Annotated in this window: 51 protein-coding genes; 32 read left to right on the top strand and 19 right to left on the bottom strand. The window is 43.4% G+C overall.

What is annotated here, in order from left to right:
- The first annotated feature begins 79 nt into the window (after nt 1-79).
- Nucleotides 80-916 (top strand): HDOD domain-containing protein, encoded by an 837-nt coding sequence (locus tag ACHUFN_RS16510; protein ID WP_394223612.1) that lies wholly within the window; start codon nt 80-82, stop codon nt 914-916.
- Between the two features lie 138 nt (nt 917-1054).
- Here ACHUFN_RS16510 and rdgC read toward each other — a convergent pair whose 3' ends face one another.
- Nucleotides 1055-1966, bottom strand: coding sequence for a recombination-associated protein RdgC (gene rdgC, locus ACHUFN_RS16505; RefSeq protein WP_394223610.1), 912 nt, complete (start codon nt 1964-1966; stop codon nt 1055-1057).
- Nucleotides 1967-2104: 138 nt separating this feature from the next.
- Nucleotides 2105-3835, bottom strand: a complete 1731-nt coding sequence (locus ACHUFN_RS16500) for an ATP-binding protein (RefSeq protein ID WP_394223608.1) — start codon at nt 3833-3835, stop codon at nt 2105-2107.
- Nucleotides 3836-4090: 255 nt separating this feature from the next.
- On the opposite strand from ACHUFN_RS16500, the gene phoB reads away from it, so the two are divergent.
- The 12 genes from phoB (at nt 4091) to ACHUFN_RS16440 (ending at nt 20393) form a co-directional block, all read left to right on the top strand.
- Nucleotides 4091-4780, top strand: coding sequence for a phosphate regulon transcriptional regulator PhoB (gene phoB / locus ACHUFN_RS16495; protein WP_394223606.1), 690 nt, complete (start codon nt 4091-4093; stop codon nt 4778-4780).
- A 93-nt stretch (nt 4781-4873) separates the two neighbouring features.
- Nucleotides 4874-6175 carry a phosphate regulon sensor histidine kinase PhoR gene (gene phoR, locus ACHUFN_RS16490; protein WP_394223604.1) on the top strand — a complete coding sequence of 434 codons (1302 nt, stop codon included), beginning with the start codon at nt 4874-4876 and terminating at the stop codon, nt 6173-6175.
- Between the two features lie 96 nt (nt 6176-6271).
- Nucleotides 6272-7219 carry a PstS family phosphate ABC transporter substrate-binding protein gene (locus ACHUFN_RS16485; protein WP_394223740.1) on the top strand — a complete coding sequence of 316 codons (948 nt, stop codon included), beginning with the start codon at nt 6272-6274 and terminating at the stop codon, nt 7217-7219.
- Between the two features lie 48 nt (nt 7220-7267).
- Nucleotides 7268-8059: a prolyl hydroxylase family protein gene (locus tag ACHUFN_RS16480; protein WP_394223602.1), complete on the top strand. Its 792-nt coding sequence runs from the start codon at nt 7268-7270 to the stop codon at nt 8057-8059.
- 206 nt (nt 8060-8265) lie between these two features.
- Nucleotides 8266-12327 (top strand): hypothetical protein, encoded by a 4062-nt coding sequence (locus tag ACHUFN_RS16475; RefSeq protein WP_394223600.1) that lies wholly within the window; start codon nt 8266-8268, stop codon nt 12325-12327.
- A 99-nt stretch (nt 12328-12426) separates the two neighbouring features.
- Nucleotides 12427-15123 carry a TonB-dependent receptor domain-containing protein gene (locus ACHUFN_RS16470; RefSeq protein WP_394223598.1) on the top strand — a complete coding sequence of 899 codons (2697 nt, stop codon included), beginning with the start codon at nt 12427-12429 and terminating at the stop codon, nt 15121-15123.
- 204 nt (nt 15124-15327) lie between these two features.
- On the top strand, nt 15328-16086 hold the full coding sequence (locus ACHUFN_RS16465) for a DUF3450 domain-containing protein (protein ID WP_394223596.1): 759 nt from the start codon (nt 15328-15330) through the stop codon (nt 16084-16086).
- A gap of 13 nt (nt 16087-16099) precedes the next feature.
- On the top strand, nt 16100-17464 hold the full coding sequence (locus ACHUFN_RS16460) for a MotA/TolQ/ExbB proton channel family protein (RefSeq protein ID WP_394223594.1): 1365 nt from the start codon (nt 16100-16102) through the stop codon (nt 17462-17464).
- Nucleotides 17465-17466: 2 nt separating this feature from the next.
- A complete protein-coding gene (locus ACHUFN_RS16455) occupies nt 17467-17985 on the top strand; it encodes a MotA/TolQ/ExbB proton channel family protein (protein ID WP_338853020.1) in 519 nt (172 codons plus the stop codon).
- A gap of 32 nt (nt 17986-18017) precedes the next feature.
- On the top strand, nt 18018-18425 hold the full coding sequence (locus tag ACHUFN_RS16450; RefSeq protein ID WP_015066235.1) for an ExbD/TolR family protein: 408 nt from the start codon (nt 18018-18020) through the stop codon (nt 18423-18425).
- Between the two features lie 3 nt (nt 18426-18428).
- Nucleotides 18429-19037: an energy transducer TonB gene (locus ACHUFN_RS16445; protein WP_394223591.1), complete on the top strand. Its 609-nt coding sequence runs from the start codon at nt 18429-18431 to the stop codon at nt 19035-19037.
- 6 nt (nt 19038-19043) lie between these two features.
- Entirely contained in the window at nt 19044-20393 is a 1350-nt protein-coding gene (locus ACHUFN_RS16440) for a tetratricopeptide repeat protein (protein WP_394223589.1), read from the top strand.
- A gap of 200 nt (nt 20394-20593) precedes the next feature.
- Here the strand turns inward: ACHUFN_RS16440 and msrA are convergent, their stop codons facing one another.
- Complete coding sequence (msrA, locus tag ACHUFN_RS16435) at nt 20594-21139, bottom strand: peptide-methionine (S)-S-oxide reductase MsrA (RefSeq protein WP_394223587.1); 546 nt, start codon at nt 21137-21139, stop codon at nt 20594-20596.
- Between the two features lie 248 nt (nt 21140-21387).
- Here msrA and ACHUFN_RS16430 point away from each other — a divergent pair, with 248 nt between their 5' ends.
- Nucleotides 21388-21783, top strand: coding sequence for a thiol-disulfide oxidoreductase DCC family protein (locus ACHUFN_RS16430; RefSeq protein ID WP_394223585.1), 396 nt, complete (start codon nt 21388-21390; stop codon nt 21781-21783).
- On the top strand, nt 21773-22498 hold the full coding sequence (locus tag ACHUFN_RS16425) for an SDR family NAD(P)-dependent oxidoreductase (protein ID WP_394223583.1): 726 nt from the start codon (nt 21773-21775) through the stop codon (nt 22496-22498). Before ACHUFN_RS16430 ends, ACHUFN_RS16425 begins: the two co-directional genes overlap by 11 nt.
- Here the strand turns inward: ACHUFN_RS16425 and ACHUFN_RS16420 are convergent.
- Complete coding sequence (locus ACHUFN_RS16420; protein WP_394223581.1) at nt 22464-22640, bottom strand: hypothetical protein; 177 nt, start codon at nt 22638-22640, stop codon at nt 22464-22466. The genes ACHUFN_RS16425 and ACHUFN_RS16420 overlap by 35 nt on opposite strands.
- A gap of 140 nt (nt 22641-22780) precedes the next feature.
- Between ACHUFN_RS16420 and ACHUFN_RS16415 the strand changes: the two genes are divergently transcribed.
- Nucleotides 22781-24202: a sodium-dependent transporter gene (locus ACHUFN_RS16415; RefSeq protein WP_394223579.1), complete on the top strand. Its 1422-nt coding sequence runs from the start codon at nt 22781-22783 to the stop codon at nt 24200-24202.
- Between the two features lie 166 nt (nt 24203-24368).
- Here ACHUFN_RS16415 and ACHUFN_RS16410 read toward each other — a convergent pair whose 3' ends face one another.
- Together ACHUFN_RS16410 and ACHUFN_RS16405 are read right to left on the bottom strand one after the other, a co-directional pair.
- The gene (locus ACHUFN_RS16410) at nt 24369-25181 is read right to left on the bottom strand and encodes an NAD-dependent epimerase/dehydratase family protein (RefSeq protein WP_394223577.1); all 813 of its coding nucleotides are present in this window, start codon (nt 25179-25181) and stop codon (nt 24369-24371) included.
- 224 nt (nt 25182-25405) lie between these two features.
- Nucleotides 25406-26218, bottom strand: coding sequence for a DUF2884 family protein (locus ACHUFN_RS16405; RefSeq protein WP_394223575.1), 813 nt, complete (start codon nt 26216-26218; stop codon nt 25406-25408).
- Between the two features lie 338 nt (nt 26219-26556).
- Here ACHUFN_RS16405 and ACHUFN_RS16400 point away from each other — a divergent pair, with 338 nt between their 5' ends.
- Nucleotides 26557-26748 (top strand): hypothetical protein, encoded by a 192-nt coding sequence (locus ACHUFN_RS16400; RefSeq protein WP_014950735.1) that lies wholly within the window; start codon nt 26557-26559, stop codon nt 26746-26748.
- Nucleotides 26749-26829: 81 nt separating this feature from the next.
- Here the strand turns inward: ACHUFN_RS16400 and ACHUFN_RS16395 are convergent, their stop codons facing one another.
- Genes ACHUFN_RS16395 through ACHUFN_RS16385 form a run of 3 tightly spaced genes read right to left on the bottom strand, consistent with a single transcriptional unit; the run spans nt 26830 to nt 30002 of the window.
- The gene (locus tag ACHUFN_RS16395) at nt 26830-28194 is read right to left on the bottom strand and encodes a mechanosensitive ion channel family protein (RefSeq protein WP_394223573.1); all 1365 of its coding nucleotides are present in this window, start codon (nt 28192-28194) and stop codon (nt 26830-26832) included.
- 3 nt (nt 28195-28197) lie between these two features.
- Nucleotides 28198-29091 carry an acyltransferase gene (locus tag ACHUFN_RS16390; RefSeq protein WP_394223571.1) on the bottom strand — a complete coding sequence of 298 codons (894 nt, stop codon included), beginning with the start codon at nt 29089-29091 and terminating at the stop codon, nt 28198-28200.
- Nucleotides 29088-30002: an acyltransferase gene (locus ACHUFN_RS16385; protein ID WP_394223569.1), complete on the bottom strand. Its 915-nt coding sequence runs from the start codon at nt 30000-30002 to the stop codon at nt 29088-29090. Before ACHUFN_RS16385 ends, ACHUFN_RS16390 begins: the two co-directional genes overlap by 4 nt.
- Nucleotides 30003-30115: 113 nt before the next feature.
- Here ACHUFN_RS16385 and fghA point away from each other — a divergent pair, with 113 nt between their 5' ends.
- Nucleotides 30116-30958, top strand: coding sequence for an S-formylglutathione hydrolase (gene fghA / locus ACHUFN_RS16380; RefSeq protein WP_394223567.1), 843 nt, complete (start codon nt 30116-30118; stop codon nt 30956-30958).
- A 94-nt stretch (nt 30959-31052) separates the two neighbouring features.
- On the opposite strand, the gene ACHUFN_RS16375 is transcribed toward fghA, so the two are convergent.
- The 4 genes from ACHUFN_RS16375 to ACHUFN_RS16360 are packed head-to-tail and all read right to left on the bottom strand — an operon-like array spanning nt 31053 to nt 36002.
- A complete protein-coding gene (locus ACHUFN_RS16375) occupies nt 31053-33173 on the bottom strand; it encodes a putative bifunctional diguanylate cyclase/phosphodiesterase (protein WP_394223565.1) in 2121 nt (706 codons plus the stop codon).
- 9 nt (nt 33174-33182) lie between these two features.
- On the bottom strand, nt 33183-33668 hold the full coding sequence (locus ACHUFN_RS16370; protein ID WP_394223563.1) for a Rab family GTPase: 486 nt from the start codon (nt 33666-33668) through the stop codon (nt 33183-33185).
- 15 nt (nt 33669-33683) lie between these two features.
- Nucleotides 33684-35447 (bottom strand): OmpA family protein, encoded by a 1764-nt coding sequence (locus ACHUFN_RS16365; protein ID WP_394223562.1) that lies wholly within the window; start codon nt 35445-35447, stop codon nt 33684-33686.
- Nucleotides 35448-35450: 3 nt separating this feature from the next.
- Nucleotides 35451-36002, bottom strand: coding sequence for a hypothetical protein (locus ACHUFN_RS16360; RefSeq protein WP_394223560.1), 552 nt, complete (start codon nt 36000-36002; stop codon nt 35451-35453).
- A 351-nt stretch (nt 36003-36353) separates the two neighbouring features.
- Here ACHUFN_RS16360 and dusA point away from each other — a divergent pair, with 351 nt between their 5' ends.
- From dusA to ACHUFN_RS16310, 10 genes are all read left to right on the top strand, one after another.
- Nucleotides 36354-37370 carry a tRNA dihydrouridine(20/20a) synthase DusA gene (gene dusA, locus ACHUFN_RS16355; protein ID WP_394223558.1) on the top strand — a complete coding sequence of 339 codons (1017 nt, stop codon included), beginning with the start codon at nt 36354-36356 and terminating at the stop codon, nt 37368-37370.
- A gap of 192 nt (nt 37371-37562) precedes the next feature.
- Nucleotides 37563-37850, top strand: a complete 288-nt coding sequence (locus ACHUFN_RS16350; RefSeq protein ID WP_394223556.1) for a hypothetical protein — start codon at nt 37563-37565, stop codon at nt 37848-37850.
- A 334-nt stretch (nt 37851-38184) separates the two neighbouring features.
- Nucleotides 38185-38853, top strand: a complete 669-nt coding sequence (gene pspA / locus ACHUFN_RS16345) for a phage shock protein PspA (RefSeq protein ID WP_394223554.1) — start codon at nt 38185-38187, stop codon at nt 38851-38853.
- Nucleotides 38854-38916: 63 nt separating this feature from the next.
- The gene (locus ACHUFN_RS16340; RefSeq protein ID WP_394223553.1) at nt 38917-39117 is read left to right on the top strand and encodes a PspC domain-containing protein; all 201 of its coding nucleotides are present in this window, start codon (nt 38917-38919) and stop codon (nt 39115-39117) included.
- Entirely contained in the window at nt 39117-39479 is a 363-nt protein-coding gene (locus tag ACHUFN_RS16335; protein WP_394223552.1) for a hypothetical protein, read from the top strand. Before ACHUFN_RS16340 ends, ACHUFN_RS16335 begins: the two co-directional genes overlap by 1 nt.
- A gap of 154 nt (nt 39480-39633) precedes the next feature.
- Nucleotides 39634-40626, top strand: coding sequence for a DUF2333 family protein (locus ACHUFN_RS16330; protein ID WP_394223551.1), 993 nt, complete (start codon nt 39634-39636; stop codon nt 40624-40626).
- Between the two features lie 3 nt (nt 40627-40629).
- Nucleotides 40630-41385: a TIGR04219 family outer membrane beta-barrel protein gene (locus ACHUFN_RS16325; protein ID WP_394223550.1), complete on the top strand. Its 756-nt coding sequence runs from the start codon at nt 40630-40632 to the stop codon at nt 41383-41385.
- Between the two features lie 211 nt (nt 41386-41596).
- Entirely contained in the window at nt 41597-43420 is a 1824-nt protein-coding gene (locus tag ACHUFN_RS16320; RefSeq protein WP_394223548.1) for an assimilatory sulfite reductase (NADPH) flavoprotein subunit, read from the top strand.
- The gene (gene cysI / locus ACHUFN_RS16315; RefSeq protein ID WP_394223546.1) at nt 43420-45141 is read left to right on the top strand and encodes an assimilatory sulfite reductase (NADPH) hemoprotein subunit; all 1722 of its coding nucleotides are present in this window, start codon (nt 43420-43422) and stop codon (nt 45139-45141) included. The genes ACHUFN_RS16320 and cysI overlap by 1 nt, the downstream gene beginning before the upstream one ends.
- The gene (locus ACHUFN_RS16310) at nt 45131-45877 is read left to right on the top strand and encodes a phosphoadenylyl-sulfate reductase (protein ID WP_394223544.1); all 747 of its coding nucleotides are present in this window, start codon (nt 45131-45133) and stop codon (nt 45875-45877) included. Before cysI ends, ACHUFN_RS16310 begins: the two co-directional genes overlap by 11 nt.
- Here the strand turns inward: ACHUFN_RS16310 and ACHUFN_RS16305 are convergent.
- Nucleotides 45874-46779, bottom strand: a complete 906-nt coding sequence (locus ACHUFN_RS16305; RefSeq protein WP_394223543.1) for a TIGR03899 family protein — start codon at nt 46777-46779, stop codon at nt 45874-45876. The genes ACHUFN_RS16310 and ACHUFN_RS16305 overlap by 4 nt on opposite strands.
- A gap of 142 nt (nt 46780-46921) precedes the next feature.
- Here ACHUFN_RS16305 and ACHUFN_RS16300 point away from each other — a divergent pair, with 142 nt between their 5' ends.
- A complete protein-coding gene (locus ACHUFN_RS16300) occupies nt 46922-49147 on the top strand; it encodes a bifunctional diguanylate cyclase/phosphodiesterase (RefSeq protein ID WP_394223541.1) in 2226 nt (741 codons plus the stop codon).
- On the opposite strand, the gene ACHUFN_RS16295 is transcribed toward ACHUFN_RS16300, so the two are convergent.
- Nucleotides 49144-49710 (bottom strand): uracil-DNA glycosylase family protein, encoded by a 567-nt coding sequence (locus ACHUFN_RS16295; protein ID WP_394223539.1) that lies wholly within the window; start codon nt 49708-49710, stop codon nt 49144-49146. The genes ACHUFN_RS16300 and ACHUFN_RS16295 overlap by 4 nt on opposite strands.
- A gap of 127 nt (nt 49711-49837) precedes the next feature.
- Here ACHUFN_RS16295 and ACHUFN_RS16290 point away from each other — a divergent pair, with 127 nt between their 5' ends.
- A complete protein-coding gene (locus ACHUFN_RS16290; protein WP_394223537.1) occupies nt 49838-50143 on the top strand; it encodes a pyridine nucleotide transhydrogenase in 306 nt (101 codons plus the stop codon).
- 54 nt (nt 50144-50197) lie between these two features.
- Here ACHUFN_RS16290 and sthA read toward each other — a convergent pair whose 3' ends face one another.
- Both sthA and ACHUFN_RS16280 read right to left on the bottom strand, forming a co-directional pair.
- On the bottom strand, nt 50198-51619 hold the full coding sequence (gene sthA, locus ACHUFN_RS16285) for a Si-specific NAD(P)(+) transhydrogenase (RefSeq protein WP_394223535.1): 1422 nt from the start codon (nt 51617-51619) through the stop codon (nt 50198-50200).
- Nucleotides 51620-51887: 268 nt separating this feature from the next.
- Nucleotides 51888-53015 (bottom strand): acyl-CoA desaturase, encoded by a 1128-nt coding sequence (locus tag ACHUFN_RS16280; RefSeq protein ID WP_394223533.1) that lies wholly within the window; start codon nt 53013-53015, stop codon nt 51888-51890.
- 340 nt (nt 53016-53355) lie between these two features.
- On the opposite strand from ACHUFN_RS16280, the gene fabR reads away from it, so the two are divergent.
- Complete coding sequence (gene fabR / locus ACHUFN_RS16275; RefSeq protein WP_394223531.1) at nt 53356-53955, top strand: HTH-type transcriptional repressor FabR; 600 nt, start codon at nt 53356-53358, stop codon at nt 53953-53955.
- A gap of 122 nt (nt 53956-54077) precedes the next feature.
- Here the strand turns inward: fabR and trmA are convergent, their stop codons facing one another.
- Nucleotides 54078-55175: a tRNA (uridine(54)-C5)-methyltransferase TrmA gene (gene trmA / locus ACHUFN_RS16270; protein WP_394223529.1), complete on the bottom strand. Its 1098-nt coding sequence runs from the start codon at nt 55173-55175 to the stop codon at nt 54078-54080.
- A 180-nt stretch (nt 55176-55355) separates the two neighbouring features.
- Between trmA and ACHUFN_RS16265 the strand changes: the two genes are divergently transcribed.
- On the top strand, nt 55356-56669 hold the full coding sequence (locus ACHUFN_RS16265; RefSeq protein ID WP_394223527.1) for a DUF5610 domain-containing protein: 1314 nt from the start codon (nt 55356-55358) through the stop codon (nt 56667-56669).
- A gap of 76 nt (nt 56670-56745) precedes the next feature.
- Here the strand turns inward: ACHUFN_RS16265 and ACHUFN_RS16260 are convergent, their stop codons facing one another.
- Nucleotides 56746-57210 (bottom strand): RNA recognition motif domain-containing protein, encoded by a 465-nt coding sequence (locus tag ACHUFN_RS16260; RefSeq protein ID WP_394223525.1) that lies wholly within the window; start codon nt 57208-57210, stop codon nt 56746-56748.
- Nucleotides 57211-57671 lie beyond the last annotated feature (461 nt).

Genomic DNA, 57671 nt, shown 5'->3' with positions numbered 1-57671 from the left:
GTGGTGGCTAGACACGATTAATTGGTAAAGCAACCTATTGCCTTTACTAGGCTATTTGGAACTTTCTAAGGGTAGAAAAATGTCAACACAGAACGCGCTTTCAACCATTTTGGTTGAAAAAATAAATAATGACACACTGGTCCTTCCTACGCTTCCAGCTATTGCATTGAAAGTCCGCAAAGCGGCAGATGATCCTGACATCAATCTAAGCGATATGGGAGATGTAGTAGGCCAAGATCCTTCGCTTAGCGCAAGAATGATTAAAATTGCCAACAGCGCTTACATGGGGCGTAGCGTAAAGGTTACATCTATCAGCCAAGCGGTAACTCGAATTGGTTTGCGTCAAATAAAAAATATTTCAACCGCACTAGCCATGGAACAATTATTTGTTTCGAAAAACGACGTGGTCGCACGCTACCTACAGCAAGAATGGGCAAAAACCGTGAACATCGTTGCGAGCTCTATGGCGGTACTTCAGCTTTATATCACACGTACAAAAAAACGTGAGTTGAGCATGGACACCATGACGCTAGCCGCACTAGTGCACAATATTGGTGTACTGCCTATTTTGACAGAGGCAGAGCGCCATCCAGAAGTCTTTGCAAACCCCTCTTTTTTAGATGTTGCCACAGACAAATTAGCAGGCCAAATTGGCGCGAGCATCATGACCCAGTGGAGTTTTGGTGACACCTTTGTGGATGTTGCAAAGCACTGGAAAGACCTTAGCTACATGCCTGAAGAGCTGCACTATATCGACTTTGTACGTGTGGGTGCCGCGGTTTCAGGGGCTGTCGATAACCAAAAAGATGCCATTTTAAACTTAGCGTTTCAGCGTGGTGTGGTAGAAGACATGGGCGAGCTTCACTCTGATGAATTTGAAGAGTTGGCAGGTGCCGCGAAACAAATCTTCTTGTAATTGACCCACTTTGAAAAAAGCAAAAACTTTTAAAAAGGCCGATAATACTATTATCGGCCTTTTTATTGGGTGAACTGAGCTTTAATTAAAGTAACGGCAATAAAATTTTAAAATTGTATTCCCGCAACATCCACGGTTTTACAAGCTATTGTCGTTAAGGTTTAGTGCGCCACGAAGGAAGTTAAGCAGCGTGCAAATCTCGGCTGACATTAGCGCAAACTCTGCATCAAGGCGTGCTTCTACCTGATCTTTTGGCACGTCGTCAGTTTCTTCTTTAATGCGGTCGGTGAACTTAATACGCTTAATGGCACCGTCTTCACAGATAATAGCGGTTAGCGTTTCTGCGTATTCGAATGCAACTTTTTGAACCAGTTTACCTGCATCTAGGTGAATACTAATTTCTTCGCTGTCTAGCGGCTGGTTTTTACAGCGGATTACGCTGCCTGTGTCATCGGTTGATTTAAGTTCGGCTTCTTCAAGTAAACCTATGCTTTCTGGTGTTGATTCTGTCACCCAGTGCGTAAGTTCGCTTTGAAGGCTTCTGCGTGTAAATGGTACAACGGGCAACAGGCCAATGGCTTTTCTTACCATTGCTAAAAAGGCTTCTGCTTTTCCATCAGATGACGCATCAACCACAACTAAATTATCAGCAAGCGAAATGAAACCATGAGTGTAGGTGTTTTTCGTAAATGCCTGGGGCAGCAAGCGGGTTTGAATTTCTTGCTTTAGGTCGGCTTTAGCTTTTTTACCAACAGGAGAGCCTGTCTCCATTTCAATCTTAGCCACCATTTCATCAAGCTCGGCATTTACCACTGCACCGGGTAAGATCTTTTCTTGTTTTTTTAGCGTTATCCAAAAACGCTGTTGAACAACATGAAACATGGTGCCTTGCTTACCAGCCTGTGAAAACGGGGATGCAAACCCCATGGTTGCCAAATCTTGACTACCGCACGGGCGGAAAGCATGCTCGTTTAGGGCGCGCTCTAAATCACCTTCGTCAAGCGATAGCGGCTGAGTAATTTGATAGGCTTTTACGTTTTTAAACCACATAGTGTAAGCATTCTCTTGATAAAATTGGGGGCGCAAGCGTACCAATCTAAAACTTGCTGCGCAATTGAATAAAACGTTGTTAAATATTGAATGCGTGCTGAACGCACGCATCGATGTAAGAGTAAAAAAAAAGGTGTTCTACGAGGCCTTTTTAGGGAAGCGAATAGTGTATCGTAAACCGTTACCTACTGAACTGTCCGCTTCAATATGGCCTTGAAGTGATTGAGTGACTAGGTTGTACATAATGTGTGTACCTAACCCGCTACCACCTTCGCCGCGCTTTGTGGTAAAGAATGCATCAAACAATTTGCTCAACTCTTCTTCACAAAGACCTCGTCCATTGTCTTTATAGTGAATAATGACATTGTTTACATCTTCTTCAACATCTAGGTTAATTGTGCCTGCCGTTTGACCTTCGAAACCATGAGTTATGGAGTTCACAACCATGTTGGTGACGATTTGAGCGATAGCGCCGGGTGCACAATAAACCACTAAATTATCGGGGCAAGATACATTAATTTCGTGTTCAGCATGTTTGAAGCTAGGCTTTAAAGACTGAATAATTTCATTGATATAGTCGCCCAAGACAAATTCGCGTTCGGTTTCACTGGTTTGATCAACTGCCACTTGTTTAAAGCTGGCGATGAGATCAGAAGCGCGTTCTAAGTTATTTAATAACAACAACGCAGTTTGTTCGGCCTCATCAATGAAACTGGCCATATTTTTACTGGTTAGGCTTTTATCTTCAAAATCTGTTTTTAAGTTGTTTAGCCGCTCTTGAAGAAAGCTGGCTGCCGTCACGCTAACGCCAAGCGGTGTATTCACGTCGTGAGCAATACCAGCAACTAAACCACCCAGCGATGCCATGCGCTCTGACTCTACCAGTTGTTCTTGCGCTTGGTGAAGGGTGTCCATTGAGCTAGCAAGTTCCTGGTTACGCTTGCGTAGCTCCGCCTCTATGTACTGGCGGTTTTCGTTTTCTTGTCGAAGCTCTCGCTGGTGGGCAATAAGCTCGTCTTTCTGTTGTTCAAGGTCGAGCATAATTTGCGATAAAGAAGCGGTTTTTTTAGCCACTTCCTGTTCTAAGATAAGGTTTTGGTCGTCCAGCTTTTTATTGGCATGGGTAAGTTCGTTTTGCGCTTCTCTCAATTTGCCGTTAGATATAATGAGGTCGTCAATCACATGATTGTATGACTCTTTAAGTTGTAATAACTCATTATCATCTTCGAGCTTGATAGTGAGTTTACTCTCTTCAGGATGCTCAGGGTCGAAATTACCCATTTGTTCTGTCATGGTTTGAAGCGGTTCAGAAAGCATGGTCCGAAAAGCTGTCATAAATAAAAAAACCAAAAAGGTTGTTTTGACCACTGCATTGCCAATTAAGAAAAATACGCCGACCTCTATGCGACTAAAAATAGTGTCGAAACTTGAGTACAGGGTTACATCGCCTACGGTAGATTCTCGACCTGAGAATTTAAATACAAGGGGAAAGCTATAGCTGAATACTCCACCAGAGTGATCTTCTATTATTTCGCGATCTACCGGAGCGGGGGAGCGCTTTGCACGAATACCGTATTCGGCAATGTAGTTGCCGTTTTCTCCACGAACTTGAAGGCCCTCAACAATGGGCAAAGACATTAACCCTTCGGCAATGGCGCGAACTTGATCGTGGTTAAGTTCCCACAAAGCCCTTGTCAGGCTTGATGAAAACGTGTTTTTTAGCGTTTGAAGCTCGCCTTCAACGTGATTCTTAGTGCTGAGATATTCCGTAAAGATCTGTCCTACCGTCACGATCAAAGTGAGAGTAAAGTATACTGATAATACTCTGGCTAAGAGTTTCCTTGATAACCCTGTTTTGACCGCAGCCATCTATAAACACACCCCTGTTACATCAGACCTTAGAAACTACCAACACCTATTTGCAGTTGCAGACCTTTGCAACAAACACGAGTCGGCTATTATAGTCTCAAGAATATGCGTAATCGTATGAATAAACAAGATTATGTATTTAAACTTTGGACGAAGGCTTGTATAAAGCTTGACACATAAATGTAATCGTTTTAATAAAACTGTCACAGACCACATTAATAATAACGGCGTTTAAAAATGAGCAGGAATATAACGATGTCTCGAACAGTGTTGGTGGTTGAGGACGAAGCGCCTATCCGTGAAATGCTTAAGTTTGTACTTGAGCAGTCTGGTTTTAACATAATTGAAGCCGAAGATTTTGACATCGCACAAGAAAAAATTTGTGAACCTTACCCAGATTTAATCTTACTAGATTGGATGTTGCCGGGAGGAAGTGGTGTTCAACTAGCAAAGAGCTTAAAACAGCACGAGTTTACTCGTGACATTCCTGTCATCATGCTTACGGCGCGCGGCGAAGAAGAAGATAAAATTCGTGGTTTAGATGCTGGAGCTGATGATTACGTCACTAAACCCTTTTCGCCAAAAGAATTAGTGGCGAGAATTAAAGCCGTAATGCGAAGAGTGACGCCCACGTCGAATGAAGAGCCCATTGAATTTAATGGCTTGAAACTTGAGCCAGTATCGCACCGTGTGATGGCAAATGATGAGCCACTTGATATGGGGCCCACCGAGTTCAAACTATTGCACTTTTTTATGACGCATCCAGAGCGCGTGTACAGTCGAGAGCTTTTACTAGATAACGTATGGGGAACCAACGTATACGTAGAAGACAGGACCGTTGATGTACATATTCGACGTCTGCGTAAAGCTATCTCTCGTCACGGACATGATGCTATGATCCAAACTGTACGCGGTGCAGGCTACCGTTTTTCAACTAAGCTTTAATGCACCAGTCGCAGGTCGTGTGGGGATAGCGAAGTATTCGCCCTACACGTCTTGTGAGTTGCTCTTTTCACTATAACTACGCGAGTTTTTTTCATGTATTACCCTTTCTCTTGGTGGAGAAGTTCATTGCGCCTTGTGTTATTCCTTGTGGCGTTTGCACTTGTTGGGTGGTATTTGGAAGACATGCTTCTTGCTGTTGCAATTGGTGCAGCGCTTCTTTTGATATTCAATTACTGGCACCTATATAAATTGAATCGTTGGCTATGGCATAGCCGTAAAATGTCACCACCTACCGTGCGCGGAATTTGGGAGCATATATACGAAGGGATTTATTACCTTCAGCGACGTAACCGCAACAAAAGAAAAGAGCTTGGTGAACTCGTTAAGCGCTTTAGAGAAGGCTCTGAAGCGCTGCCGGATGCGGCAGTCGTTGTTGACGCTAAAGCGTGTATTATTTGGTGTAACCGCCTAGCAAGATTAGACTTGGGGCTAAAATGGCCTCAGGACTCTGGTCGTCGTGTAGACAATTTGCTGCGTCATCCTGAATTTATTCAATACTTCCATGCGGGCAATTATAAATACCCCATTGAAGTTCCATCGCCCACTAATCCGAACAAAACGTTCGAATATAGAATAATGCCTTATGGTGACGAGCACCTACTACTTGTTGCTCGCGACATCACCCGCGTTTCTCAATTAGAGGAAATGCGAAAGGACTTCGTAGCCAACGTATCTCACGAGCTTCGCACACCATTAACCGTTATAAATGGATACCTTGAAATTCTGCCGGTTGACGAAAGTTCAGACCCGTTTTTGCAAAAAGCGATGAAAGAAATGACGTCGCAAACGCATCGCATGCAAAACCTAATAGAAGACTTATTGGTGCTTTCGCGAATTGAAGCAAGCTCAGAGCGAATTTATGAAAATGTCGTGAATATTCCTGTCGTTCTCGCTCAAATAGAGAGAGAAGCGCAGGCTCTCAACAAAGAGAAGCATCACTCCATTAAGTTTCATATTGATGAGGAGCTGTTTGTTTTCGGGGTAGAAACAGAACTTCGAAGCGCGTGCTCAAATTTGGTATTCAACGCTGTTCATTACACACCTGCAGGTGGTGAGCTTAATGTTTACTGGCATCGCAACGCCGCAGGCGCGCAGTTTTCGGTGGTTGATAACGGTGATGGCATTGAACAAAATCACCTTAATCGACTTACTGAACGATTCTATCGCGTCGATAAAGCGCGTTCTCGTAAAACGGGGGGATCGGGTTTGGGCTTGTCCATTGTAAAGCACGTGCTTAGTCATCATAATTCTCGTTTAGATATATCCAGTACGATAGGTGAGGGAAGCAACTTTTCTTTTATACTGGACAAAGAGTTGATTGCAGAGCAGTTGTAACACTAGGCGTGAGGATTTTAAGTGGGTAATAGCCGAAATAAGGTGAACGGATGTCATGGCAGGCTTTCAAGCGTACTGCTTTTGATAGGCTTGTTTATGTCATTTTCAGCGCTGGCCGCCCCAACTGCGGCAATGCAAGGGCAAACTTCTGCTAGCGCTTATGAAGTGCCAGTGTACGAGCGAAAGCCAGGTGTCGCTGGCAAAATCTCCTCAGTAGGTTCTGACACACTGGCCAACTTAATGACATTTTGGTCTCAAGAATTCAAATCCCTTTATCCTCAGGTTGGCTTTCAAATACAAGCCTCTGGATCGTCAACTGCGCCACCTGCGCTTATTGAAGGTACTGCAACGATTGGCCCCATGAGCCGAGAGCTGAAACCCAGTGAAATAAGAGATTTTACACGAGCTCACGGTTACCCCCCGACAGTATTAAAAGTTGCAATGGATGCAATCGCCATATTTGTTGATAGACGCAACCCACTTCCAGGCATGACGCTTGAGCAAGTAGACGGCGTTTTTTCTGAGACGCAGTTTTGCGGCAGTGACGAAGAAATTACGATGTGGTCGCAACTAGGTGTGTTTGATGAAGGTTATCGGTCTCCTATTCGTTTATACGGCCGAAATTCTGTATCGGGTACCTATGGCCTATTTAAAGTAATGGCCTTATGCGACGGCGATTTTAAAAATACGGTAAACGAACAGCCAGGCTCTGCATCGGTAGTGTTGTCAGTAGCCAGTGGTACAGGAGCAATAGGCTATGCAGCGTACGGCTATAAAACCGCAGGCGTTCGCGCGCTTCCTCTAGGTGAGACGCTAGACAATTTAATTCCCTTGTCGATAGATACGGTTCGTAACGAGACTTACCCGTTCGCTCGTTTTCTTTATTTGGTGATAAACAAGAAACCAGGCGAATCGTTACCTACATTGGAAAGAGAGTTTTTGCGTTACGTTTTGTCCCAAGAAGGCCAGCAACAAGTGTTAAGGGATGGATATTTTCCTATTCGTGAAGACGTTTTAGTTCGTCAACGTCGACTGCTAGAGTAAGAAAACGGTTTTACATTCAGGTTAAAAATAGGGGGGAGCGTGACTTATATGCCACCAGCTTGGAAGCAGTGGGTTGTAAAGTGTCTACTATCGGGCACCGACGCCTCCATCATCGCTAATACATTATCTGATAATGGGTTCACTGCAAGTAGTATTAGAAAAGTGCTAGGCAATAATTTATCTCCAAATTATACCTTTTCTGTGCCTTCAAATTTTTACAAGCAATTGGCCGATAGTGTAATAAACCATAACGAGAGCGCTGTGCCTCTCGCAGAGCCCTCTAAAATTCAGCTTTTCACAATCGACAACTTTTTATCAGCGCAAGAATGTGATGACGTTGTTGCACTTACTAAGGATAAGCTTCGCCCTTCTAAGCTGGCAGGCGCAAAAAGCGCCGATGAAATAAGAACCTCAACTACGTGTGAGCTGGCTTTTCTTAACAATAACTTAGTTAAAACCATCGACAGCCGCATTGTTTCAACCCTAAGCTTAGGTGTTGGGGAGAAAGAGGTAATTCAGGCGCAACATTATAATGTGGGAGAGTACTACAAACCGCATTATGATTTTTTCCCGCCGGGTAGCCCGCAATACAAAGAGCATTGTCAAACACGCGGTCAGCGAACATGGACCTGTATGATTTACTTGAACGATGAGTGCGAAGGCGGTCATACACGGTTTACTAAACTTGATATTGCCATCAGCCCCCAAAAGGGAAAGGCGCTATTTTGGAATAACTTACTGCCATCAGGTGAGCCCAACTTAAACAGTATTCACTTTGCTGAGCCTGTCATGAATGGTCATAAAACTGTCATAACCAAATGGTTTAGAACGAAAAACTAAGCTCATTTATGTTAGTTTTCTGTTTTAAATTTAATCGATGTTGTTGCATCTAGTTGAAAAGTAAAAGCTTAATTTTATATTTAGCCTAAAGCTAAAAAAGTTCAAATAAATTCCATAAGTTTTTTATTCTGTAACAAAAATGTCACCGATCTCCTTTACTCTCTAGCAAACCTTAGAAACCGTATTACTAAAATCTGGAGAATTTAATGGAAATTCGTAACATATTTAAGGTAAGTGCTATTACAACTGCGCTTGTCCTTGCAGGCTGTGGCGGTGACATCAATATTAATGAAGGTGATGAAGTAGTAACAACTCCAACTACACCCACTACTCCAACTACACCTACAACACCAACTACACCTGATGTAGATACGCCTTTCTCTCTTGGCTTTGCTACAGACGTATCAAGCGAATTCTCGGCAACGATTACAGATAAGCCTATATACCGTTTGGATGCTGACTTAACTATCACGCAAGACATGACCCTAACCAATAACGCACATTGGATCATTAAAGGGCGTACTGCGGTTGGTAACGACAATGCAGATGCAGCGGTACTGACTATTCAAGAAGGTACAACGGTAATTGGTGAAGACGGAAACGATTTCTTAGTTGTGCGTCGTGGTTCACAAATCGAAGCGTCTGGCACGTCTTCAGCACCTATCGTGATGACGTCAGTACAAGACGTTACGGGTGAAGAAACAGATATCGGTCAGTGGGGCGGTGTTGTTCTACTAGGTAACGCGCCAACTAACCTATGTAATACAGGTGATGACGCAGACACGTCTGATGAAGAGCTAGCAAACTGTGGTGTTGCGGCAGAAGGTGACGCGGGTCTTTACGGTGGTAACAACCCAGAAGATAACTCAGGTACACTTGAATACGTTGTGGTTAAGCACGCAGGTAAAGCACTAGCGTCTGGTGATGAGCTTAACGGTATTTCTTTTGCAGGAATCGGTTCAGGTACTACAGTAAACCACATTCAGGTTCACCAAAACCTAGATGACGGTATCGAATTCTTTGGTGGTACAGTTAGCGTTAGCAACGTAGTACTTACTGACATTGGTGACGATTCACTAGACTGGTCTTTCGGCTGGACAGGTAGCGCAACCAACGTATACATCCAGCAGTCTTCTGACGGCGGCGACAACGCAATTGAAGCTGACAACAACGAAGACAATCCAGCATGGTTGCCACTTACTAAGCCAACTATTTCAAACGTAACAATTGTTAGCGCTGATGGCACAAACGGTGTGCGTCTACGTAACGGTACAGCAGGTGTTCTTTCAAACGTACTTGTAACGGGGTCTGCACTAGCGACTAACTGTCTGCGCGTAAATGGTGAAGAGTCTATTGCCAATGCAGAGTCTGGTGAGTTGGCTATTACTGACTCTATCGTTGCATGTGAAACGCCATCGAATAACTTCGGTTCTGACACCATCAACGGCGGCACAACGCAAGCATGGTTTGAAGGCCAAAACGGAAACAGTGTACTAACGCCTTCTTCATTGCTTCTTGAAGATAACGGTTACTTCCCAACTGCGGCTTCACCTTTGGCGCTTGGCGGTGGTGCCTACATCGGCGCGTTCAACCCTAACGGCAGCGACTGGACAGTAGGTTGGACTGTTGGTGTAAACGGCGGTTTCCCAAGCGATGTACAAAACGCTTTCCAACAAGGTCTAGCTACTGATGTATCTGCTGATTTTGCAGACCTAGACAAGCCGGTATACGAAGTGGCGGCTGACACAACGTTCACAGCAGACGTTACGTTCACAAACGATGCGTACTGGTTAATTAAAGGTCGTACTGCGGTTGGTAACGACAACGCTGACAGCGCAACACTATTTATTGAGCAAGGCACTACCGTATTCGGTGAGCAAGGTGATGACTTCCTAGTTGTACGTCGTGGCTCAATGATTGAAGCAAACGGTACAGCAAGCGCGCCAATTACCTTTACTTCAGTACAAGATTTAACAGGTGAAGAAACGGATATCGGCCAGTGGGGTGGTATCGTGCTTCTAGGTAATGCACCAAGCAACCTGTGTAACACAGGTGACGACGGTGATACTTCTGACGCTGAACTAGCGGCATGTGGTGTTGCAGCGGAAGGTGATGCAGGTCTTTACGGCGGTAACAACCCAGAAGACAGCACTGGTTCACTTCGCTACGTTGTTGTTAAGCATGCGGGTCGTGCACTAGCAGCAGGTGATGAACTTAACGGTATTTCATTTGCGGGTATCGGCTCAGGTACAAAAGTAGAGTACATCCAAGTTCACCAAAACCTAGACGATGGTATCGAGTTCTTCGGTGGTACAGTTAGCGTTAGAAACGTTGTACTTACTGACATTGGTGATGATTCACTAGATTGGTCATTCGGTTGGACTGGTAACGCACAAAACGTTTACATCCAGCAATCAGCTGCGGGTGGCGACAATGCTATCGAAGCAGACAACAACGAAGACAACCCAGCTTGGACTCCACTGACTAAGCCTACTATTTCTAACGTAACTATCGTTGGCGCAACAGGTACTAACGGTGTTCGTCTACGTAACGGTACAGCGGGTAACATCCGTAACCTTGTGGTTACTGGTGGTGAGAACTACTCAAACTGCCTACGCGTAAACGGTGACGAGTCAGTTGCTAACGCAGTATCTGGAGAGCTTTCAGTAGAGCACTCAGTAGTAGCATGTGAAACTGATTCAAACTTCGGTTCTGATGCAATTGGCAGCGGTACTACTCAGTCATGGTTTGAAGGTCAAGACGGCAACAGCGTGGTAGCAGCAAATGCGCTTATGCTTGCAACAGATGGCTTCACACCTCGCTCAGGTTCTCCGCTTCTAGGTAACGGTGTTGACGTATCTGAAGAGAACGAATTCTTCGCAGCAACTGACTACATTGGTGCGTTTGACGGCGACAACAACTGGATGGAAGGTTGGACTGTAGCAGTTAACGATTCAATTCCAGCTGAAGTTACCAATGCGTTTGAGCAAAGTCTTGCTACTGACGTATCGGGAAGCTTCCCTACCATCACTGATAAGCCGGTATATCAGCTAGCGGCTGACACCGTGTTTACATCTGACGTATCACTTACTAACGATGCTCACTGGTTAATCAAAGGTCGTACTGCAGTAGGTAACGACAATGCAGACAGCGCAACCTTATATGTTCAGCGCGGTACAACAGTATTCGGTGAAGACGGTAACGACTTCCTAGTTGTTCGTCGTGGCTCGAAAATCGAAGCGAACGGTTCTGCAACACTACCTATCACATTCACGTCTTCTGAAGATATGACAGGTGGCGAGACTGACATCGGTCAGTGGGGTGGTATGGTAATTCTTGGTAATGCACCAACTAACCTTTGTAATACGGGTGATGACGGCGACACGTCTGATGAAGAGCTAGCCAGCTGTGGTGTTGCTGCAGAAGGTGACGCGGGTCTTTACGGCGGCGCGGACGAAGACGACAGCTCTGGTACGCTTCGCTACGTAATTGTTAAGCACGCTGGTAAAGCACTAGCAGCGGGTGATGAACTAAACGGTATCTCGTTCGCAGGTGTTGGTCGTGGTACTGAAGTTGACTTCATCCAAGTTCACGAAAACCTAGACGATGGTGTTGAGTTCTTCGGCGGAACAGTAAATGTAAGCCACGTTGTTCTAACCGCTATCGGTGATGACTCACTAGACTGGTCTTTCGGTTGGACAGGTAAAGCGCAGTACGTTGTCATTAACCAAAGCGAAGCTGGCGGTGACAACGCGTTTGAAGCTGACAACAACGAAGACAACCCTTCTTGGACACCACTAACTACACCAACAGTGTCAAACGTAACAATCGTTGGCGCAACAGGTACTAACGGTGTACGTCTACGTAACGGTACAGCTGGTACTATCAAGAACCTAGTTGTGACAGGTGGCGCTAACTACAGTAACTGCCTACGTGTGAATGGCGACGAATCAATTGCCAATGCAGAAGCAGGTACGCTAACAGTTACGCATTCTACTGTGGCTTGTGAATCAACCAGCGCGTTCGGTTCAGACACCATTGGTGGCGACACAACACAAGCATGGTTTGAAGGCCAAGAAGGCAATAACATTCTTGCTAACACAGCTGCACTTGGTTTAACAGGCTATGTACCAAGCAGCGATTCAGTACTATTAGGCTCGGGTTTCGATGCATCTACGCTTGATGCATTCTTCGACAGCACTGACTATCAAGGTGCATTCGATGGCGAGTCTGATTGGACACTTGGTTGGGTAACGGTTGGTCTATAAGACATTCAACCATTGCAATAAATGCAGAAGCTAAGGCGTATTTACGCCTTAGCTTTTGTGTAAGCAGCTACCTGATTACAGTTCCTTAGGAGTTTCATAATGAAAAATAATCACATGTCAGCGTTTAAAGTCGGTGGACTTTCGTTGGCTATCGCGTCAATTCTTGGGGCAAGCGCGTTACCGCTTTCTGCTTTTGCACAGCAATCAGATGACGAAGTAATCGAAGAAGTTGTTGCTACAGGAACGCGTTTAAAAGGTACTGCAACAGCGGTACTACAAGAGCGTCAAAATCAGGCCTTCGTTGCTGATATCTTGGGCGCAGAACAAATTTCGAGAACGGGTGACGGTGATGCCGCTGCGGCACTACGACGTGTTACCGGTTTGACCCTTGTAGATGGCAAGTTCATCTACGTTCGTGGCTTGGGTGAGCGTTATTCAAGTACTCAGCTTAACGGAATGACGGTACCGAGCCCAGATCCTACTCGCTCGGTTGTTCCTCTTGATTTATTCCCGGCGACTATCATTGAAAGTTTGAATGTACAAAAGTCGTACTCACCAAATATGCCTGGCCATTTTGGTGGCGGTAACGTAAACATTCGCACCAAGTCGATTCCTACCGAGTTTGTATTTAATGTAAATCTTGGCGCTGGCTGGAACACCCAAAACAGCGATGAAGGCGTGTTTTATTCAGGTGGTAGTGATGATTGGACTGGCCGTGATGATGGCACCCGTGCGCTACCTAACATAATCAGCGCTGGCCTAGCGGCAAACGGTTCTGCTGGCTTTGAAGGCGACCGTTCAAGAACACTGGCTGAAACTCAAGACATTCTTAGTTCATTTAACTGGGATATTGGCCCCGATGCGAAGTCAGTCGATCCAAACTTTAGCATTGGTTCTACCATTGGTAACAACTACGTTTTCGATAACGACTCAGTGCTAGGCTTTTTAGCGACCGTGTCTTACAGCAATCAGTGGACCGTTGCAGAAGAGCTACTTGGTAACGACATTGGTGGCGGTCAAGATAATCCGCGTTTCACCAAGTTCCGCGACATGGTATCTACCGAGCAGAACGTGCGCTGGAGCGGTATGTTTAATGTCGGTTACGAGTACAACAGCAACCATAAAATTGAACTTGTAAACATGATGCTTCACGACATGCGTGACCGTGTACGTGATGGCTTCTACTTTGACGAAAGTGAATCAGATCCTGGTGTGGAAGAGTTCCGCCGCATGGACATCATTTTCGAAGAGCGTGAGATGGTGTCATCTCAGCTTAAAGGTACGCACAACTTCTTGAACTTGTTGGACGGTGTATTCTTCGACTGGTACGTAGGCACAAGCCGCGCTTCTCGTGAAGCTCCGGATATCATGGAAGTAACGTTCCAGCAGTTCTTTGACGAAAATGGCAACCTTGAACTTGAGCGTTTGGATGACACACCTGGAACTAACTTAAATCGTCAGTTCCAAGTACTTTACGATGACTCGTTCACTTACGGTTTCAACGTATCTACTGCTTTCTTTGGCGACGGTTACGATATCGAAGTTAAAGCGGGTATGGATTACTATGACAAGACTCGTGATGGTAACAACATCGATTTAGCGATTCGTCATTTCGGCATATCTGCTGACTTTAAAGAAGGTAATCGCTTAAGCGATATTTTCTCTCAAGAAAATATTTATAACGATGACTTCTATACCAGCTCAAATGGTCGTTCTGTATTTCAAGACAATACCGGTGAAGGTGATAAATACTCTGCGGCGACTAAGCTTACTGCGGGTTATTTAATGACGGACGCGTTTTTCAACCAGAAATTCCGCGTAAGCGGTGGTTTCCGCGTTGAAGACTTCCAGCAAGTGTCTATTCCGTTTATTGAGCACACTGATCAATTTGCCGATGAAACAGATGCCATTATTGACAGTATCTACAGCGAAACTGATGTATTGCCGTCAATTGCATTTACTTACATTCCAAGTGAAGAAATGCAGTATCGCTTTAACATCAGCCAAACGTTAATTCGTCCTGATTTACGTGATATCAGCTCAACGTTCTTTATCGACCCGCTAACTGAGTTCTTAGTACGTGGTTCTCCTTCGTTGGTTGAAACTGAACTGACCAATATCGACTTCCGTTGGGAGTGGTATATGTCACAGGGCAACAACTTGTCGGTAGCACTATTCTACAAAGACATGGAAAACCCTATCGAGATGGTTCAGTTTGATGGTGGTGAAGGTGTACCGCAGCTACTAACTGCAAACGGTGAAGAAGGTGAGTTGTACGGTATTGAATTTGAATTCCTACACGACCTTGCGTTTATTGGCGATGACTTCAGCAACTTCTTTGTGTCGGGTAACATGACATTGTCAGACTCTGAAGTAACTATCGGTGCAGACGATCAAGACTCGTTGTTCCAGCAGCAAGCGCGTGAGGCGTACGGCGGTATTATCACGGCAACCATCACCAACAACCAGCGTCGTTTGGTTGGTCACTCTGAGTGGGTTGCTAACCTACAGCTAGGTTGGGATTCAGATAACGGTGAGCATTCAGCGTCAGTGGTATATAACTCGTTTGGTGAGCGTATTATCGCGCCAGGTGTACGTGGTTTCGAAGACGGTATCGAAAAGCCATTCCATTCACTTGATGCGGTTTATACCTATTATCCAGATTTCAATACGACCATTAAGTTCCGTATTCAAAACATTTTGGATGATGAAAAAGAAATTGAACAGGAAGGCCTAACGCTTCGCCGTTTAACGGTAGGTACAGGCTTCAACGCTTCAATTACTTATAACTTCTAAAAAATGCCTATTAAGCTGCAACCTCACTTTAGGTTGCAGCTGTACTTCAAAGCCCAATTTTTCTACTGGGCTTTCCCATTTGTGACATTTGTCTTCGATTTATGACAGTTCCGTAATAAAACTGTCACAGAAAACTCCTATCCTACGCGCAGAAATTTATAGTCGGACAAATCCGATTTCTTTTAACTTTAAAGGTTTGAATGTATGAAGCTTATCAATGCCTTGCTTGTGGCAGGTGCGCTAGCAGCGACACCCGTACTTGCACAAGACGATGAAGTCTTAAAACCCGTTGTCGATGAGGCAGCGAAAATAAACGAGTCAGCGGCGAAATCGCAAGAGAAGATCAACGGTATTACCGATCAAATCGACAGCAAACTTCAACAGTTCAAAACATTGATGAAAGAAATCGAAGGTCTTGAGGTTTATAACACTCAGCTGCGTAAGCAAATCAATAACCAAGAACAAGAAATGGCAGACTTAAACGCTGCTATCGACGAAGTTTCTGTTGTTGAGCGTCAAATCACGCCACTAATGATGCGCATGATTGACGGCCTAGAGCAGTTCGTAGCACTAGACGTTCCTTTCCTTCCAGAAGAGCGCGCCAACCGCGTTGCTGACCTTCGTGCAATGATGGACCGCGCCGACGTTGCTGCGTCTGAAAAATTCCGTCGTGTAATGGAAGCGTACCAAGTTGAGATGGACTACGGCCGAACTATGGAAGCGTATAGCGGTATTCATTCAATTGACGGTCAAGAGCGTGACGTTGAATTCCTACGCCTTGGTCGTACAGCGCTAATTTATCAAACACGTGATGCAAGCATGCAGGGTGTTTGGAACAAGCAAACCCGTCAGTGGGAAGAGCTTGATAGCAGCTACCGTACACAAATTACAAAAGGTCTGCGCATGGCGAAGAAGCAACTTGCACCAGACTTGCTAATGCTGCCAGTGGCAATTACAGACTAAGAGGTTGATGAGAATGTTTAACACAGTAAAACGTATCGCTGTTGGTCTAGCAGCCCTTAGCATCAGCGTTGGTGCTTTCGCACAGAGCGACCGTGCCATGGACTTAGACGCACTTCTTAAGCAACTAGAAGAAGGTCAGTTCGCACAGTCACAGCAAAACAAACAGCGTGAGCGTGATTTCCAAGCGCAACGTGCAGAGCAAGATCGCATTCTTCGCGAAACACGTGAAAAGCGTGACCAAATGCTTGCGCAATCAGAGCAGCTAGAAACTCAATTTGAAGAAAACGAATTTAAACTAGCTGACTTAAATGGTGCACTAGACACGCGTCTTGGTTCACTTAAAGAGCTATTCGGTGTGCTTCAGCAAATCGCTGGCGACACTAAAAATAAATTCTATAACTCTGTCATCTCTGCACAAATCCCAGGCCGTGCTTCGTTCTTAGACGAAATGGCACAAGACATGGGTTCAAGCTCTAAGCTAGCATCAATTGAAGAAATTGAGCGTGTTTGGTTTGAAATGCAGCGTGAAATGACTGAAGCCGGCAAGGTGACCACTTTTACAACCGACGTTGTTGAAGCAGGTGGTGAGAAAGTTAATAAGACTGTTGTACGTGTTGGTCCATTTGCGCTAGTAGCAGACGGCAAATACCTAGATTACAACGGCGTAACTGGCACAGTATCTGAACTAGTGCGTCAGCCAGCTGACCGTTACATGGACTCAGCTGCAGAGCTTCAAGCATCAAATGGCGAACTAGTACAGTTCGGTATCGACCCAACAGGTGGTTCAATTCTAGGTCTTCTTGTTCAAGCGCCAAACCTTCAAGAGCGTGTAGAGCAGGGCGGTGTAGTTGGTTATATCATTCTTATTGTTGGTGCTTTCGGTCTTCTATTAGCTATCGAGCGTTTAGTCACACTGTCGCTAACACGTATGAAAGTGAACAAGCAGCTTAAGAGCAAAGAAGTTAACACAAACAACCCACTTGGCCGTGTACTTAAAGTACGTGACGAGCACCCAGATGCAGACGTTGAAGCGCTTGAGCTTCACCTAACTGAAGCTATCTTGGGCGAAGTTCCTAAGCTAGGTCGTAACCTAACTATCATCAAGATTATCTCAGTAGTAGCACCACTTATGGGTCTACTAGGTACGGTAACCGGTATGATTAACACCTTCCAAGCAATTACCTTGTTCGGTACAGGTGACCCGAAACTAATGGCGGGTGGTATTTCAACCGCACTTGTAACAACAGTACTAGGTCTTGTTGTAGCGATTCCAATGACACTGCTTTATGCAATGCTTAACACACGTTCTAAGAACATTGTGTACATCCTACAAGAACAGGCGTCTGGCGTAATTGCAGAGCGCGCTGAGCGAGGCTAATCATGATCGAGTTTCTAGAAGCAATTCGCGATTTCACAGAAACAGGTGGCCAGGTTCTCCTGGTCATCGGTCTGCTGATATTCGTTATGTGGCTTTTGATCCTCGAGCGTGCGATGTATCTGATGGTTTGGCACAAGCAAGCCAAGAAAGAAGCGATAGCAATGTGGACTGCACGTAGCGATCGCTCTTCTTGGTTCGCGGAACAAGTTCGTCAGAAAACAATTTCACAGTTAACCATGCGCCTTAACGGCAGCATTCCAATTATTCAGTCACTGGTAGCGCTTTGTCCGCTTCTGGGCTTGATGGGAACGGTTACCGGTATGATTGAAGTGTTCGATGTAATGGCAATTGCGGGTTCAGGTAATGCTCGTTCAATGGCGTCAGGTGTATCGAAAGCCACTATCCCGACAATGGCGGGCATGGTTGGCGCACTTTCAGGCGTATTCGCCGCTACCTGGTTAACTCGTATGGTGAAATCAGAACGCACGCATCTTGAGGATGCATTGATTATTCAACGTTAATGCTAGCTAAGCGTTAAGGTAAGGTATTTATTATGAAGCAGCACTTTCAAAACTTAGTCGATGAGGAAGAAGCAAACATCGACATGACGCCCATGCTGGACGTTGTATTTATCATGTTGATCTTCTTCATTGTGACTGCGTCATTTGTGAAAGAAGCCGGTATTGATGTTAACCGTCCAGAAGCAGCGACTGCTGTGAAAAAGGATCGCGCGAACATTCTTATCGCTATTTCAGATAAAGGCGAAATTTGGATTAACAAGCGCCGCATTGACGTTCGCGCTGTGCAAGCGAACATTGAGCGACTACACGCTGAAAACCCGCAGGGAACTGTTGTTATTCAGGCTGACAAAAAGGCCACAACAGAAACCTTGATTAAGGTAATGGACGCGTCGCGAGCCGCTGGCGTATACGATGTTTCGATTGCAGCCCAAGAGCCATAAATCATGCCACGATATTTAATCGCATTTGCATTATCCCTTGCGATCACGTTAGGCCTGTTCTTCTTGATGCAATCGCTTATCAAGATGGGTGGCAGCGCACTAACTGAGCCGCCAAAGGGAAGCGTGCTTGACTTCGTAAGGGTTAAGCAGGATGAACAGGTCGAGAAAAAAGATCGTAAGCCGAAGAAGCCGCCTAAGCCTGAAGAGCCGCCACCGCAAATGGAGCAGCCTCAAATGGACTCACCTTCTCCAGATGCAGACGGAACGACGATGGACTTTGGTGCTGAAGTAGGTGATGACATTTCGTTAGAAGGCGGTTTAGCGCTAGAATCTGGCGACGGTGAATACCTTCCAATTGTTAAAGTCGCGCCGGTATATCCACGTCGTGCGCTACAGCGTGGTATTGAAGGTTTTGTTATTGTTGAATTCACGGTAACCAAACAAGGCGCTGTGCGTAACCCAATTGTGGTAGAAGCTAACCCTCAGGGTATTTTTGAACAAGCGGCAATAGACGCTGCAATGAAGTTTAAATACAAGCCGCGAGTGGTAAATGGCGAGCCTACCGAGGTATCTGGCGTGCAAAACCGTATTACGTTCCAAATTGATGGGTAACAGAACATGATGAGAAAACAGACGAATACATTGCTTAGTGCACTGGCGTTTGCAGTTGCATCAGCCACGGTATCTGTACCTAGTATGTTCATAGCTTCTCAAGCAGTTGCGCAAGAAGCAGAGCAGCAAGATGGGCAAGAGATAAAAGCGAGCGAGAAGAAAACCCGCCGCGTGCCAACGCTACGCGGTAAAGTTTACGAGCAGCTAGCCCGTGCGCAAACGGCGGCAGATGAAGCCGGCGATGTAGAAGAGGCCATTTCTATTTTGAAAGAAGTAGAAGACAAGTCTCACTCTATGAACGCTTACGAAAAAGCTATGATGTATAACTTTTTCGGCTTTATCTACTACAACAACGAAGATTATGAAAAAGCGTTGGAATCGTTTGCCAAAGTGGTAGAGCAGCAGCCTATACCTGAAAAATTTGAAATGACGACGCTTTTCAGTTTGGCGCAGTTAAACCTAATGCAGGGTAATTATGATGAAACTATCACTTATCTAGAGCGTTGGGAAAGCCTACACACTGGGTCGGTGCCGGTTAAAAACAAGGTCATTAAAGCCCAAGCGTATTATCAGAATAAGCAATACGAGCAGGCCTCTACGTGGATTTCTGAAGCCATTGCTGACCATGAAGCCGAAGGTATGATTCCTGATGAAGGTTGGTTGATTCTTCAACGCGCCGTTTTTTATGAACTGAAGCAGCCTCAAAAGGTGAAAGACGTTCTTATTAAAATGGTTAAGTTGTTCGACGAGCCGAAATATTGGATTCAGCTAGCAGGCATGTATGGTGAGCTAGGTGAAGAGCGCAAGCAATTGGCGATAATGGAAACCGCGTATCAGCGTGGCTTTGTAAATACGTCGGCTGACGTATTCAACATGGCGCAGCTTTATTACTATCACCGTGTGCCTTACAAAGGTGCTAAGTTGATGGAACAGGCAATGAACGACGGTGTGCTTGAGAAAAACTTGCGCAACCTTAAGTTCTTGGGCCAAAGCTGGTCGCTGGCTAAAGAGCAAGACAAAGCCATTCCGGTGATGATGCAAGCGGCTGAGTTGTCTGAAGACGGTGAGCTAGATGCACAGTTGGCGCAAATTCTTCTTAATGAAGAGCGCTTCGACGACGCTATTGCTGCTGCAGACCGTGCTGTAGAGAAAGGCGAATTAAGAAACCCTGGTTTGGTTTACTTAATTAAAGGCATGGCACTTTATAATAAGAAGCAATATGCCCTTGCCCTTAACCAGCTAGCCGAGGCTGAAAAGCACCAGAAAAGCCGCGCGATGGCGCAGCAATGGAAGCAGTTTGTTCAAGGTGAAAAGCGCCAAGCTGACGCGATTGCAGCCGAGCTAGGCAATAGCTAACGTATAAATGCGTTAGTGTGTTTACGTATTAGACGTTGCTATAAGAAGCGTTTCTTATAGCAACGGATTTCAAGACGGGACACAAAAACAAAAAAGGGGCGATTTCTAAGTGAAGTGGCCCTTTTTGCTTATTGTTTAGCTATTCACTTTTCGTAGATGCTTATTCGTATACAAAAAGTGTTAGAAAACTTGGTCTTTGATTACGCGTCGCTACGCAAGCGGGAAGCAAACGTCTTTTTAAACTTAGCTAGCTTTGGTGCAACAACCATCGAGCAGTATTGATTTTGTGGATTATTCTTAAAATAGTCCTGATGATAATCTTCTGCATCGTAGTAGTTATTTACAGCCACTACCTCGGTAACAACCGGGTCTGGCCAAATCTCTTCTTCCGTAATCTCGGCGATGATCTTTTCCGCTTCAGCCTTTTGCGCATCGTCGTGATAAAACACTGCACTGCGATATTGAGTTCCAACATCGTTACCTTGTCTGTTTAACTGCGTTGGATTATGAAGCGCAAAGAAAATCTCTAATATTTCGCGATAGCTAATACTGTCGGCGTCAAATGTCACCTGCACCACTTCAGCGTGGCCCGTGTTGCCTTTGCACACTTCTTCGTAAGTAGGGTCGGCCTTTTCACCCCCAGCGTAGCCAGAAATAGCTTTTTCAACGCCTTCAACACTATTGAATGCCGACTCGATACACCAAAAGCAACCGCCTGCCAACGTAGCGACTTGTAAATTTGCCATAGTAAAAACCTCTCTTAATCTTTGACTGTAGTGTGGGTGCGTGCGGGACACAACACAAGTCATCCAAGCGTGTTTTTTTATCGTATAAACGAATATTAAATAAGAATAATGTGCGACGGTCTAAAACGGTTTTACACTTAAATCGTTGGCGCACGGTAAACGCAAATGTCTTCTTAGTTTTTCAAATATTGCATAGGCGAACTTGGCTTATTAGCAATGAATGCCTGATTTAGCAGAGGTGATTTTAAGTGATTATTTTTTATGATGGTTATTGCCCCTTGTGTTTAGCTGAAATGCGGCATTTAAGAAAAAGAGACAAACACAACAAGCTAACGCTTGTTGATATTCAAGCCCCAGACTTTGCTTCCCGCTTTCCTTCCATGGACTGGAACGCGCTTAATGCAAGAATTCACGGACTTCGCGAAGATGGCACGCTAATCACAGGGCTCGATGTGACCCATGAGGCGTGGAAAGCGGTGGGAATGGGATGGATTTATGCGCCACTTCGTTGGCCTATCATTCGCTACGTTGCAGATGCCTTCTACAACGTTTTTGCAAAACACAGATACACTATTTCTTACCTTTTAACGGGAAAAAAACGCCAGTGCGACCGGTGTGTGCCAGGAGAACCGAATGAAAAATAATGTGCTTATTATTGGCGCGTCAGGAGGCATTGCCTCTGCACTTATCGACCAATATCAGCAAGCAGGGGATAAAGTCATTGCTGTAAGTCGCACATCAGCGTCTGAATTCGGCGCATTAGAAAATGTGACATATCATCAAATGGCTCAGCAGGACGATTCGCATATCAGTGAGTTCGTTCAGCATTTATCTCAACAGAACATTAAATTAAACACGGTTGTGATCACCACTGGCTTTCTGCACAACGAAAATGAAGACATTCACCCTGAAAAACGACTTGAAGATATGAACGAGCAGGCCTTGTCGGCTTATTTTGCAACTAACAGCATTATTCCCGCATTATGGCTAAAGCAGCTCGTCAATATTATGAGCAAAGACGGTTCAACTTTGGTTTGTTTAAGCGCGAGAGTAGGTAGCATATCAGACAACGGCCTTGGCGGTTGGTATGGCTATCGTGCGTCTAAAGCTGCGCTTAATATGCTGGTCAAAACGGCCTCGGTTGAATACAAGCGTAGATTAAAAGATGCCATGCTGGTGTGTTATCATCCAGGCACTGTAGATACGGGGCTTTCGAAGCCGTTTCAAAAAAATGTTGCCGCTAAAAAGTTGTTCACCCCGGAGTTTACCGCAAAACAGCTTCTTCACCACCTTTGTGAGCTAGATCGAGACCAAACGTGTCATTTTATCGACTGGAATGGCGAAGTGGTAACTTGGTAATACGCTTTAACGTCATTTCAGCCAGTTCAACATCAAGACTTTTTATTTCACTGCTGTTACCATGCTCTTTTGGGAATGGTGCAGCGTATTGATAAGCCCTAAGAGGTAGCAATACAACGCGTTGACGCCACACGTGAGTCATAACAACAAACGCCATCCTGATAATAAATAATACCAGTTCGTCGGGTTTAACAAGCGCACACAGCGTGTGAGAGGTACCGCTGTGACAAAATTATTAAACCGCGAAGCTGCTATAACAATAACTCAACAAGAGGAAGGGATATGAGCGGGGCCAGAGAACAGTTCGGATCGCGCATAGGTTTTATTTTAGCTGCTGCAGGTTCTGCGGTGGGCATAGGTAATTTGGTTGGTTTCCCTGTCGGTGCTGCCAAAAATGGCGGTGGTGCATTTCTTCTAATGTACGCTATTTTTGTTTTTGCTATTTGTTTACCGGTCATGCTGGCTGAAATGTCAGTTGGGCGTCATGCCAAAAAAGACCCACTAGGTGCATATAACGCCATTAGCGGCAATGAAGGAAAGTGGAAAGTCGCTGGCTGGTTAGCTATTGCAACGCCGTTTATGATTGCGGTGTTTTACATGGTTATTACCGTGTGGCTATTCGGTTATTTGTATGAAGCCGTCAGCGGTAACCTAGATAAGCTAGCGAATCCAGAAACGTTTGGAATGTTTATCAATTCTGAAGCCATTTTTGCCTACATGGCAGTGGTTGTCGGGGTGGTTTACCTCATTCTTCAAGGTGGGGTAAAAGAAGGTATTGAGAAAGCAGCAAAGCTGCTGATGCCTGCACTTTTTGTGATGTTGATTGGCTTGGTTGTCTTTGTACTTACTCGCGAAAATGCCATTGCTGGCGTTAGGTTTTATGTTGTACCTGAGTTTTCAAAGATAACTGCAGAAGTGGTGAATGGCGCGTTGTCGCAAGCGTTCTTTTCCCTTTCGCTAGGGATGGGTATTCTGATTACCTACGGCAGCTACATTGATAAACGCGCAGACGTGCCAAGTGCAGCGAAGTTGGTTGCGTTAACCGATACTGCTGTTGCCTTTACTGCAGGCTTAATGATTCTACCTGCTATTTTTTCATTCAACCCAGACATCAACCCTGACGATTTGAGCGAGTCGTCAGTAGGTATGATTTTTACCTACCTTCCTAGTATCTTTTTAGCGTTGCAAGATTCTATTGGTTATTTAGGGGCGTCAGTGGTGGCAAGCTTGTTCTTCTTGCTTGTTTTCTTCGCGGCTATTACCTCGTTAGTGTCAATTTTCGAAGTGCCGGTCGCTGCATTGATGGACGAGAAGGGGGTAAGTCGTAAATGGGCGTTGGGCTCTTTGGGCAGCATAATGATTGTTCTAGCAATATTGAGCGCATTGTCATTTGGCAAGGTCGAAATGCTTACATCATTTATGCACTATGCGGGCGCAGACAAATCACTGTTTGATGTGATTTACGACGTATTCTACGACACCATTTTGCCTCTGAATGGGCTACTTATTTGCTTGTTCGTTATCTACCGTTGGAAAAGTGCAAACTTCAATGCATCTCTTGAAGAGGGAAGCAACGGCTATAAAGGCAGCTGGTTTGAAAAGTATGTAGATATTTCACTTAAAACCTTTATACCATTTATCCTGCTTGTCATATTCGTGAATACGGTAGCAGTGAAATACTTTGGTTTGAGTCTTTTCGGCTAAAAGTCTGTCTACTAAAGTAAGATAAAATAGAGTTGAGAAACGGCAAGCACGATAGAAAGCTTGCCGTTTTTATTTGTTTAGCGTTTGCGAAAGCAGTAACTGTGCAAAGCCATTCCTGTTTAATAGCTCGCAAAATACGAAGCGATTAAAGCATGCGGTATCTCGCTTAGAACATACGATAAGGGTCGCCGTACTCGGGTGTGATCCCTAGTTGTTCCCAGCTCTGCTGCGCATCTATTACTTTACCTGTAGGTGGGGCATCGGTTTGAGCAAAAACAGGAGCGTCTATACCCATAGCGTTAGCCGCATCCACATAGTAAATGCCGCGCTTCGGATGAGACAGGCTACACAGATGAATCACGTCGTTCAGCGGAGTATTGCGAATTATTTTTGCCAATGCCGCTACCACATCATGTACATAAACAAGGTTAATTCTTTTATTTCCAGCATCAAGCTGTCGCCCACTCAGTGAGCGCGCTGGGTGACGGTCGGGCCCTACCAAGCCTGCCAAACGAACAATACTTACGTTTGTAAGGTCGCGTTTTGAAAGCAGGTAGTCTTCAATAGTCACGTGCGCTTTGCCAGATGCAGTTTGAGGGTTAGTCGCGCTGGCTTCTGTCAGTGTTTCATTAGAACTATCGCCGTAAACGGAAGTGGTGCTTATAAACACAATATGAGCAACGTTAGACTTAATTGCTGCGTCAATTAACGCCAGCATATGGTTGGTAAACGCGTCTAAATTGGTACTTCTTCTACCTGGGGGGATGTTTAGCAATAGTGTAGATTCAGGAAGGTAGCTACAAAGCGCTGTAGTATCGTCACCCAATGAATATTCAATGGCTTCGATGCCTTGCTCTTTTAGCGCTAAACGCTTTTCTGAGCTTCGCGTAGTACCAACAACGTTATACTCGCCTGAGAGTGCCTTGCCTACGTATCCGGCTAACCATCCGTAACCACTAATTACTAAATTCTGCGACATAGTTTGCTCACCTTTTCTTCAAGACAATAGAGTACATTATCTTGTAATGGCTTGTCGTGTTTTAGGGGAGACCTGAAAAAATAAGTTGACGGATTAGAGTGTTGAGGCGGTGCTTGAACGAAAGCGCCGTATGCACATGAAAAAGCCGACTAAGAATAGCATTCATAGCCGGCTTTCATTAATACCTATAAAAAATTCTTAGGCTTGTTGTGCACGGTGCAACGCTACATATCCATTTCACCGTGTTGGTCAATGTCTAACAGATTTAAATCATCAAGCCCTGAAATTGAAGCCTGCATTTTGCCTTCTGCAAAGTCTGCTTGCTTCAGTACTTTACATAAAGCTTCACCTTTTTCTTCCAATGCTGCTGCTTGGCTTTCTAAGCGATACTCTAAGTCTTCGCCCCAACGCTCCATTTTCTGCTCAAATTCGGTCATATCACCGCCTTCCCACAGCATTTGCGTGCCAACAGCAATCAGAATTCTTCCCATAGACTCGCTGATCAAAGACTCTATTTGCGCTTCGAATTCTTGTTCCCAGCTTTCATCAAACCAACCTGGCTCGTCAAACTTGGTCGAATCGACACGGATATTGCCCGCTTCGTCATAAAATGAGGTGTTTAGTTTCGTCTCAAGAGAGTCGAATAGTGCACTAAAATCATCTCCCATTTGGTCTGTACCTAACAATTCGGTGAAGACTTCAGTTACCGCGACATTAGCAATTTCTAACCCTTCACTGGCAATGTTTAAGGTCATTGGAATGGCAATATCAATGTTATTGTAGTATTCACTGACCCAGTGTTGTTGTTCACGGTTGAGAGATACTGGCTCACCGTTTATCGTCATATTGTGATACGAATCAATGGTCATTACCGAGCCGTTATCCATTTTTACGGTCAAATCGCCTTGGTAATATTGAATGTGCCCGTCTAACTCCATGTCACAACCGTCATTTATTGAGCTTGTGTCATGTGCTAGTGCATGGCCACTCATTAAAGCACTCGATACAGCAACTGAAAGTAGTAGTTTTTTTGACATCGTTCATTCCTTAATTTTCGTGTGACGCGTAACGTTCGTGCAATTAGCGTAGCGTTGTCTTGTCACTGTCAGTTTTAAGCTAGAGTTACAAGCTGTTATGTAAGAGATAGAGCAATGGGCTTGCCAATGTTTAAAGTCATTATTTTTCAATAACTTAGTGTTTTTATTAATGTAGCTGTGGGGTTGCGAGTTACATTATTTGGTGAATATGCTAACAAATTAGCAGTTTTGACTAAGAACAATTAATACCCATAGCTGTGTATTTAAGCCAATCCAAGCATGTTCAAAACTTAATTATTGGTGCATAATACCGCCAATATTTTTAAGGGGTTATCACAATGGCTGATTGGATTAATGCAATTATGTTTGGTGTTGCGCTAATTGCCTTTACGCTAGGGCTAAGCAGCATCGTTATGGGCTTTATGACTGCAAAAGCAGGTGCTGAGGGTATGCAGGAAAAAATCGAGTACGGTTTTTTTGGCGTAACTGGTTTAGTGCTTTGTTTACTGATGGCCTATGCATTGGCTTAAGCGATAAGCATTGAAAAAAACCGGCATTAATAGCCGGTTTTTTTTCGCCTTACGATAAGGCTAGTCACTGCCGTTTGAAAGTTACGATTCCCTTTTTTCTTCAGACGCTTGTGCATTATTAGCGCTAGAGTGCGACTCTGGTAAATGTGTACTGTCGCTCTCGGCGCTGCGCTTGTAAGCTCCAGAGTCAAGACTGCCTAAAAGCGACAAGTGCCCGTCTCGTTGATACGCTCGCAAGTCAAATAGGTCGAGCATCGCCATGACATGGTCAAAAATATCCGCCTGTACTTTTTCATACTTCACCCATTCTTTTTGTGCACTAAAGCAGTAAATTTCCAGGGGTAAACCCAGCTCGTTAGGAGGCAATTGCCTTACCATAAGCGTTAGTTCTTGGTTTATATCGGGGTGCTTGCGTAAGTAGGCTTCTAGATAGGCTCTAAAGGTACCAATGTTGGTAAGACGACGGTTATTTAATAGGTCAGATTCATCAATTGAATAGTCTCGATGATAAGCGCGAAGCTCGTTTTTCTTTTTGTCGATATACTCATTGATATAACGAACCTTTGAAAAACGCTCTAGCATATTGTTGTCACAAAGCTTGATAGAGTGCACATCAATGTAAATAGCGCGCTTAATTCTGCGACCGCCAGACTCCTGCATGCCGCGCCAGTTTTTCACGGCTTCTGTGGTTAGGCTATACGTTGGCAGAGTAGAGATAGTTTTATCCCAGTTCTGGACCTTGACGTTGGTTAAGCCTATTTCAAGAATTTCACCATCGACTTCATACTTGGGCATAGAAATCCAATCACCTGTATTAAACATGCGATTGGCGGCAATTTGAATGCCTGCAACAAAGCCTAAAATGGTGTCTCTGAATATTAATAGCAGTACCGCAGCAATAGCTGTAAGGCCTGATACTAGAATCAGCGGGCTTCTATCAACAATAAGCGAAATACTTAACAGTATGGTGATTATCGCGAATGTCAGCTTCGTAACTTGAATAAAGCCTGTAATAGGCGCTCGTTTGGCAAGTGCTGAAGCATTGTAAACGTCTTCAACGGTGCTAAGCATGGCGTATAAAGCAAGCAAGCCGCTATACAACATATAGAGTTGGGCGCTTTTTATAACCATGCCGTGCATCACGGCCTCATCACTAATTAAGACAGGCGTGGTTAGGTATATAAACAATGCGGGAAACAGATGCATTAAGCGGCGGAAGAAGCCGTGCTCTTGTAACGCGTTATCCCACAAATTGTTCGACTTATACACCCAGCGCGCTATTTGTGGGCGCACCAGTAATCTGGCAATGATATAGATCACCGCCGAGACAACTAAAATACTGCTTAGGGCAATAACATTATAAAGCGGGTCTTCAATGGTAAGATTCGGAAAGATACCTTTTACCAAGTGAATGAAATTATCGCGTACCGAAGCACTAACCTGCATTAATTACGACTCCAACATTTTCTTTATACGGTGATCTTTATTTTCCCATAGTCCATTTAGCCAATTTTGGAAATAAAGGCGAAACTCAGATTCAGTGCGTTCTGTCTGCTGATGTAATTCAGGAACGGGCGTAACGTTCACATCGATCACTATTTTTGTCATTCGACCGCACAACATTGCCATCATAGGATGGCGTTTGTTTTCTGGATACAGTAAAGAGATGTCTAACACGTTGGTAAACAGTTCGCCCATCGCCGATAAGGTGAATGCTACACCGCCTGCTTTAGGTGGAAGCAGGTTTTGATAAGGGCTTTGCTTAGACAAGTGCTTTTGCGAAGTGAAACGCGTACCTTCTACAAAGTTGATCACCGTGGTAGGGACTGTTCTGAACTTTTCACAATACGCCTTGGTGGTTTCAAGATCTTTACCTTTTTTCTCAGGGTGCTTTTCCAAATAAGCGCGCGTATATCTGTGCATAAAAGGCATATCAAGAGCCCAGGCTCCCAAGCCCACGAACGGCAACCAAATGAGCTCTTTCTTTAAAAAGAACTTGGGCGCGGGGATACGATGCGTTGCAAATTCAATAAGCAGAATAATATCCAGATAGCTAAGATGGTTGGCAATAATCAAATACCAACGGTCTTTTGAAAGCTCCCCATGAACTGAGCACTCTATTTCAACCGGGTTGAATAATCGGATCAACAGAACACTGACTCGTCCAAAGCTGAACATCAAGGCATGCATAACTTTGTTCCAAGCGGCTCTAACCTTGCCGTTGGGAAGAATCAATTTTACCAATCCAAGCAAAATAATGAGACCTCCCCATAACGCGAGATTTAGGATCTGCAGTGAGGTATGTATTACGAAAATAAAAGGGGCGAGTACTGCACGAATCATAATGGTTTCTGTGTTGCGTTAAGTGAATCTAAAAGTTGATCTTTGGCATGCCAACGGTCGTTGAGCCAAGTTTGAAAACGGGCTCGAACCTGTGGGTCCTCAAAATAACTGTCGTTGAAAATACCGTTTTCCATAATGTCTTTAATAGGCATAACATTAATATTTACACTTATGTTTTTCACTTTACCGCTGACAAAGTCCCAAAAAGAGGGCACGCCGTCAGGGTAATCAATAGTAACATCTATTAGCTTATGTAAGTGATCGCCCATGGCAGACAGTACGAAGGCAACGCCTCCTGCTTTTGGTTTTAATAAGTGCTCAAATGGCGAATGTTGTCTTGAGTGCTTAGCCTTTGTAAAACGTGTGCCTTCAACAAAATTCATAATGCTCACTGGCTTATTACGGAATTTTTCACACGCTTTGCGCGTGGTTTCCATGTCTTTGCCTTTTAAATGCGGATTTTTAGCAAGAAACGACTTGGAGTAGCGGCGCATAAATGGAAAGTCGAGTGCCCACCATGCTAAACCTAAAATGGGGACATAGATAAGCTCTTTTTTGAGGAAGAACTTTAAAAAAGGAACCTTTCGGTTAAAAACACGTTGAAGAACCAGAATGTCGACCCAAGATTGATGGTTAGCAATAACGAGATACCAATCATTTCGGGTGAGTTGTTCTAGGCCGTTTACATGCCATGTAGTGCGACTACTAATTCGTTGATTGAGGTTGTTTACACCAATCCAAGCCGTTGCACACGCATCAAGCAAGTAGGAAATGAATCGACGCCACGGCGCTATAGGGATGAGCTTAAAAACAGCCAAAATAAAAATAGGCGTTGCCCACAAAACCGTGTTTAAGAAATAACAGATGACCGAAATAGTGCCAACAAAATGATGAAACAGAGCTTTTACCATCGTATTTACCTCAAAAAATAGGCGCTTAGTGTAAACGAACTTGATCTAAAATCCGATAGAGCCTTTACTGATTCCAGAATAAAGGTAGAAATTTACGAATGTAAGGAGCTGAAATGGAGCTTATTGGCGAAAACAGAACATTTGGGGGACGACACTTACGTTATACCCACCAATCAGAAACAACACAGTGCGATATGACCTTCGCAATTTTTCTCCCCCCATTTGCTTCAAAAGAGAAGCCGGTGCCAGTGCTGTATTGGTTATCAGGGCTAACTTGTACCGATCAAAATTTTATGCAAAAAGCAGGTGCTATGAAACTGGCAGCAGAGCTTGGTATGGCTATTGTTGCGCCTGATACGTCGCCTCGTGGCGAGAGTGTGCCTGACGACGAAGAGGGATCGTATGATTTTGGCTTAGGCGCAGGGTTCTATGTTGATGCCACGAAAGCGCCGTGGGATAAGCACTATAAAATGTACAGCTATATTGTGAACGAGCTGCCTGCGCTTATTGAAAGTGAATTTCCAGTTACCAAAGAGCGCGCCATAAGCGGCCACTCTATGGGCGGGCATGGTGCTCTTGTTATTGGCATGCGTAACCCAAATAAATTTGTATCAGTATCTGCGTTTAGCCCAATATCAAACCCATCTGATTGCCCGTGGGGTGAGAAAGCGCTAGGGCGATATTTGGGGGATGACAAAAATTCTTGGGGGGATTATGACGCCTCTGTACTGCTAGCTAGCAAAACGCACAGCGTTCCGCTTTTAGTTGAGCAAGGTACAAAAGATGAATTCTTGCATGAGCAATTAAAGCCACAGTCACTTGTGCATGCTGCGCAACAATCTGATACGCAATTAACCCTAAATATGCATGAAGGATACGATCATAGTTACTTCTTTATCGCATCGTTTATTGAGGATCATTTAGAGTTTCACGCTGGGCATATGGGCTTGATTTAAGCAAGGTGACGAATAGCCGAAACTGATTTTTCTAATCGGAATCGGCTTGGTTAGCTCTAGCCTTGAGAAATACGATTTGGACTTTGGGCTGAGATCATTTAAAGGCTTTCGCCAAAGAGATAAATTCTTCAATTGCCACAGGACGTTGATATAAATATCCTTGTCCGTAAGTACATTGATGGCGCTGCAAAAACTGTTGTTGTTGCTGAGTTTCAATGCCTTCAGCGATGATCTTAATATTTAAGTTACTGGCCAGGCCCAGTATGGCTTGCACAATAGCTTGATCGTCAGTATTTTTTTCAAGTTCACTAACAAAAGAGCGGTCTATCTTTAACTCATCAATAGGTAGTTTTTTTAAGTACACCAACGAGCTGAACCCCGTACCAAAGTCATCAATTGATACGGTGATCCCCATAGCGCGAAGCTCGTTCAATAAAACTGAAACCGTGTCTAAGCTTTCTATAAATACGCTTTCGGTTAGTTCGATTGACAAACTCGAACCAAGCAAATGGTGATCATCTAGTGCATTTTTTATTTGGTTCAATAAAGCAAGATCTGATACTTGGCGGCCCGATATGTTTATCGCCAGTCGAATATCTAAGTTCGACGCCCTTAACGCTTCAATTGCGTTGCAGGCTTCGTTAATCAGCCATTCGCCAAAAGGAAATATCAGCTCGCTTTTCTCTGCAAGCGGTATAAAAATTTCTGGCGAAATAAATTTACCCTCTTGCGTTATCCATCTTGCTAATGCCTCGCATTTGACAATTTTGCCCGTATTTAAATCGATAATAGGCTGTAAAAAGAGCTTAAGTTCATTTTTTTCAATAGCGCTACGTAGCTGTTTCTCAAGTTCATTAATTGCATGGTGTTGGCGATGCAATTCTTCACTGTAAGTGAGCGCAACATTGCGCCCCTGATATTTAGCCGCTTGCAAAGCAATATCTGCACATTGAATTAGAGATTCAGTAGATGAGCAATGGCGAGGAAAGTTTGCTTCGCCGATATTCACAGCTAAATTAGGTTCGGTGCCGTTTAAAACTGTGTAGGTTTGCGTAACTTCTTTAATAAGATCTTCAACATATTGCGCAGCGGTTTCGTCTTTAAATGTGTCTGCACGTTTTACTAGTGCGAAGTCGTTACTGCCAATTCTCGCTATAAACCCGCTATTACCCACAAAAGACTGAAGACGAAACGCAAATGTTTTCAATATCTCATCACCAGATTGATAACTCAGCGACTCATTGATTTTCTTAAAGTCACAAATATCAATAATAAATAGTTTGAAGGCCACATCTTCTTGAACTAAACGTCGAACCGTACTCGTGAACAAATTTCGGTTTGCTATTTTAGTGAGTGAATCCATCCCGCTTGCCGGTAATACGCTTTCTTCCTTATTGTGAATATGAGTGATATCTGTGAGCAGATAAACCCAATGTGTTAATTCATCGCCCTGTAGTACGGGATGAATAGTAACTTGAAGCCAAACATTGTAGTTATCAGCAGGTTGCCAAAAAATCTCACCTTGCCAAGGCGCTTTCCTTTGTACAAGCGCAGGGAGAAATGTCGCGGGGGCATCGATGTTTTTAAGGAGTTCGCTTAGTCTTAGAGTGCTTGGGGTGGTGCTATTACAAAGCAAGAGTCTGTGAGAGGCTGCGTTATCTAGTACTAACCTGCTTTTATCGTCAAGAATCACCACGCCAGTGTCTAAATTGTGAATGGCTTGCTGAATAGGAGGAACAAGCTTTTGAAGTCGGGTATTTTTGCGTAATACGCTGTTTAGTTTGTGCCTTATATATTCATGCTGGCCTACAATTTCGTGATGACTTAGCAGGAGCTCTCGGGCCGCTTGTAGCGTCTTGAGCTTTTCATCAAATTGCTCTTCTACATTTTTTATTACTAAGTACCGCGCTCCTGAACCACTGTTGATGGCTAATGCTTCCAGTCGCAGTTCTTGGCTGTCGTTGTGCTCAGTCCAAAAGCCAGAAGACAACGTAAATGCTGTGTCGCCCACCCAAACTTCATCGGCATCATTAAAAAAGTCATCAAGAAATATTGAAGGAATATGCTTTTTGCTAAGCTTGTTATTGTTGTCAAGATTTACAACATTGGATAACCATGGAAGTTCCGGTGTTAGGCATTCAATATCTTTTTCAGAGTTGCACTTAAACAAAGCACAATTGGTAATGCCTAATGCATTTAATAAATGGATATCCATGGCAATCTCCTACCAAAATGCAATTGTACTGAATAAGCTTTCTACATTTTCACCGGTTTTCGCACTTGTTTTTATAAGTGATGTAAATTTCTGAGCATAGGAGTTAAGCTCCTCTTCACTCCAATGCCAACTAGAAGGGAGGTCGGTCTTATTGACGACGAAAAATGCTGGAGTATTGGGATAGTGCTCTTTAGCAAGTTCTAGAATTTCCATGCCCTCAAGTAATGACTGAGAGCGAGTCTGATCAACAACGATAATATAAGCGCTCGCGCCGCGTAGGTAACGTGGGTTAAACCCACAGTATCTATCTATGCCCTCTAAATCCCAGAGTAAGAGCTGCACATCACGACCATCTTTATTGACTTGTTTCTTATCTATTTTTACGCCAATAGTTGTCTTGTATTTTTCAGAAAAAATACCTTCTACAAATTGTTTGATTAGGCTAGTTTTACCAACTCCAGTAGGGCCTAAAATACAAACTTTCTTCTGTATCACCGCAAAGTTTCCTTGCTATTGCTCATTGGATATTAAAACATTTAACATTACTGAGCGCCCCATAGATGCCTCCTGCAATGGCAGTTCTCCTAAACTCACGGGTATTAGAATATCACCATCTACGCCAAGTGAAACAAATGAATTCACGACATTCTCAGCGCGTTTCTGACTTAACACACGATTGCGAACGCTCGAGCCAGAATTATCGCTGGCCCCCATTACAACAATGCTGACTACGTTTTTCGTTTTATCTGCAAGCAATATTAATTGTTTTATGTCGTTTGCCAGTAGTTCCAGTTTAGCTAACTGTACTTCAGAAAGCGTTGCTTGGTTAGTCGCAAAAAGAACATTTTCGGAGGAAATTTTGTTTACTAGCTTGTTAAGCGAGGCTTTTTGAAGCGCTGCATCGTCAATGTGGTACGCAGCTTTAACCTTGAGTGCGCTTGTTGAAATGCTTAGTGTAGAGATACCTGCAATAGCGCTTAATTGCTGGTTAAAGTTTATCGAGGTTGCTGGCAATACGGTGCCAGAAATGATGAAGCTATTGTCCTCCCCCTTCTCTAAAGTAATACTCTCTGACTTATCAAGAGGGAAGTTGCTAACAAGTTTTTCTAATTTACGTTCAATAACACCAAATTTAAGTGAAACAAAGGGCTCTTCAAGCACCGTCACTCTTTTGGTGTCAATATCGTTTTCGCTCAACCATTGCTCAACACTGGTCGCAATGGGATCTCGTAGTATTTTTGCATGCACGTTTCCATTAGAGACATAGGCGTCGGTGACGATAATGCCTGGTGGTGGTCTGAGCTCGTGTAGATCATTTTTCAAAATGCTTAAAGATAGGCGCATAATAGATAGTGCAACTAACGCCACAAGCAAAGCCAGAATTAAGACAGCGCCCCATAGCCGTTTTGATTTATTATCTTCACCATCCTTCCTTTCACTTACTAAGCAGTCTGCAAGTATGCTTTCGCATCCATCAAAAGGTGTATTGTCGCCTTCGTAGCTAATAAGTGGCTTTTGATAAAATTGATGAAACTCTTCTAATGTTTGCTGAAGCTTAAGTCTAACCGCTGGTGGGACACTGCCAATAACCGCTGCAACGAGTATTGCTTGTGGTCCGACCTTTATCAATAAAGTGAAATCTTCTGTTTTTATTTCTCCCAGTTCATTTTCTGATTCGGCACTAGTTTCACCGAAGGCGTCGGCAACAAAATCATTAATAGCCACAAGCATGGAAGAAATGAGATCCGCATTTTTTTCTTTATCCGGGTCTGAAGAAATGCTGTGAAGCAATGTGCCTGTTTCTCGATGAATAACGAGAAGCTGCAAAACTTGATATTGATAGATCTGTGAGGCGATATACTCTGAGTACTTAATTCCAGATTGCCAAGCTTTAAATCGCCATGAAATACTTTTGGGACTTAAGCTGTTTTCGATAAGTGCGTTAGTGCGCTCTACAAACTCCACAAGGAAGGACGATACTGCTTTTCGAACTAGCGTACCGACCAGAGGGTAAAGCGTACCAACTATCTTTTCGCTATTAGCTTCAATTGACCGGTGAAGCGATTTCTCGACCAGGGGCACTAGAACTTTGTTTACAGATCCGTCTTTTGATTCGCGCTCTATTAACGCTTCTGAAACAACATTGCTCACCACGCCTTTTGCATCGCGTTTCAGCTTTTCTTGAATGAACTTGTCGTCCCGTCCAATTAGTATCTCTCGGACCGTGTCTAGAGAGCTATCCGATAATTTTGACGGCGGCACTTTTTCAGTCATTAATTAATGATCGGTAGCAAGGTTGGTAGCCATGGTAGAAAGCAAGTTTGCCAGCGTTTTTCTGTCTGTTTTACTCTCTGAAAGCTCACTGGTAACCTGTTGAAGCTTTTCCAACAATTCTTGATGACGTTTGCTGAACAAACTATCGAGAGACTCAAGTTCTTTAACCACGTGAGCTTCCAGCGCATCGTTATCGCTCTTGGCCGCTGTCTCAGCAATTTCAAGCTCGCTTTGTAGTTTGTCAGTGGTATTTTGAAGTTGCGCTTGAACACTACTATGGCTGTCATTAGCACTGGCTAGCTGATTTGATAGCGCATTGATTTGCTGATCAATCAGCTTGCGTATATCGTTAAACTGTTTGTCTAAATGCGTGTTTAGTTCCGCAAAGCTTTCATTTACCCGTGACTCCAATGCCGAGAGGTCTGCCCTAAACGCGCGATTAGTTTGGCCAAATAAAATTTCTCTTAGCTGACCTAGCTCGTCTTTTGGTTGAGGCTCGCTGTCTGTTTGATTAGCGTTTTGTACTCGCTGATCCTTCTGCTTATTGTCCGCCATAAAATCTCTCCGGTAGGCACACAATAGTGCACCTTAAAGGTAAATTAGCTGCATCTACATCTTTGCTTGAAGTTATAAATATGTTCAGTAAATCTACAATAGCCTCTATTTGTGAACTTTGAAATACGCTATAAGCATAATACTGGTAATTACCTAATTAAAAATAACCTCTTATTCAGCTAGTTGAATGCTCATTTAAATAAAAGTGCGCCCAAGTGCAATGAAGCGAGTCTGTAAGGGCTCATCAAATATTGCTCAGTAACATTGTTTTTTTATTGAACATAGGTACTATACGCGCCGCGCGCGCAAACGTGCGGGTTAAATGCAACAACTGTTTCTGAGGTTTCTGTCGTGTCGATTACTCCATTAAATCGTAAGTTCTCTGTCGCTCCAATGTTGGATTGGACAGACAGACATTGCCGGTATTTCTTACGCTTAATGTCTAAGCACACACTTCTTTACACCGAAATGGTAACTACAGGTGCCATCATTTACGGCAAAGGTGATTACCTTGGGTACAACCAAGAAGAGCACCCAATAGCAGTCCAGCTAGGAGGTAGTGATCCTTCTGACATGGCTAAATGTGCAGAACTGTCGCAAGAGCGCGGCTATGATGAAGTGAACATTAACGTAGGTTGCCCAAGTGACAGAGTTAAAAACGGCAGCTTTGGTGCATGTTTGATGGCGCAGCCAGAAGTGGTAGCAAGTTGTGTTAAAGCCATGCAGGCGGCAGTTGATATTCCCGTTACTGTAAAGTGCCGAATTGGTATTGATGACATGGACGAAGATGAAGACTTTGCCCGTTTTATCGAAACAGTAGCAAACGCAGGGTGCGATACCTTTATTGTTCATGCGAGAAAGGCATGGCTTCAAGGGTTGAGCCCAAAAGAAAACCGGGAAATTCCGCCACTTAATTATCCTAGGGTTCACAGGCTTAAACAAGCTCATCCCGATTTGTCTATTAGCATTAATGGTGGCATTAAGACACTTTCAGAAACGCAGCAGCAATTGGAAAGCGTTGATGGTGTGATGGTAGGGCGTGAGGTTTACGCTAACCCTTTTATTATGGCAAGTGTCGATAAAGAAATATTTGGTGATACAAATGCAACGAGTATCTCTCGCCGCGAAATAGTGCTTCAGATGCAACAATATATAGAACGCCAAGACGATCCATATTTTAAGCCGTGGCATGCAGCTCGACACATCTTAGGGCTATACCAAGGGCAAGCAGGTGGACGTATTTGGCGACGATACTTAAGCCAAAATGGTACGGGGAAGAACCCTGATCCTAATTTACTTTTAAATGCACTAGATGCGGTTGAAAATGCGCAAAAGGAAGTGGCGGCCTACAATAGTCAAAAAGACTAACGACTTAGTATTTTTGACCAAAGTTTAATATTTGTTCAATTTGAAAAAGCTCGCACATCTGCGAGATTTTTTGTTAAATTCTTTTGTTTTCATTAGTTTATATGTTTATTTAGAACTTGGCACAGCTCTCGCAACCCTTTAATCATCGCAACGACGGCGTGTTGTTGCACTGACTAGAATTAGAGGGAAATTATGAAAACTTCATTAATCGCAGCAACTTTACTGACAGCAAGCATGGCAAGCAGCGTAGCAAATGCAGAAGAGTCAGTGCTTCAATCTTTCGTTTCAAACATGGTTTCAAACGCTGTTGCATCAACCACTTACGAGCTAAAAGCTGATGTGTATCAGGCGGTTGCAAACGCAACATATCATTTTGAGTTAAGCCCACAAGAAAAACGGTCAGGCGGTAAAGTGAGCGTGACTGATTTGGTTGTCGCTGTTAAGCCTGAAGGTGGCTCAACAGAAGAAGACGCCGATTAATTTTAAACGCTGCTGAAGAATAAAGCGCCCAAGGGCGCTTTTTTTGTGTCTAAAACAACGTAAAAAAAACGGACCTAAAACCAGCGCTTCTATAGGTGGTCAATTTAACAATTTCATTGGTTAAATCGGCTAATAATTTGTTTTTGTATGTGATGTAATCAGCTGTTGTTTGTTTTAAATTCTATTTAAATCCTTATAAAACAATGCTTTAAATATTTGGCACAGTCATTGTAATACTAAAGGTGTTGAGAAGAACTCAGTAAATGGTAACTAGCAGCGAGCTTCACGAAAATAATGCTGGAAGCCAAAAACAAATTTAAACGGAGAAATAATCATGGGTATGTTTTCACGTATTAACGATATTGTTCAAGCAAACATCAACGCGATGTTAGACAAAGCAGAAGATCCTGAAAAAATCATTCGTTTGATTATTCAAGAAATGGAAGAAACCTTAGTTGAAGTTCGTACTGACGCAGCGCGCTTTATCGCTCAGCAGAAAACGATTGCACGTCATATCGCATCTGCAAATAAAGAAATAGAAGGATGGCAACACAAAGCTCAGATCGCAATGAACAACGACAAAGAGTCGTTGGCTAAAGCAGCATTAATTGAAAAACAAAAATATGTAGCGAAGCTAACTTCTCTAGAAGAACAAGAAGCACACCTTGCACAAAGCATCGAAAAAATTCAGGGCGACACTGCGCGATTGAACAGTAAATTGGCGGAAGCAAAGGCTAAGCAAAAAACATTGGTTCAGCGCAAGCATTCCGCACAAACACGCTTAAAAGTAAAACAGGCTGATCACGAAAGTAAAATCGATGACGCAATGATGCGCTTTGAGAGTTACGAACAGCGAATTGATCATTTAGAAGCGCAAGTGGATGCGTATGATCTTACAAAGTCGAATGACGCAACGTCGCTACAGGCCGAGTTTGATGCAATGGAAGCAGACGAAACTATAGAGAAAGAATTGGCTGAGCTTAAGAAGAAAAAGGTCGCCTAAGCGACCTTGCGTACCGCCAACTCATATTGTGGATATCAAAAGTAAGAAATTTTGGAGAAGATGATGAAAGTACCAACACAAAAGCGAATTTACCGAGACCTTGATTCTGGAATCATTTCAGGTGTGTGTGCAGGTGTAGCACGTTATTTTGATATAGACGCAATATGGGTAAGAGCGGCAGCGGTAGCTGGTTTGTTTATGGCTACACCTATTACGTTAGTGGCTTATATTGCAGCTGTAATCTTATTGCCGAGATTAGTGTAATGAAAAACTTTCTGATTGCTTTAGTTATCGCCATTATTTTGGTGAATTGTTTAGGTAGCTTAGTTGATAGTTGGTTAGGCATGCACTTAGTTATGTCAGACGAGTTGCTGGAACCTTGGGAAAACGTTGCTGTATTATCGCTGGTAGGTGCGGTGCTAGTTGTTGTCGGGTTTGTGGTTGCAATTAGCGTTGTGGGCACGGTGTTATTGGCATTGGGTGCTGGTTTTCTTGCCTTGTTGGTTGTAGGTGTGAGCGCGTTTTGGCCTATTATCCTTATAGCGATTGCGCTATATGTTTTAAAAAAGAGAAACTCAGTAGCCTACAGGCAGCAAAGTGACAGAAATATGCACCACAATGTATAACCATCATAATTTTATTTAAGTTGTGTTAACGTAGTAAAAAGTGGTGACATGAAGTTTCTGTCATAAAGGTTTCGCAATTTTCACATAATGTTAAAACCACAAATAGCTGACCGTTGTCGGCTATTTGTTATTTAGAAGGAAGGTTGGTGTTTATATGAGACAATCTATTAACGCAAAATGGATAGCGATTGTCGCTGCGGTAGTTTTTCTACTTTTCTGGTTAGTCGGATGGTATTGGAGTTTATCACCAGATACATTCGACGTAAGAAAACGTTTGGAACAGAGTTCATCAGTAGAAAACCCGACGAATATAGCGGGCTACACATTAACAACCACCATGATCGATGTTTCTGAAACCCTACTAAACAAGTCGGGTGGGTACATTTCTAACGACATCACTCCCCCTGGAATCTTTTTAGATAACATGCCAGCCTGGGAATTTGGCGCACTGGAAATGGTGCGTGACCTTGCGCTTTCTATGCGTAAGGATTTCAGCCGCTCTCAATCTCAATCTATCGAAAACCCTTACCTCACCAAAGCCCACCCAAAGTTCAATATGGACCACAAAAGTTGGGCATTACCTTCATCTGAGTCAAGCTACGCTGACGGTGTTGAGCTTCTAAAAAAATACCGTGACGAGCTAGCGAATACCCGAAATTCTGACAGTCAGTTCTATACTCGTGCTGACAACTTGCGTGAGTGGTTAAAACAGGTAGAAAAAAGATTAGGCAGTTACTCACAAAGATTAAGTGCCAGCGTGGGATCTGCTAGACTCAATACTGATTTGGCAGGTGATTCTAATGCGAGACAATCTTCGCCTGTGGCCAATCAACGGGTTGTAAAAACAAGTTGGTGGAAACTAGACGATAACTTCTATGAAGCGCGCGGTGCAACGTGGGCTCTACTCCATTTTCTAAAAGCCGTAGAAATAGAATTCTACGATGTGCTAGAAGATAAGAATGCATTGGTCAGTCTTCAACAAATTATTCGTGAACTGGAAGCGACTCAACAGTCTGTATTCAGTCCGATGATTTTAAATGGCAGTGGTTTCGGCATGTTAGCGAACCATTCTTTGGTAATGGCAAACTATATTTCGCGCGCAAACGCTGCTTTAATTGAACTTTCAGAACTTCTAAATCAAGGATAATTAATGAAAAAGGGTTTAATAGCCGCCGCATTGGGATGCGCACTAATTGCAGTTCCATCTCATGCCGACACTATTGCGGGCGTTTACGTTGGAGCACAAGTTTGGCAAACCGATACGCAGGGTGGCTTTGCTGATAGTAACAATACAGCTGACTTTAACTTTGACGATGAGACCAATACGGCGCTATACATTGCCTTTGAACACCCTGTTCCCTTCTTACCTAACGTTAAAGTAAATCACACAACGTTAGATAACTCGGGTACTACAACGCTTCAGTCAGAGTTTATTTTTGATGATGAATTGTTCCGAAATGATGCTGTTGTAAATACAGATATCGAAATTGATACAACAGATTTTATTTTGTATTACGAGCTATTCGATAACGATTTAGTCAGCTTTGATTTGGGCGTTAACGCAAAGTATATCGATGGAGCACTGAGTGTTGTTGAGCGTGACAGCGACACTAGCGGTTCTGCTGAATTCTCAGGCATTGTGCCAATGGCATACTCAAAGGTTCAGCTAGGTTTACCGTTCACTGGTTTATCAGCCTATTTTGAAGGTAGTTATCTTTCGTTTGACGATCACGAGTTAAGTGATTATCAGGCCGCCGTTCAATATTCATTTATTGAAAGCTTAGCGGTTGATATGACACTTCAGGTGGGTTACAGAAACGTAACGGTTGATATTGAAGACTTAGATGACGTTTATGCTGACATGGAATTTGACGGCGTATTTGCTGGGCTAGAACTTCATTTTTAAACCTTAAATGCAGGTTTTGAAAGGCGTGGCTGCTGTTGTAGCGCACGCCTTTTTTATTTTCAAAAATGAAGTTATTTATAAAATTTTGTAAGTGTTATTACTTATGCACTTAGTCATTAGCACTTTCAGTAATAAAAAAGTTTCATTTATTCTTTTCTCTTCTTGAAGAAAGTCGTTAGCCTTAGCGCCATTGATAAAAGGCTAAAAGACTATGTCACAAGATTCTAATTTGAACTCAGCGCCAGGCGCGGTATTAAACGAACAGCAATGGAATGCAATTACGCAAGCCATTTCAGGCTTAAATCGTGATCAACTTACATGGGTAAGTGGTTATGCTGCGGGCATGGCAGCAGCACAAGGCGGTTCGGTTGCACCTTCGCTACAGAACGCGCCGGCAGTATTGGGCGATGCGCCAACGCTAACTATTTTGTACGGCTCACAAACGGGTAATGCAAAAGGCGTAGCTGCGCAGTGTCAAGCTAAAGCGGAAGAAGCAGGCTTTAACAGCAAGTTAGTTAGCATGGCAGATTACAAGCCTCGTAACTTGAAAGCTGAAACTCACGTTGCGGTATTTGTAAGTACCCATGGTGAAGGCGACGCGCCAGACGATGCGATTGAACTTCACGAGTTCTTAGCAGGTAAAAAAGCGCCAAAGCTAGCTAATACTAAATACGCTGTACTTGGGTTAGGTGACAGTAGCTACGAGTTCTTTTGCCAAACGGGGAAAGATTTTGATGAACGCCTGAATAAATTAGGCGGTAAAGCCATTGTTGAGCGCCTAGATTGTGACGTTGATTACGAAGCTGAAGCCGAGGCATGGTTAAGTAAGCTAATCGAATCGCTAAAAGAAGATTTTAGTGCTGCACCGCAAACAGCAGTAGCGGCGCAAACTGGCGCAGCGGTGCAAGGTGTAGCAGCGCAGACGTACACCAAAAAAGCACCATTTAAGGCAACGTTGATTGATGCGCAGAAAATTACAGGCCGTGACTCAGTAAAAGACATTCGCCATATTGAAATAAGCCTTGAAGACAGTGGTATTACCTATAAGCCTGGTGATGCGCTTGGCGTATGGTTCAAAAACTCAGCATCTCTAGTGTCAGAGCTTATTAGCATTTTGTCAGTAGATGGGAATGCAGAAGTATCTGTGGCTGACGCGAACATGTCACTCACCGAAGCACTTACTTCAAAACTTGAATTGACCTTAAGCTACCCTAATTTCATTAAGTCATATCAAGCGGCAACAGGCTCTGAGTCGTTGGCGGCATTAATGGAAGACAAAGCACAGCTTCGTACCTACATGGCAGAGCGTCAGATCATTGATATTGTGCGCGACCATCCAGGTAAACTAAGTGAACAACAGTTGGTCGATGCACTGCGCCCGCTAACGCCTCGTCTGTACTCGATAGCGTCTAGCCAAGCTGAAGTGGAAGAAGAAGTTCATTTAACGGTAGCTCACGTTGACTACGAAGCCTTTGGTCATCGTCATCAAGGCGGGGCGTCGGGCTTCTTGTGTGAATACTTGGAAGAAAACGGCGATGTAGAAGTGTTTGTTGAAAACAACGACAACTTCCGTTTGCCGACTGACCCGAATACACCAGTAATCATGGTAGGTCCAGGCACTGGTATTGCACCGTTTAGATCGTTTATGCAAGAGCGTGACGTACAAGGTGCTGAAGGTAAAAACTGGTTGTTCTTTGGCAACCCACATTTCACGCAAGACTTTCTGTATCAGGTGGAATGGCAAAGTTACGTAAAAGAAGGTCTGCTAGACAAAATTACGCTGGCATTCTCTCGTGACCAAGAAGAAAAAGTATATGTTCAGCATCGTTTACTAGAAAACGGTAAAGAAGTGTACGAATGGCTAGAGCAAGGCGCACACTTCTATGTGTGTGGCGATGCAATGCACATGGCGAAAGATGTAGAAAACGCCTTAATTAGTATTGTGCAAGAGCACGGCGGTAAATCTGAAGCCGATGCAAAAGCCTATGTTGTAGAGTTACGAAAAGCGAAACGTTATCAGAAGGATGTCTATTAATGAGTAACGGAAAATCACCATTTATCGTTGAGGGCAAACTGGCTGACAACGAGCGCTTAAAGCGTGAAAGTAATAATTTGCGTGGCACTATCACTACCGATCTTAAAGATGATTTAACCGGTGGTTTTACGGCTGACAACTTCCAGCTCATTCGTTTTCACGGTATGTATCAACAAGACGACCGTGATATACGCGCTGAACGTGCAAAGCAGAAACTTGAGCCGCTTCACAATGTAATGCTGCGCGCCCGTTTACCAGGTGGAGTTATCACGCCCGACCAATGGCTTGCTATCGATAAATTTGCAGCCGACCACAGTATTTACGGCAGCATTCGTTTAACTACCCGTCAAACTTTCCAGTTTCACGGTGTGTTAAAGCCTAAAATTAAGTCAATGCACCAAATGCTAAACAAGGCAGGCATCGACTCTATAGCAACGGCAGGCGACGTAAACCGAAACGTACTATGTACATCTAACCCTGTCGAGTCTGAGCTTCATCTTCAAGCGTATGAATGGGCGAAGAAGATAAGTGAACACTTACTCCCTAAAACTCGCGCGTATGCTGAGATTTGGTTAGATGGCGAGAAAGTTGAAACAACTGAAAAGCCAGTTGAACCAATTTTGGGTGATAACTATTTACCGCGTAAGTTTAAAACTACGGTTGTTATTCCTCCGCAAAACGATGTGGACGTTCACGCGAACGACCTTAACTTTGTTGCCATTGCAGAAAATGGGCAACTAGTTGGTTTTAACGTGCTTGTTGGCGGTGGTCTTGCTATGACTCATGGCGACAAGAGCACATATCCGCGCAAGGCGTCTGATTTCGGGTTTATTCCGTTAGAAAACACGTTAGACGTGGCCGCTGCGGTTGTAACAACTCAGCGTGACTGGGGAAACCGTGTTAATCGTAAGAACGCGAAAACCAAATACACACTAGAGCGTGTTGGGGTAGATAACTTCAAAGCTGAAGTTGAAAAGCGCGCAGGCGTCACGTTTGAAGACAGCCGACCTTATGAATTCACGGGCCGTGGCGATCGCTTTGGCTGGGTTGAAGGCATTGACGGGAAGTACCACCTGACGGTGTTCATTGAAAACGGCCGTATTTTAGATTACCCAGGTAAAACATTGAAAACGGGCTGTGCAGAAATCGCCAAAATCCATAAAGGTGATTTCCGTCTAACGGCAAACCAGAACTTAATCATTGCTGGTGTTACGCCGAAAGACAAAGACAAAATTGAGGCGCTAGCCCGTGAACACGGACTTATTGCCCCATCAATATCTAACCAGCGACTAGATTCAATGGCCTGTGTTGCATTGCCAACCTGTCCACTAGCTATGGCTGAAGCAGAGCGTTATTTGCCAGATGCCGTTACCGAGTTAGAAGGCTTGCTTGCAAAACACGGTTTAGAAGAAGACAGCGTTATTTTCCGTGTTACTGGCTGCCCGAACGGTTGTGGGCGCGCTATGTTGTCTGAAGTTGGTTTGGTAGGTAAGGGCCCAGGTAAATACAACCTGCACTTGGGTGGTAACCGAGAAGGTACGCGTATTCCACGTATGTATCGAGAAAACATTAGTGAACAAGAAATCATGGCTGAACTGGACACGCTACTTGGTCAATGGGCCAAAGAGCGTGAAGCGGGTGAAGCATTCGGTGATTACGTTGTTCGCGCTGGTGTTGTAAAACCAGTAGTAGACTCCGCACGGGATTTCTATGACGAATAATACAGCGATAAAGCAGCAGCCACTTACGCTTGATATCAGCAAGGAAGCCCTTGCTGATATTAATGAAACGTTGGAGAAAATGACAGCGCAAGAGCGAGTTGCTTGGGCGTTGGAAAACTTGCCTGATACTCACATTGTGTCTTCGAGCTTCGGAGCTCAGTCGGCGGTTATGCTGCATATGCTTACCCAAGCACAACCAGATATTCCTGTTGTGCTTACTGATACGGGTTATCTGTTTCCAGAAACCTACAAGTTCATCGATGAACTTGTAGAAAAGCTTAAGCTGAACCTGCATGTTTACAGTGCGGGTTTGTCATCTGCATGGCAAGAAGCTAGGTTCGGCAGACTTTGGGAACAAGGCATTGAAGGTATTGAAAAATACAACAAGATGAACAAAGTTGAGCCGATGCAACGAGCCCTGAGTGAGCTTGATGTAGGTACGTGGTTTGCCGGTCTACGTAGAAGCCAATCGGATACAAGAGGAAAGCTGCCAGTACTTCAGAAAGTAGGGCAGCAGTTCAAGCTTTACCCAATCATTGATTGGAGCAATAAAGACTTACATTACTACCTTAAAGAAAACGACTTGTCTTATCACCCGTTGTGGGAGCAAGGATATGTTTCAATTGGCGATTGGCATACCACGCAATCGCTACAAGAGGGAATGAGTGAGCAAGACACACGCTTCTTCGGACTGAAACGAGAATGCGGTTTGCACGAGTTTGGTGACGGTATTTAACTGACGTTAAATACCTCGCCCAATACCGTTTTAATGGCCTGTTGGTACGCTTCATTGGGCGATTTGGTAACTAACTTATAAAGCTCACTTCCTACTGAAGTAAATTTATAATAAACCAAAGCAACGCCTGACGTTTTGCACGTTAATGTCATGTTTTCATTAACACAACGCCACGTCACTTGTTGACCTTCATCATACTCTCCACTTTCAATTTCACTAGCGTAGATCAACTTCATCTCTTGTAAAGATAACAAATCGGGGTAGCTTAACCCGACCGTCGCCAAATTAATTTGTTCAGGTACAGGTCGTTTAAGAAGCGAAAGTAGACCTTTGCGTTTGTGGTAACCTACAAGAATGCGTGGAACCGCATCGTTACTTCTTCGGCTTGCTACATTTACGGCTTTATTAAATACTTGAGCATCACGGTGTGTAAGCGTCTTAAGCAATTGTAGGGTGCGCAAAGAGAAACTGCCGGGGCGTGCAACTTCAACAGCAAAAATTTTTCCCCATAACTCCTGCATCGGAGGGCTGTAAATCTCTTCAGCCATTGTGCTGAAAGCAAAAAACCAGTCGGGATCAAGATTATCGCTAGTTTGTTCGTTGATTGTTACATTTAATGCTATATTTAATACAGCTTGAAGGTTGCTCGCTTTTTGGGTTTCTAAAATTTGTTTTCTTCGTTCTAGCGCATGCTTTTGCTTTTTAGGATCAGGAGACATCATAGAGGGGCTAATGCCCACTCTTGCGAACCACGAAAGCATGCGTTGGCGACTCGCATCGGTTTTTACCGTATCAGTCACCTTATCCGCTGCCACCGGGATGGCTGCCGACTTGGTAGTGTTTTCTCCCGTTTCCTGCGATTTTTTAACCTCAGGAGAAAAGTGCTGGGATGTAATCTTCATAAATGCTTAAATGATCGAATGTAAAATGGCATGTAACATGAGAGCACTATTGCATTGCGTCGTCTATTTATCAATGTCATCGTTGCTCTTGTGCATTGAGTAGCACATTCTTGTTTTGTATGTATCGAGGAAATAAGCGGTAATGTCGGCAATGGATTATGATAACGACGAGTTAATATTTTTAGAAGATGATGGCTCGGTTGAAGAACAAGTCTCGTTAGGCAAAGACTGGAACATTCTTATTGTTGATGATGACGAAGAAATTCACACCGTAACGCGTCTCGCGCTGTCTGATCTTGTCGTAAATGATCGCAAGCTAAACTTCATTCATGCGTACTCTGCGAAACAAGCCAAAGAAAAGCTTCATGAACACGGTAATAGTATCGCTATTATATTACTAGATGTTGTTATGGAGACGGATGACGCAGGGTTTGATGTCGTAAAATACATTCGCGAAGACATGAAATTATTAGAGCCGCGAATCATCTTACGTACAGGCCAGCCGGGATATGCACCCGAAGAGCAAGTCATAAAAGTTTACGATATCAATGACTACAAAACGAAAACTGAGCTTACTCGCGCTAAATTACTCACTACCATCATTTCCTCACTTCGCTCTTATCAACAAATCATTACTATTAGCCAAAGCCGTGCAGGGCTTGAGAAGATCATTGCGTCCTCATCTAATCTGTTTGAAGAACACTCAGTAAAAGAGTTTTGCGAAGGGGTGGTAACGCAAATTAGTTCGCTGATTGGTCTCGATTCAGAAGGCTTGTTGTGTGCCAGAGCGGGTTCGTTATTAGATCAAGAAGACAAAGAAGTATATGTACTGGGAGCTGCTGGCGAGTATGCAAAATACTTTAACAAGCCCGTAACTACTCTGAATAATTTAGAAATTGAAGAAAATATCAATCGCTGTTTACGTCTTAAAACACATATTTTCGAACCGAGCTGTTCTGTACTTTACATTAGCCGCGCAGGTTTTGAAGCTGCTGTTTTTATTAGGCAAACCCATGAAATTGGTGAGCTAGACAAACACCTGCTTGAAGTTTTTCTTTCAAGCATATCTGTGGGATACGAAAACGTTAATCTGTTCCATGAACTGAGAAACGCCGCGTTTAGGGATTGGCTCACCCGCCTGCCGAACCGCAACGAATTTATTAACATGTTAGATAAGCCCCATTTGTTCGCTGGAGACAATTACAATGTGGCGCTTATCGATGTGAATCACTTTTCGGATATCAATGACGGACTAGGTCAAGACATAGGAAACGAGTTGTTAAAAGCGATTAGCGATCGTTTTAAAACATCTTTTGATGCCGTTGTTAAAAAAGGGCGTATTGGTGCCGATGTATTTGGCTTAATTGGGCCAGATGAATTTGTTTGTCCCGAAGCAATCAACGATATTTTTCAATCGTCATTTCAAGTTGGCGATCATACACTTCCTCTAAATATTACCCTTGGCCTTTGTAAATTAGATAACAAGCGCAATATTGGTATTGAGATTTTAAAACGAACCAATATCGCATTGAATCGTGCCAAGAAGAACCTCACCGATAATTTCGAATATTACGCAAAAGACATTGAAGATCAGACAACGTGGCGTCTTGACATGATACGTCGGCTACGCAGCGACTTTGCGTCAAGAAAGTTGGAGCTTTGGTTTCAACCTCAAGTTGATTTATTAAGTGAAAAAGTCGTCGGTATGGAAGGGCTACTTCGTTGGCCAGACGGCGAGGGTGGTTACATCTCGCCAGCAGTGTTTGTGCCATTGGCAGAGTATTCTGGGCTAATTGTTGATATCGGTGAGTGGGTATTAGAAGAGTCTTGCCGTCGTTTACAAGAATTGAAAGAAAAAGGCTATGGTCATTTACGGGTAGCCGTGAATATTTCCATACCTCAATTTCGTGACAGGTTATTTGTAGATAAAGTGAAGCATGCCCTTTCAAACGGTAACTGCGATCCTAACTTGTTAGAATTGGAAATAACGGAAAGCGTGGTGATGGATGAGCCTCAAATCGTCATTGACGCGTTGCGCTCGTTAAAAGAATTTGGTGTTCAAATTGCCATTGATGATTTTGGTACTGGCTTTTCGTCAATGAGCTATCTCCAGCAGCTTCCCTTAGATCGATTAAAGGTAGATCGCTCGTTTGTGAAAGACATAAAACCTGGAGCCAGTGCGGTTCTAGCAGAGACGGTTGTTACATTAGGCAATAAACTGGGCCTATTGACCATAGCGGAAGGCGTAGAAAAAAGAGAGCAGGCAAGTTACATGATTAAATTAGGATGTGACGAGGCCCAAGGTTATTTATATGCTAAACCGATGCCCTTTGACGCGCTTTTGCAGTTTTTAGAGGAACAAGACTAGCTGAGTAAAGCAGACTTAATTGCTTGCTGTAATTGAGGGATAATCGTTAGCTCGAACCAAGGGTTCTTAGCAATCCATCTATTGTTTCTGCCAGACGGGTGGGGCAGTACAAATTGTGTATCGGTAGGAGTGCGCACAGCCTCAGTTAAGGTTTTGTACTGTGGGAGATAATACTGTTGCGAGTAACGTCCTACATAAAGTGTTAACTTAGGTTTTAAGTAGAAAAGAAATTCGTTATGCCATGCAGGCGCACATTCTTTTCTAGGTGGCGCATCGGCTCCGTTTTTATAACCTGGAAAACAAAAGCCCATAGGTAACACAGAAATTAAGCTAGGGTTGTAAAATGTTTCTCTAGACACAGACAACCAATTGCGTAAACGATCCCCGCTGGGATCATCAAAAGCGACGCCGCACTCATGGGCTTTCAATCCGGGGGCCTGCCCGATAATGAGTATTTTAGTTGATGGGGCGGTGTTTAAAATAGGGTTGGGCTTGTGAGGAAGGTGAGGGGCACATAGCGTGCAATTCTTCGCTCTGATCACTAATTTTTCGTGCCCTTCCAAATTTTTTCTCCAAATATTTCGTTTTGTAATACTTTTGTCATAAAACTATGTTCTTAGTTTGACTATCTCATGTATATACAGTATGTTTATTAGTGACAGCAAAAGACTGTAACACAGGAGAAGAAACATGCGTAAAGTAGTACTAACCTTAGCTCTAACAGCTGCCTTTGGTATTGCGCATGCGGAATCTGGTAGTAACCAGCTTTTCGATTGCATGGATGCGAAAACATTCGAAATGAATAACCAATGTATGTCTGACAAAATCGGCAATAACATTCGTTTCCGTGATGCACAAGCAAAGTTGATCGACATAGCAAGCGAAAGTCAGGGTGACTACGCGATTGCAACTATGACTTTCGATCAAGAAAAAATGCACATTGATATCGTAGCACATAAAGATTCGCTAAATGCGCTTGCTGCGAACCGTAACTAATTTATAGTTAACGTATAAGAGCCGGCGACAATTTCGCCGGCTTTTTTATTTCTGTTAGAAAATTCTGTTCAACCCATTAATTGCCGCTACCCGGTAAGCTTCAGCCATTGTTGGATAGTTAAACGTGGTATTAACGAAGTAATCGATGGTATTACCTTCACCCTTCTGCTGCATAATTGCTTGGCCGATATGAACAATTTCAGACGCACGTTCTCCAAAGCAATGGATCCCCAAAATTTCTTTCGTTTCCCGATGAAACAGAATCTTAAGACTACCTGTTTGAGTTGACGCAATTTGCGCTCTAGCCAAATGCTTAAATTGGGCTCTGCCAACTTCGTAGGGCACTTTAGCGGCGGTAAGCTCTTGCTCAGTCTTACCTACCGAGCTAATTTTAGGAATGGTATAAATGCCAGACGGAATATCTTCCACTAAGGCCGAGTGTGTTTTTATACCAAGCATGGCTTCTGCTGCGAAGCGACCCTGATTGTATGCCGCAGATGCTAGGCTTGGATAACCAATGACATCACCTACTGCATATACGTTTTCAACGTCGGTTTGATAGTTTTCATTAACACGCAACTGTCCACGACTGTCGGCTTTAAGCCCAATGTTTTCAAGCTTAAGCGTATCTGTATTACCTGTGCGGCCATTAGCAAAGAGCATACAATCGGCACGCATCCGTTTGCCTGACTCTAAATTTAAAATCACTGAGTCATCGGTGGCTTCAACCGAAGCATAGGTTTCGTTGTGACGGATAAGCACTCCGTTGTTCCACAGGTGATAACTTAACGCGTCAGAAATTTCGTCATCTAGGAAGGAAAGCAAGCGATCGCGCATATTTACAAGGTCAACTTTAACGCCCAGCCCCCTGAAAATGCTGGCATATTCAGATCCTATTACACCTGCACCGTAGATAATAATAGATTTGGGATCGTGATCTAAAGACAATATCGTATCTGAGTTATAAATACGCGGGTGGTTAAAGTCGATGTCTTTTGGACAGTAAGGGCGCGATCCTGTCGCAATTGCAATTTGCCCTGCTGTTACCGTATCTTTTGAGCCATCTTTACGGGTTATTTCTAATGTGTGTGCATCTTTAAAACTGGCTTCACCATGAAATAGGGTCACACGGTTTCTGTCATAAAACGATGAACGTAACCGAGTCTGGCTTTTTACCACACCACTCGCGTGGCGCATGATGTCTGAAAATGTGAGACTTTTGCTTAGATGATTATCGGCAAATAATGGTGAAGAGTTGTATTCAATGAGTCGGCTTACTGAATGACGAAGCGCTTTAGATGGAATGGTTCCCCAGTGGGTACAGCCGCCTCCCACAGCTTCGTAGCGTTCCACAACTGCCACTTTTTTACCTGCCTTGGCAAGTTGCATTGCAACGCCTTCCCCACCAGGACCTGTACCGATAACAATAGCGTCGTAATGATAAGTTGGGGTTGTGTTTTTTTGCTTCGTTGCCATCGTGCTTTCCCGTTTGTAAGTATTTTAAATACGGTATAATTAACCAAAGTAACTGCCGTACCTTATCAATGGTACAGTTGATAACCGTGTAGACGACTTTTCAATAGAGGTTTATGTGCTGTGTAAGCAAAACCAATGGTTGAAGATCACAATGTCTCAGATTAACGATGTTGTCCGAGTTGTAATTCATACTATAGAATAAAAAAAACCACATAAGCATGGGCTTATGTGGTTTTTATGATCCTAATATAAATTAAGTACGGCAGAATTACGCCATTTGTAATGACAAACTTTGTAAATGGGTCCACTTTTCTTTTTGAACAGCAAAAGCGTGTTTCAGTTCTTTGTATTTATAAACGAGCTCTAGCCCTTCTAAACTGCGTTTAAGCGTTTTTTGCTTAATACGCATTACACGTTTTTTCGTAGCGTAGTATTCGCTCATGCGCTGCATTAACAGGTCGTACTCTTCTTGAATAGTGTGCATCATCTCTTCTGCGTTTGGTAGCAACGAAACATTCTCGCTAGCACGTTGCAATTGCATAGCGGCAAGCGCCTTCTCGATGCGTTCTTCAGGTACTCGACGTAAATTAGACGTTAGGCCAACAAATGAAAGCCCTCTTATTAGCCACTTTGTCGGGTCAAATTGATACCAACGAATACCATTACGGTAGTCATATTCGAAGATATGATGGTAGTTGTGGTAACCCTCACCAAAGGTGAAAAAAGCCAGAATTCCGTTATCACGTGCCGTGTTCTTATCAGTATAAGGCTGGCTACCCCAGAAGTGAGCTAAAGAATTAATGAAAAACGTTACATGGTGTACCAATACTAAGCGAAGTACACCAGCAATTAAGATCATACCGAAAACATCACCGTTCAAGTAACCCAGAAGGCCAGTAATACCAAAGTTGGCAGCCAACACAATGGGCAAATAGTAATTGTGTTGCCACATTACTACTTTGTCTTTTTGTAGATCTCTACAATTGCTGTAGTCGTCATAACGCTTAGCTTGATATTCGCGCAACATCCAGCCGATGTGCGCAAACCAAAGACCTTTCTTTGCTGAGTAAGGGTCTTTATCGTTGTCATCAACGTGACGGTGGTGAATGCGATGATCCGATGACCAGTGCAAAATACTATTTTGCAGGGCCATGGCACCGCCTATCGCAAGAATTACGCGTACCACTACATTGGCATCGTATGTCTTGTGCGACCACAAGCGGTGATAACCAGCAGTAATAGACATACCGGTAAAGTAAAATAAAAATATTGCCGCACCGATTTCTGCCCAATCAATGCCTTGATATGCCACCCAAAGCGGCACACCAATAAATGCTATCGCGCCAGATATTATAAATACCAGCACATTAGTTAGAATAAGAGGAGGTTTTTTCATTTTATACAACTTGGCTTACAACTGTTCGCTAATTTATCGTTTTACGAGGCTTCAGGCAAGCAAAACCCAGATAAGTTCTGCTTACAAGTGTAAAGTTTTATTATAGTAAACCTAAGCTGAATCGCTCGAAATTTATTAAAATTTCTGCTTAATGCTTGTTTATAAAAGAGATGATTTTGTTTCTCTTTAACCACTGGCATATGTTGGGATAAACTACACATGCTATTCTTTGCTGTACGAAGTTTGATTGCGTTAATGGCCAATTAGATAACGTGGAAGCTTATGTATCCAAGTGCTAAGAGTCATCTGGCCTAAAAGCAAATAAACTAATGGTGTGAATGTGAGTCGACAAGAACAGAAATTAAAAACCCGCCAAAACATAATCAATGCAGCGTTCTCTCTGCTTGATGAAAATCGTAGTCTATCTGCAATCAGTCTACGGGAAGTCGCTAGAGAAGCGGGTATTGCACCAACATCGTTTTACAGACATTTCAAAGATATGGATGAATTGGGTTTGACGCTGGTTGATGAAGCGGGGTTAGCATTGCGTCAACTCATGCGCCAGGCTAGACGGCGCATTGCATCTGGCGGCGGTGTTATTCATACCTCAGTTGAAACTTTTATGGAATTCATTGCTGCAAACACGAATGTTTTCCGATTGTTGCTGCGTGAACATACGGGAACATCGTCTGCATATCGACTGGCCGTATTTAGAGAAATTCAGCATTTTATTGATGAGCTTACTGATTACATTATTGAACAGCAGGGTGTTGAATACACGTGTGCGCAGCTTCAGGCTGACGCCATGGTAAGGCTTGTATTTAGTGCTGGAGCCGAAGCGCTTGAAGCCGATGATAAACTTCGTCGCGAAATCGGCGAAAGGGTTAAAGCACAGCTTCGGTTTGTTCAAATGGGCGCAACGCAGAAAAAAGCAAAATGAAACTAGGGCTAATAAACCTTTAAATATTCGTCTTGCCAAGGTTTTCCAAAGCCCTCGGCAGAGAATTTACAACAAGGGTTGATAAGCGAGGGCCCTTGTTTCTTAAAGACCCATCTTAAATTCTAGCTTTTACGCGTAAGTAAAACACCCGCTTCAATATGGTGAGTAAAAGGAAACTGATCGAACAGCGCAGATTGCGCAACGTCGTGAGTTTCACTAAGTAGTTCAAGGTTTTGTGCTAAGGTTTCAGGATTACATGAGATGTACACAATATTGTCGTAGTCTTGAATCATTCTAAGCGAGTCTTCATCTAAGCCAGCTCGTGGAGGATCAACCAATACGGTTGTGAAATTATAAGTGCTAAGGTCAACACCTTCTAAACGGCTAAACGTACGCTCACCTTTCATGGCTTGGGTAAATTCTTCAGCGGCTAAACGCACAATCTTTACGTTGTTAAGCTGATTTTGCTCAATATTAAATTGCGCAGCCTGCACAGAAGGTTTTGCAATTTCGGTACCTACCACATGATCGAAGTGAAGCGCTAGCGGCAGTGAGAAGTTACCTGCGCCACAGTACATTTCAAGTAAATCACCAGAAAGTGGCTTTACACATTCCAACGCCCATTCAATCATCTTACAGTTTACTTCGGCGTTAGGCTGGGTGAAGCTGTTTTCGATATGCTTAAATATAAACTCTCTACCATTTACTGGTAAGCGCTCTATTACGAAGTCGTCCTCAATAATGAGCTTTTGCTTTCTTGCTCGGCCAATGATATTTACTTTTGGAAAATGGGTTTCCAAGATAGCCTTTAATGCTCTTGCAGCAATTTCCCACTCTTCATCTAACTGACGATGATACAAAAGGCTGATAACAAGCTCGCCAGATAACGCTGAAAGATAATCTATTTGGAATAACTTTTTTCTAAGAGCTTCGTTTGGTCGTACTTCTTTTAGTAACATCTCCATTGCATCATTAATTGCTTTACAGGCAGGAGGGAAATTATCTACGCGATATTTCTCTTTAGTTTGCTGATCAAACATGATGTGAAATAAATCATCCCCTTCATGCCAAACCCTAAACTCGGCACGCATTCGGTAATGTGTTGGCTGAGATGAGTAAACTGAAATCTTGGGTGCGTTGAATGGAGAAAGTAACGCAGTGAGACGATCTACCTTCTCGTCTAACTGGTTTTGATAGCGTTGTTGTTCGGTCGCGGTCATAAAATTCTCCATTCTTTGTTGAGGTCGCGAATTGTAGTCCCTTATAAAATAACTGCAACACACGCTATGCACTTCTGCATTAATAATTGTCAAAGTAGTAGTAGTAAAAAAAGCTGTATTAAAATTAAACAATACTGATTTGTTGCCGATAATAAGAAAGAGGATAGTGAGGATCAAATTATGAACGTGGGTCAAATTAAAGCGTTTATGAGCGACCAAAAGGTCGATCAAAAGGCGGATCAAAGGGCATCTACACACCCAAACGAAGCGTTGAAAAAGCAGTTGCAGCAAGACGGATTACAGCAAGCTGCTGAATTTTCAAAGCAACAAGCGGCGTCAGTATCTGTTTCAAGCAGCCAGACCAGTATTGGCTTACGTGTGGTTAGTAGTAGCCTAAACCAAGCGTTAGATATAGATGGGCAAAAGCCACAAGAAACGAAAGAGAAAAGCCTGGAAGAGAAATCAACTAGCTTATTCGATTTTGAAAAAGTAGCTAGAAACGTACTTAAATTTGTAGGTGGCGTGATTCGCGGGGCAGCTGATAGCGGTGCTAGCGACGAAAAGCTGAATAGTTTGTTTAGCCAAGCGAGGGATGGAGTAAGTCGCGGCTTCGCTATGGCTGAAAAAGATCTTGCAGGATTTATGAATGAGGAAATTGAACAGGGTATAACGAAAAGTCGCGATCTCATCGATACAGGTATCAACGATCTAGAGACCGATATTTTTGGTCGCCAGCAACCAAATGCAGTAACGCTTTCATCGTTAGAGGCTATAGCGGCATCTGATGAAAAAAGCGGGAGTTTGTTAATTCGAACTAAAGATGGCGATGAGGTGAGTCTCAGCTTCGAAAGCTTACGCTCATTTCAAGCTACCCAGCAAATCACCTATCAAGCTCAGGTAACTCAAGATCAACAGACTGATAATGGTGTGCAAACAGAAAGCGGTACTACGCTGGCATATTCACAGCAAACATCTTATGAATACTTTGAGCGCAGTGGTATCAGCTTTTCTTTGAACGGTGAGCTCGATGAAGATGAGCTTAAGTCGATTGCAGACTTAGTTGGACAAGTTCAAGACTTAGCAGATACGTTTTATAGGGGTGATATAGACAAGGCCTTTGAAGAGGCCCTTAGTTTAGGCTTCGATGACAAAGAGTTAGTTGGCTATGCTCTTCAGCTAAATAGGACTACTCAGTCTGAAGTCTTGAAGACATACGAAAATATTCAGCACTACAACGAAGACAAGGGTGGCAACGATAAGTTTGGCAACGTGGTGAGCCCAGTATCTCAATATTTAGAAAAAATGATGGATACATTCGCTAATGCAGAAAAGAAATTAGCAAGTAGTGAAGACTACAACACCTTAATCGCAGGTTTAATCAATGAAATGAAGGACGTTCAGGTTCCAGACCTTGTGTCAGCGATAAATAGGTTTCGAGCGTTCAATCAAACTTTACTAGATGGATTGCCTCAAACAGCAGAGACACGTGAATAGTCATAGTGCCTAAAAATAAAAAGCCCGGTAGCGTTAGCAAACCGGGCTTTTTTGTATCATAGCATTATCTTACGTACTAGGCGTGCTCAACCTTATCCTTCGCAGGACGAACCTTAAGCGTTCGTTCTTGAAAGATTGAATCGTTAGTTTTATCAATAACACTATTAAGGTCGTCAGTTACAACTTCAATAAAGCCGTATCCTTTTCGTTTTCCGGTCTTGCGATCTTTCATCAAACGAACAGACTGCACTTCAATAAAACTGCTGAAGTATTCCTTAACAGCACTTTCGTTTGCTCTATATGGCAAATTACCCACATAAAGGGTTTCGATTGCTCCTTCATCGGAACGTACTCTAGCATCTGAGGAAGATGAACTTTGAATAAGAGACGCTAGCCATGGAGTAACGATACCGCTTATCAGCAGAGCTGCAGATACGGTCAGCGGAACATGAACGTTTAAACTAGCAGAAGAAAATAACAAGTAACCTGCGATTGCAAAAATAGCGCTAATAACAGCGCATTGAATAAAGCCTACTTTCATATACCTACCTTTCTATTGTTTATTATGGTGTTGGAGGCTGTATATAGTTTACTCATTTGTAACAAATTGAACAATAAAATGTGAAAAAACTAGTCTAAAGATGCATTAAGCCTTAAGAAATGATGCAGAAATGAGCGGTTAACGACAAAAGTGGCCTAAAAAGCAAAAAAATCCAATTTAAGTGTTGATCTTTTACAGGAGGTATCTATAATGCGCTCCACGTTCTGAGGGGGCTTCGAGAAAAACAAAGTCAACTTAGCAACAAGTGCGAAACCAAGTTTTCTAGTAAATAAAAAGTTTAAAAACATGGTTGACATCGAAAATAAACGATGTAAAATGCGCACCTCACTCGAGCAGGGTGAGTCACTAAGAAGCAACGGCTTTTAGTGAATGTTCTTTAAAAATTTAGACAAGACAATCTGTGTGGGCACTCGTTAAGAGTGTCACAACGACGATTCATA

Source organism: Alteromonas gracilis, assembly GCF_043642145.1.
Taxonomy (GTDB): domain Bacteria; phylum Pseudomonadota; class Gammaproteobacteria; order Enterobacterales; family Alteromonadaceae; genus Alteromonas; species Alteromonas gracilis_B.
Note: the sequence above shows the minus strand (reverse complement) of the source record. Positions and strands in the feature narration are given on the sequence as shown.

What these genes read in the sequence shown, in the direction of transcription:
- ACHUFN_RS16510 (WP_394223612.1), top strand. Translation starts at nt 80, where the DNA reads ATGTCAACACAGAACGCGCTTTCAACCATTTTGGTTGAAAAAATAAAT.
- rdgC (WP_394223610.1), bottom strand. Translation starts at nt 1,966, where the DNA reads ATGTGGTTTAAAAACGTAAAAGCCTATCAAATTACTCAGCCGCTATCG.
- ACHUFN_RS16500 (WP_394223608.1), bottom strand. Translation starts at nt 3,835, where the DNA reads ATGGCTGCGGTCAAAACAGGGTTATCAAGGAAACTCTTAGCCAGAGTA.
- phoB (WP_394223606.1), top strand. Translation starts at nt 4,091, where the DNA reads ATGTCTCGAACAGTGTTGGTGGTTGAGGACGAAGCGCCTATCCGTGAA.
- phoR (WP_394223604.1), top strand. Translation starts at nt 4,874, where the DNA reads ATGTATTACCCTTTCTCTTGGTGGAGAAGTTCATTGCGCCTTGTGTTA.
- ACHUFN_RS16485 (WP_394223740.1), top strand. Translation starts at nt 6,272, where the DNA reads ATGTCATTTTCAGCGCTGGCCGCCCCAACTGCGGCAATGCAAGGGCAA.
- ACHUFN_RS16480 (WP_394223602.1), top strand. Translation starts at nt 7,268, where the DNA reads ATGCCACCAGCTTGGAAGCAGTGGGTTGTAAAGTGTCTACTATCGGGC.
- ACHUFN_RS16475 (WP_394223600.1), top strand. Translation starts at nt 8,266, where the DNA reads ATGGAAATTCGTAACATATTTAAGGTAAGTGCTATTACAACTGCGCTT.
- ACHUFN_RS16470 (WP_394223598.1), top strand. Translation starts at nt 12,427, where the DNA reads ATGAAAAATAATCACATGTCAGCGTTTAAAGTCGGTGGACTTTCGTTG.
- ACHUFN_RS16465 (WP_394223596.1), top strand. Translation starts at nt 15,328, where the DNA reads ATGAAGCTTATCAATGCCTTGCTTGTGGCAGGTGCGCTAGCAGCGACA.
- ACHUFN_RS16460 (WP_394223594.1), top strand. Translation starts at nt 16,100, where the DNA reads ATGTTTAACACAGTAAAACGTATCGCTGTTGGTCTAGCAGCCCTTAGC.
- ACHUFN_RS16455 (WP_338853020.1), top strand. Translation starts at nt 17,467, where the DNA reads ATGATCGAGTTTCTAGAAGCAATTCGCGATTTCACAGAAACAGGTGGC.
- ACHUFN_RS16450 (WP_015066235.1), top strand. Translation starts at nt 18,018, where the DNA reads ATGAAGCAGCACTTTCAAAACTTAGTCGATGAGGAAGAAGCAAACATC.
- ACHUFN_RS16445 (WP_394223591.1), top strand. Translation starts at nt 18,429, where the DNA reads ATGCCACGATATTTAATCGCATTTGCATTATCCCTTGCGATCACGTTA.
- ACHUFN_RS16440 (WP_394223589.1), top strand. Translation starts at nt 19,044, where the DNA reads ATGATGAGAAAACAGACGAATACATTGCTTAGTGCACTGGCGTTTGCA.
- msrA (WP_394223587.1), bottom strand. Translation starts at nt 21,139, where the DNA reads ATGGCAAATTTACAAGTCGCTACGTTGGCAGGCGGTTGCTTTTGGTGT.
- ACHUFN_RS16425 (WP_394223583.1), top strand. Translation starts at nt 21,773, where the DNA reads ATGAAAAATAATGTGCTTATTATTGGCGCGTCAGGAGGCATTGCCTCT.
- ACHUFN_RS16420 (WP_394223581.1), bottom strand. Translation starts at nt 22,640, where the DNA reads ATGACTCACGTGTGGCGTCAACGCGTTGTATTGCTACCTCTTAGGGCT.
- ACHUFN_RS16415 (WP_394223579.1), top strand. Translation starts at nt 22,781, where the DNA reads ATGAGCGGGGCCAGAGAACAGTTCGGATCGCGCATAGGTTTTATTTTA.
- ACHUFN_RS16410 (WP_394223577.1), bottom strand. Translation starts at nt 25,181, where the DNA reads ATGTCGCAGAATTTAGTAATTAGTGGTTACGGATGGTTAGCCGGATAC.
- ACHUFN_RS16405 (WP_394223575.1), bottom strand. Translation starts at nt 26,218, where the DNA reads ATGTCAAAAAAACTACTACTTTCAGTTGCTGTATCGAGTGCTTTAATG.
- ACHUFN_RS16400 (WP_014950735.1), top strand. Translation starts at nt 26,557, where the DNA reads ATGGCTGATTGGATTAATGCAATTATGTTTGGTGTTGCGCTAATTGCC.
- ACHUFN_RS16395 (WP_394223573.1), bottom strand. Translation starts at nt 28,194, where the DNA reads ATGCAGGTTAGTGCTTCGGTACGCGATAATTTCATTCACTTGGTAAAA.
- ACHUFN_RS16390 (WP_394223571.1), bottom strand. Translation starts at nt 29,091, where the DNA reads ATGATTCGTGCAGTACTCGCCCCTTTTATTTTCGTAATACATACCTCA.
- ACHUFN_RS16385 (WP_394223569.1), bottom strand. Translation starts at nt 30,002, where the DNA reads ATGGTAAAAGCTCTGTTTCATCATTTTGTTGGCACTATTTCGGTCATC.
- fghA (WP_394223567.1), top strand. Translation starts at nt 30,116, where the DNA reads ATGGAGCTTATTGGCGAAAACAGAACATTTGGGGGACGACACTTACGT.
- ACHUFN_RS16375 (WP_394223565.1), bottom strand. Translation starts at nt 33,173, where the DNA reads ATGGATATCCATTTATTAAATGCATTAGGCATTACCAATTGTGCTTTG.
- ACHUFN_RS16365 (WP_394223562.1), bottom strand. Translation starts at nt 35,447, where the DNA reads ATGACTGAAAAAGTGCCGCCGTCAAAATTATCGGATAGCTCTCTAGAC.
- ACHUFN_RS16360 (WP_394223560.1), bottom strand. Translation starts at nt 36,002, where the DNA reads ATGGCGGACAATAAGCAGAAGGATCAGCGAGTACAAAACGCTAATCAA.
- ACHUFN_RS16350 (WP_394223556.1), top strand. Translation starts at nt 37,563, where the DNA reads ATGAAAACTTCATTAATCGCAGCAACTTTACTGACAGCAAGCATGGCA.
- pspA (WP_394223554.1), top strand. Translation starts at nt 38,185, where the DNA reads ATGGGTATGTTTTCACGTATTAACGATATTGTTCAAGCAAACATCAAC.
- ACHUFN_RS16340 (WP_394223553.1), top strand. Translation starts at nt 38,917, where the DNA reads ATGAAAGTACCAACACAAAAGCGAATTTACCGAGACCTTGATTCTGGA.
- ACHUFN_RS16335 (WP_394223552.1), top strand. Translation starts at nt 39,117, where the DNA reads ATGAAAAACTTTCTGATTGCTTTAGTTATCGCCATTATTTTGGTGAAT.
- ACHUFN_RS16330 (WP_394223551.1), top strand. Translation starts at nt 39,634, where the DNA reads ATGAGACAATCTATTAACGCAAAATGGATAGCGATTGTCGCTGCGGTA.
- ACHUFN_RS16325 (WP_394223550.1), top strand. Translation starts at nt 40,630, where the DNA reads ATGAAAAAGGGTTTAATAGCCGCCGCATTGGGATGCGCACTAATTGCA.
- ACHUFN_RS16320 (WP_394223548.1), top strand. Translation starts at nt 41,597, where the DNA reads ATGTCACAAGATTCTAATTTGAACTCAGCGCCAGGCGCGGTATTAAAC.
- cysI (WP_394223546.1), top strand. Translation starts at nt 43,420, where the DNA reads ATGAGTAACGGAAAATCACCATTTATCGTTGAGGGCAAACTGGCTGAC.
- ACHUFN_RS16310 (WP_394223544.1), top strand. Translation starts at nt 45,131, where the DNA reads ATGACGAATAATACAGCGATAAAGCAGCAGCCACTTACGCTTGATATC.
- ACHUFN_RS16305 (WP_394223543.1), bottom strand. Translation starts at nt 46,779, where the DNA reads ATGAAGATTACATCCCAGCACTTTTCTCCTGAGGTTAAAAAATCGCAG.
- ACHUFN_RS16300 (WP_394223541.1), top strand. Translation starts at nt 46,922, where the DNA reads ATGTCGGCAATGGATTATGATAACGACGAGTTAATATTTTTAGAAGAT.
- ACHUFN_RS16290 (WP_394223537.1), top strand. Translation starts at nt 49,838, where the DNA reads ATGCGTAAAGTAGTACTAACCTTAGCTCTAACAGCTGCCTTTGGTATT.
- sthA (WP_394223535.1), bottom strand. Translation starts at nt 51,619, where the DNA reads ATGGCAACGAAGCAAAAAAACACAACCCCAACTTATCATTACGACGCT.
- ACHUFN_RS16280 (WP_394223533.1), bottom strand. Translation starts at nt 53,015, where the DNA reads ATGAAAAAACCTCCTCTTATTCTAACTAATGTGCTGGTATTTATAATA.
- trmA (WP_394223529.1), bottom strand. Translation starts at nt 55,175, where the DNA reads ATGACCGCGACCGAACAACAACGCTATCAAAACCAGTTAGACGAGAAG.
- ACHUFN_RS16265 (WP_394223527.1), top strand. Translation starts at nt 55,356, where the DNA reads ATGAACGTGGGTCAAATTAAAGCGTTTATGAGCGACCAAAAGGTCGAT.
- ACHUFN_RS16260 (WP_394223525.1), bottom strand. Translation starts at nt 57,210, where the DNA reads ATGAAAGTAGGCTTTATTCAATGCGCTGTTATTAGCGCTATTTTTGCA.